Source organism: Bradyrhizobium sp. CCBAU 11361 (assembly GCF_028128935.1).
Lineage (GTDB): Bacteria > Pseudomonadota > Alphaproteobacteria > Rhizobiales > Xanthobacteraceae > Bradyrhizobium > Bradyrhizobium niftali.
This window is the reverse complement of sequence record NZ_LBJZ01000199.1, coordinates 1-56,964: the sequence shown is the minus strand read 5'-3', so window position 1 is coordinate 56,964 and position 56,964 is coordinate 1. Positions and strand designations below refer to the sequence as shown.

General features: G+C 61.5%; 53 protein-coding genes and 1 tRNA gene (1 of these 54 only partly in view). 10 read left to right on the top strand and 44 right to left on the bottom strand.

What is annotated here, in order from left to right:
• On the bottom strand, window positions 1–333 hold the 5' portion of the coding sequence (locus XI08_RS41785) for an acyl-CoA thioesterase (protein WP_271579119.1). 96 nt of this gene lie to the left of the window's left edge; the window shows 333 of its 429 coding nt (coding positions 1–333); its start codon is at window positions 331–333; its stop codon lies beyond the left edge, outside the window.
• 102 nt (window positions 334–435) lie between these two features.
• On the opposite strand from XI08_RS41785, the gene XI08_RS41780 reads away from it, so the two are divergent.
• Complete coding sequence (locus XI08_RS41780; protein ID WP_135176587.1) at window positions 436–984, top strand: TetR/AcrR family transcriptional regulator; 549 nt, start codon at window positions 436–438, stop codon at window positions 982–984.
• 47 nt (window positions 985–1,031) lie between these two features.
• On the opposite strand, the gene XI08_RS41775 is transcribed toward XI08_RS41780, so the two are convergent.
• Entirely contained in the window at window positions 1,032–1,529 is a 498-nt protein-coding gene (locus tag XI08_RS41775; protein WP_271578901.1) for a hypothetical protein, read from the bottom strand.
• Between the two features lie 202 nt (window positions 1,530–1,731).
• On the opposite strand from XI08_RS41775, the gene XI08_RS41770 reads away from it, so the two are divergent.
• Together XI08_RS41770 and XI08_RS41765 are read left to right on the top strand one after the other, a co-directional pair.
• Window positions 1,732–2,007, top strand: a complete 276-nt coding sequence (locus XI08_RS41770) for a PsiF family protein (RefSeq protein ID WP_271578900.1) — start codon at window positions 1,732–1,734, stop codon at window positions 2,005–2,007.
• Between the two features lie 92 nt (window positions 2,008–2,099).
• Complete coding sequence (locus tag XI08_RS41765) at window positions 2,100–3,185, top strand: AbrB family transcriptional regulator (RefSeq protein WP_025575945.1); 1,086 nt, start codon at window positions 2,100–2,102, stop codon at window positions 3,183–3,185.
• 3 nt (window positions 3,186–3,188) lie between these two features.
• Here XI08_RS41765 and XI08_RS41760 read toward each other — a convergent pair whose 3' ends face one another.
• A complete protein-coding gene (locus XI08_RS41760) occupies window positions 3,189–3,728 on the bottom strand; it encodes a disulfide bond formation protein B (protein ID WP_027544348.1) in 540 nt (179 codons plus the stop codon).
• A 155-nt stretch (window positions 3,729–3,883) separates the two neighbouring features.
• On the opposite strand from XI08_RS41760, the gene XI08_RS41755 reads away from it, so the two are divergent.
• The 3 genes from XI08_RS41755 to XI08_RS41745 all read left to right on the top strand — a co-directional run bounded on the left by XI08_RS41755 (window position 3,884) and on the right by XI08_RS41745 (window position 6,288).
• Window positions 3,884–3,968 (top strand) — tRNA-Leu (locus XI08_RS41755).
• A gap of 90 nt (window positions 3,969–4,058) precedes the next feature.
• A complete protein-coding gene (locus XI08_RS41750; protein ID WP_271578899.1) occupies window positions 4,059–5,561 on the top strand; it encodes a tyrosine-type recombinase/integrase in 1,503 nt (500 codons plus the stop codon).
• Between the two features lie 517 nt (window positions 5,562–6,078).
• Window positions 6,079–6,288, top strand: coding sequence for a hypothetical protein (locus XI08_RS41745; protein WP_161536661.1), 210 nt, complete (start codon window positions 6,079–6,081; stop codon window positions 6,286–6,288).
• Window positions 6,289–6,894: 606 nt separating this feature from the next.
• On the opposite strand, the gene XI08_RS41740 is transcribed toward XI08_RS41745, so the two are convergent.
• The 6 genes from XI08_RS41740 to XI08_RS41715 form a co-directional block, all read right to left on the bottom strand.
• Window positions 6,895–8,625, bottom strand: coding sequence for a dipeptide ABC transporter ATP-binding protein (locus tag XI08_RS41740; RefSeq protein ID WP_271578898.1), 1,731 nt, complete (start codon window positions 8,623–8,625; stop codon window positions 6,895–6,897).
• Between the two features lies 1 nt (window position 8,626).
• Window positions 8,627–9,490, bottom strand: coding sequence for an ABC transporter permease (locus XI08_RS41735; RefSeq protein WP_161536663.1), 864 nt, complete (start codon window positions 9,488–9,490; stop codon window positions 8,627–8,629).
• Window positions 9,487–10,452 (bottom strand): ABC transporter permease, encoded by a 966-nt coding sequence (locus XI08_RS41730; RefSeq protein WP_271578897.1) that lies wholly within the window; start codon window positions 10,450–10,452, stop codon window positions 9,487–9,489. Before XI08_RS41730 ends, XI08_RS41735 begins: the two co-directional genes overlap by 4 nt.
• Complete coding sequence (locus tag XI08_RS41725) at window positions 10,449–12,086, bottom strand: ABC transporter substrate-binding protein (RefSeq protein ID WP_271578896.1); 1,638 nt, start codon at window positions 12,084–12,086, stop codon at window positions 10,449–10,451. Before XI08_RS41725 ends, XI08_RS41730 begins: the two co-directional genes overlap by 4 nt.
• A 104-nt stretch (window positions 12,087–12,190) precedes the next feature.
• On the bottom strand, window positions 12,191–13,513 hold the full coding sequence (locus XI08_RS41720; protein ID WP_097669066.1) for an NtaA/DmoA family FMN-dependent monooxygenase: 1,323 nt from the start codon (window positions 13,511–13,513) through the stop codon (window positions 12,191–12,193).
• A gap of 1,201 nt (window positions 13,514–14,714) precedes the next feature.
• A complete protein-coding gene (locus XI08_RS41715; RefSeq protein ID WP_271578895.1) occupies window positions 14,715–15,047 on the bottom strand; it encodes a methyl-accepting chemotaxis protein in 333 nt (110 codons plus the stop codon).
• Between XI08_RS41715 and XI08_RS41710 the strand changes: the two genes are divergently transcribed.
• The gene (locus XI08_RS41710; protein ID WP_271579130.1) at window positions 15,021–15,356 is read left to right on the top strand and encodes a hypothetical protein; all 336 of its coding nucleotides are present in this window, start codon (window positions 15,021–15,023) and stop codon (window positions 15,354–15,356) included. The two genes, XI08_RS41715 and XI08_RS41710, sit on opposite strands and share 27 nt — an antisense overlap.
• Here XI08_RS41710 and XI08_RS41705 read toward each other — a convergent pair.
• Window positions 15,343–15,522 carry a type IV toxin-antitoxin system AbiEi family antitoxin domain-containing protein gene (locus tag XI08_RS41705; RefSeq protein ID WP_442869597.1) on the bottom strand — a complete coding sequence of 60 codons (180 nt, stop codon included), beginning with the start codon at window positions 15,520–15,522 and terminating at the stop codon, window positions 15,343–15,345. The two genes, XI08_RS41710 and XI08_RS41705, sit on opposite strands and share 14 nt — an antisense overlap.
• 75 nt (window positions 15,523–15,597) lie before the next feature.
• Here XI08_RS41705 and XI08_RS46100 point away from each other — a divergent pair, with 75 nt between their 5' ends.
• Both XI08_RS46100 and XI08_RS46095 read left to right on the top strand, forming a co-directional pair.
• The gene (locus XI08_RS46100) at window positions 15,598–16,029 is read left to right on the top strand and encodes a LysR family transcriptional regulator (RefSeq protein WP_333929533.1); all 432 of its coding nucleotides are present in this window, start codon (window positions 15,598–15,600) and stop codon (window positions 16,027–16,029) included.
• Window positions 15,915–16,205 (top strand): LysR family transcriptional regulator substrate-binding protein, encoded by a 291-nt coding sequence (locus XI08_RS46095; RefSeq protein ID WP_333929408.1) that lies wholly within the window; start codon window positions 15,915–15,917, stop codon window positions 16,203–16,205. The genes XI08_RS46100 and XI08_RS46095 overlap by 115 nt, the downstream gene beginning before the upstream one ends.
• A gap of 253 nt (window positions 16,206–16,458) precedes the next feature.
• Here the strand turns inward: XI08_RS46095 and XI08_RS41695 are convergent, their stop codons facing one another.
• The 15 genes from XI08_RS41695 to XI08_RS41625 all read right to left on the bottom strand — a co-directional run bounded on the left by XI08_RS41695 (window position 16,459) and on the right by XI08_RS41625 (window position 31,181).
• The gene (locus XI08_RS41695; RefSeq protein ID WP_271567614.1) at window positions 16,459–16,701 is read right to left on the bottom strand and encodes a DUF2274 domain-containing protein; all 243 of its coding nucleotides are present in this window, start codon (window positions 16,699–16,701) and stop codon (window positions 16,459–16,461) included.
• 5 nt (window positions 16,702–16,706) lie between these two features.
• On the bottom strand, window positions 16,707–17,912 hold the full coding sequence (locus XI08_RS41690; RefSeq protein ID WP_271578894.1) for a TrbI/VirB10 family protein: 1,206 nt from the start codon (window positions 17,910–17,912) through the stop codon (window positions 16,707–16,709).
• A complete protein-coding gene (trbG, locus tag XI08_RS41685) occupies window positions 17,909–18,883 on the bottom strand; it encodes a P-type conjugative transfer protein TrbG (RefSeq protein ID WP_271578893.1) in 975 nt (324 codons plus the stop codon). Before trbG ends, XI08_RS41690 begins: the two co-directional genes overlap by 4 nt.
• 2 nt (window positions 18,884–18,885) lie before the next feature.
• Entirely contained in the window at window positions 18,886–19,566 is a 681-nt protein-coding gene (trbF, locus tag XI08_RS41680) for a conjugal transfer protein TrbF (RefSeq protein WP_097669062.1), read from the bottom strand.
• 49 nt (window positions 19,567–19,615) lie between these two features.
• Window positions 19,616–20,851, bottom strand: a complete 1,236-nt coding sequence (trbL, locus tag XI08_RS41675; RefSeq protein WP_271578892.1) for a P-type conjugative transfer protein TrbL — start codon at window positions 20,849–20,851, stop codon at window positions 19,616–19,618.
• 3 nt (window positions 20,852–20,854) lie between these two features.
• Window positions 20,855–21,229: a putative entry exclusion protein TrbK-alt gene (gene trbK-alt, locus XI08_RS41670; protein WP_271578891.1), complete on the bottom strand. Its 375-nt coding sequence runs from the start codon at window positions 21,227–21,229 to the stop codon at window positions 20,855–20,857.
• Window positions 21,229–21,963: a P-type conjugative transfer protein TrbJ gene (gene trbJ, locus XI08_RS41665; RefSeq protein WP_097669059.1), complete on the bottom strand. Its 735-nt coding sequence runs from the start codon at window positions 21,961–21,963 to the stop codon at window positions 21,229–21,231. The genes trbK-alt and trbJ overlap by 1 nt, the downstream gene beginning before the upstream one ends.
• Complete coding sequence (gene trbE, locus XI08_RS41660) at window positions 21,960–24,401, bottom strand: conjugal transfer protein TrbE (RefSeq protein WP_271578890.1); 2,442 nt, start codon at window positions 24,399–24,401, stop codon at window positions 21,960–21,962. Before trbE ends, trbJ begins: the two co-directional genes overlap by 4 nt.
• Before the next feature lie 9 nt (window positions 24,402–24,410).
• On the bottom strand, window positions 24,411–24,674 hold the full coding sequence (locus tag XI08_RS41655; RefSeq protein ID WP_097669057.1) for a VirB3 family type IV secretion system protein: 264 nt from the start codon (window positions 24,672–24,674) through the stop codon (window positions 24,411–24,413).
• The gene (locus tag XI08_RS41650; RefSeq protein WP_097669056.1) at window positions 24,674–24,997 is read right to left on the bottom strand and encodes a TrbC/VirB2 family protein; all 324 of its coding nucleotides are present in this window, start codon (window positions 24,995–24,997) and stop codon (window positions 24,674–24,676) included. Before XI08_RS41650 ends, XI08_RS41655 begins: the two co-directional genes overlap by 1 nt.
• Window positions 24,994–25,914 (bottom strand): P-type conjugative transfer ATPase TrbB, encoded by a 921-nt coding sequence (gene trbB / locus XI08_RS41645; protein WP_271578889.1) that lies wholly within the window; start codon window positions 25,912–25,914, stop codon window positions 24,994–24,996. Before trbB ends, XI08_RS41650 begins: the two co-directional genes overlap by 4 nt.
• Before the next feature lie 472 nt (window positions 25,915–26,386).
• Window positions 26,387–27,619: an MFS transporter gene (locus XI08_RS41640; RefSeq protein ID WP_271578888.1), complete on the bottom strand. Its 1,233-nt coding sequence runs from the start codon at window positions 27,617–27,619 to the stop codon at window positions 26,387–26,389.
• Between the two features lie 103 nt (window positions 27,620–27,722).
• Window positions 27,723–28,385 carry a hypothetical protein gene (locus tag XI08_RS41635; RefSeq protein ID WP_097669053.1) on the bottom strand — a complete coding sequence of 221 codons (663 nt, stop codon included), beginning with the start codon at window positions 28,383–28,385 and terminating at the stop codon, window positions 27,723–27,725.
• A 386-nt stretch (window positions 28,386–28,771) separates the two neighbouring features.
• The gene (locus XI08_RS41630) at window positions 28,772–29,194 is read right to left on the bottom strand and encodes a CopG family transcriptional regulator (RefSeq protein ID WP_097669052.1); all 423 of its coding nucleotides are present in this window, start codon (window positions 29,192–29,194) and stop codon (window positions 28,772–28,774) included.
• Between the two features lie 10 nt (window positions 29,195–29,204).
• Window positions 29,205–31,181: a conjugal transfer protein TraG gene (locus XI08_RS41625; RefSeq protein WP_097669086.1), complete on the bottom strand. Its 1,977-nt coding sequence runs from the start codon at window positions 31,179–31,181 to the stop codon at window positions 29,205–29,207.
• Between the two features lie 514 nt (window positions 31,182–31,695).
• Here XI08_RS41625 and XI08_RS41620 point away from each other — a divergent pair.
• Window positions 31,696–32,505 (top strand): polysaccharide deacetylase family protein, encoded by an 810-nt coding sequence (locus tag XI08_RS41620; protein WP_271578887.1) that lies wholly within the window; start codon window positions 31,696–31,698, stop codon window positions 32,503–32,505.
• Window positions 32,506–32,657: 152 nt separating this feature from the next.
• Here XI08_RS41620 and XI08_RS41615 read toward each other — a convergent pair whose 3' ends face one another.
• From XI08_RS41615 to XI08_RS41520, 19 genes are all read right to left on the bottom strand, one after another.
• The gene (locus XI08_RS41615; RefSeq protein WP_271578886.1) at window positions 32,658–35,129 is read right to left on the bottom strand and encodes a putative bifunctional diguanylate cyclase/phosphodiesterase; all 2,472 of its coding nucleotides are present in this window, start codon (window positions 35,127–35,129) and stop codon (window positions 32,658–32,660) included.
• A 746-nt stretch (window positions 35,130–35,875) separates the two neighbouring features.
• Window positions 35,876–36,004: a hypothetical protein gene (locus XI08_RS41610; protein WP_271567600.1), complete on the bottom strand. Its 129-nt coding sequence runs from the start codon at window positions 36,002–36,004 to the stop codon at window positions 35,876–35,878.
• Between the two features lie 392 nt (window positions 36,005–36,396).
• Window positions 36,397–38,124, bottom strand: coding sequence for a relaxase/mobilization nuclease domain-containing protein (locus tag XI08_RS41605; protein WP_271567599.1), 1,728 nt, complete (start codon window positions 38,122–38,124; stop codon window positions 36,397–36,399).
• 239 nt (window positions 38,125–38,363) lie between these two features.
• Complete coding sequence (locus XI08_RS46500; RefSeq protein WP_442869918.1) at window positions 38,364–38,909, bottom strand: lytic transglycosylase domain-containing protein; 546 nt, start codon at window positions 38,907–38,909, stop codon at window positions 38,364–38,366.
• Window positions 38,910–39,265: 356 nt separating this feature from the next.
• On the bottom strand, window positions 39,266–39,772 hold the full coding sequence (locus tag XI08_RS41595; protein WP_271567597.1) for a S26 family signal peptidase: 507 nt from the start codon (window positions 39,770–39,772) through the stop codon (window positions 39,266–39,268).
• A complete protein-coding gene (locus XI08_RS41590) occupies window positions 39,772–40,236 on the bottom strand; it encodes a DUF2840 domain-containing protein (RefSeq protein WP_271578885.1) in 465 nt (154 codons plus the stop codon). The genes XI08_RS41595 and XI08_RS41590 overlap by 1 nt, the downstream gene beginning before the upstream one ends.
• A 322-nt stretch (window positions 40,237–40,558) precedes the next feature.
• Window positions 40,559–41,461 (bottom strand): replication initiator protein A, encoded by a 903-nt coding sequence (locus XI08_RS41585; RefSeq protein ID WP_271567595.1) that lies wholly within the window; start codon window positions 41,459–41,461, stop codon window positions 40,559–40,561.
• A gap of 3 nt (window positions 41,462–41,464) precedes the next feature.
• The gene (locus XI08_RS41580) at window positions 41,465–41,743 is read right to left on the bottom strand and encodes a helix-turn-helix transcriptional regulator (protein WP_271567594.1); all 279 of its coding nucleotides are present in this window, start codon (window positions 41,741–41,743) and stop codon (window positions 41,465–41,467) included.
• Window positions 41,744–42,565: 822 nt separating this feature from the next.
• Window positions 42,566–42,745 carry a DUF2285 domain-containing protein gene (locus XI08_RS41575; protein ID WP_271567593.1) on the bottom strand — a complete coding sequence of 60 codons (180 nt, stop codon included), beginning with the start codon at window positions 42,743–42,745 and terminating at the stop codon, window positions 42,566–42,568.
• 374 nt (window positions 42,746–43,119) lie between these two features.
• Window positions 43,120–43,266, bottom strand: coding sequence for a transcriptional regulator domain-containing protein (locus XI08_RS41570; RefSeq protein WP_271567617.1), 147 nt, complete (start codon window positions 43,264–43,266; stop codon window positions 43,120–43,122).
• 749 nt (window positions 43,267–44,015) lie between these two features.
• Window positions 44,016–44,198, bottom strand: a complete 183-nt coding sequence (locus XI08_RS41560; protein ID WP_271567592.1) for a hypothetical protein — start codon at window positions 44,196–44,198, stop codon at window positions 44,016–44,018.
• A 670-nt stretch (window positions 44,199–44,868) separates the two neighbouring features.
• Window positions 44,869–45,009 carry a hypothetical protein gene (locus XI08_RS41555; RefSeq protein ID WP_271567591.1) on the bottom strand — a complete coding sequence of 47 codons (141 nt, stop codon included), beginning with the start codon at window positions 45,007–45,009 and terminating at the stop codon, window positions 44,869–44,871.
• Between the two features lie 32 nt (window positions 45,010–45,041).
• A complete protein-coding gene (locus XI08_RS41550) occupies window positions 45,042–45,857 on the bottom strand; it encodes a ferredoxin--NADP reductase (RefSeq protein ID WP_271567590.1) in 816 nt (271 codons plus the stop codon).
• A 672-nt stretch (window positions 45,858–46,529) separates the two neighbouring features.
• Entirely contained in the window at window positions 46,530–46,850 is a 321-nt protein-coding gene (locus XI08_RS41545; protein WP_271578884.1) for a DUF736 domain-containing protein, read from the bottom strand.
• Between the two features lie 552 nt (window positions 46,851–47,402).
• On the bottom strand, window positions 47,403–47,882 hold the full coding sequence (locus tag XI08_RS41540; RefSeq protein ID WP_271567588.1) for a hypothetical protein: 480 nt from the start codon (window positions 47,880–47,882) through the stop codon (window positions 47,403–47,405).
• Between the two features lie 141 nt (window positions 47,883–48,023).
• Window positions 48,024–48,947: a DUF2493 domain-containing protein gene (locus XI08_RS41535; RefSeq protein ID WP_271578883.1), complete on the bottom strand. Its 924-nt coding sequence runs from the start codon at window positions 48,945–48,947 to the stop codon at window positions 48,024–48,026.
• Between the two features lie 330 nt (window positions 48,948–49,277).
• Window positions 49,278–50,339: a DUF7146 domain-containing protein gene (locus tag XI08_RS41530; RefSeq protein ID WP_271579118.1), complete on the bottom strand. Its 1,062-nt coding sequence runs from the start codon at window positions 50,337–50,339 to the stop codon at window positions 49,278–49,280.
• Complete coding sequence (locus XI08_RS41525) at window positions 50,339–54,652, bottom strand: strawberry notch-like NTP hydrolase domain-containing protein (protein ID WP_271578882.1); 4,314 nt, start codon at window positions 54,650–54,652, stop codon at window positions 50,339–50,341. The genes XI08_RS41530 and XI08_RS41525 overlap by 1 nt, the downstream gene beginning before the upstream one ends.
• Before the next feature lie 182 nt (window positions 54,653–54,834).
• On the bottom strand, window positions 54,835–56,544 hold the full coding sequence (locus XI08_RS41520; protein WP_442869929.1) for a DNA-binding protein: 1,710 nt from the start codon (window positions 56,542–56,544) through the stop codon (window positions 54,835–54,837).
• Between the last annotated feature and the right edge of the window lie 420 nt (window positions 56,545–56,964).

The following is a 56,964-nucleotide window of genomic DNA, read 5'->3' as shown; positions in this document are numbered from 1 at the left end:
GCCGGTAATCTCGCAGAAAGCGGCGATCTCGCCGGTCTCGGCATTGATCATGTCGTGCCGGAAGCGGATCGATCTGTCGCGGACGTCGAGCAGATGGCTGCGGATCTCGACGATGTCGCCGGCGAGCAGCTCGCGCTTGTAGCTGATGTTCTGCTGCACGGCGGCCATGCCGCGGCCGGAGGAGCGCAAATAACTCGGCGTCAGTCCGAGGCGGGCGAACAGATTCCAGTTGGCCTCATCGAATTTGCCGACATACCACATGATGTTCATGTGGCCGACATGATCGCACTGCCATGGATAGACCGTGCCGCGATAGGTCGCCTCCCGCTCCATCGCCATTCCCTGCCCTGTTTGTTGATCTTGATACGGTAGCGTATCAGGCGTCAGACGCGTTAGCAATACGGCACCGTATCAAGAACCGGTGAGGCTTCCTTCATGAGCGACGGCAAGGGCGATGTCTGGGTCGAGGCAGGGTTTACCGAGCTCGCCCGCTCGGGGGTCGAGGGCGTCAGGGTCGAGGTGCTCGCCAAGAATCTCGGCGTCACCAAGGGCGGCTTCTACCGCCGCTTCGCCGACCGCGCCGCACTGCTCGGGGCCATGCTGGAACGCTGGCGCGAGGGGCGCGCGGCGTCCATCGCACAGCAGACGAGCCTCGACGGGCAGGCGCCGCGCGAACGGCTGAGGGCGGTGATCCAGCTCTATTCCGAGCGGCTCAACCCGGAGGGCATGGCGATCGAGCTCGCGATCCGGCAATGGGCCCGTTCGGACGAGAACGCCGCGGCGGCGGTGGCGAGCGTGGATGCGGCGCGGCTCAAGCACGTCGCCGAGCTCTATCGCGCGACCGGCCTCGAGGCCGAGGAGGCCGAGGCGCAGGCCTTCCTGTTCTACTGCTTCATCTTCGGCCAGAGCCTGCTGTTCGTCGAGCGCGGTCCGCGCAAGCGATCGCAGCTGGTGGCGAAATCGGCAGAGAAACTATTGGACTGAGCGGAATGGCCGGAGCTTTGCCCCGGCCATCGCATCATGCCGAAGCCTCAGGCGGCGCCCTTCAGCTTCTTGTTGCATTCGCTGTAGTAGCCGCCACCCTTCTCGATCCACTTCATGCCGCCATTGCCGTTGGTGGTCTTGTTGGCATTGTACTGGTCGACGCAGGTGTGCAGGCGGGCCTTGCCGGCAGTTTCCTTGGCGTATTTCGGATCGATCGCGTTCGGATAGATCGCGGGACCGGCCGGCAATGTCGGCGCCGGAGCGGCAGCGGGGGCTGCCTCCTTCTTCGCCTGCTTCGGCGCGGCCGGAGCGGCGGGCGCAGCGGGAGCAGCCGCGGTCGGCGCAGCGGCAGGCGTCGCGTCGGCACCGCACTGGGCCTTGCGGAAGTCATTCCACTTCATGGTGCCGAGCGAGCCGTCCTTCTTGGCCGCCTGATATTTCGCGCTGCACTCCTGCGAGGTCAGCGCCTGCGCCGGTGCGGTGGCCACGAATGCCGCGACACCCGACGCCACAATGGCACACAACAATTTTGTCTGAATGGTCATCCCTTGGGTCTCCTCCTTGGTCTTCCCCGACGGAAGTTAAACGAGGATTGCTATCCTAGCGTGCCGGTCGCTTGCGACAAGGATACGATGGCTTTCGCCGCCAAAATATAGTGATCCCGTCGCTCGGCCCATTCATGTCGCGTTCAGCAACGCGAGCCGACGTTCCAGCCCTTCGCCATTTTCCCAGGAAGAGTGCAACATCATGACCCTCGCCTCCCGCCTCGCCGCCGTCGCCCTCGCCTCCCTGCTCGCCACCGGCACCGCCTTCGCGCAGACCGCCGCGCCGGCAGCCAAGACCACAACCGCCGCGCCCACGGACAAGAAGGCACCAAAGGAGCACTCGGCCGAGTCGCTCGAATGCTCCAAGCAGGCGGATGCCAAGGGGCTGCATGGCAAGGAGCGCAAGAAATTCCGCTCCGAATGCATCAAGACCGCCAAGGCCGGCACGGCCGCGCCGGCTGCCGCGGACAAGAAGTAAGTCAGTCACCCCCGGCTTCGGCGAGAGGCGCGCGCATTGCGGCATGACGAGCCTGCAATTGTGCGCCTCCCGCTGATTTGCGATAAGGCGGCGTGAAGCAAATCACCGCCTCCCTGCCGTTCGAATGGCCGAGCCGTGCCAAGATCCTGAGCACGGTGGAGACACTCGTCATCGGCACTGCGGGCGGCCTCGTGTTTCTCGTCGCCAATCTCCCCGGCGGGCTGATCTCGGGTTCGATGATCGCGGTCGGCATCGCCGCGATCGCCGGCCGGCAGCTGACGCTGCCGCCGATCCTGACCCAGACCGTACTGGTGCTGCTCGGCATCTCGCTGGGCTCGGTCGTCTCGCGCCACCTGATCCAGCAGGTCAGCGCCTATCCCCTGACTATCGGCCTGCTCGCACTCGCGACCTTCTGCTCGACCTTCGGCTCGAGCTATTACCTCCAGCGCGTTCATGGCTGGGATCGCACCTCGGCCTTTCTTGCCGGCAGCCCCGGCGCGCTGTCGCAGATCACGATTTTGGCGGTCGAGCGCGGCGCCGACCTGCCGGGCATCGCGGTGGTGCAGACCATGCGCGTCATCATCCTCACCGCCGCGCTGCCGATGGTGCTGGCGCTTGCGGGCGTGTCGTCTTCTGCTGCGCCGTCCCTGACGACGGCCATTGCCTCGCCGCTCGACCTCGTGGAGCTGGTTGCGGCCTCGCTGGCCGCGGCGCTCGTCCTGCGGCTGATCAAGTTTCCGGCGAGCTGGATGTTCGGCGCGATGATCGCCTCCAGCGTGCTGCATGGTGCCGGCTGGGTCGAGGGCGGCCTGCCGAACTGGGTGCGCGGCGTGGCGCTGATCGGCATCGGCGCCCTGATCGGCAGCCGTTTCGCGCGGATGCGGATCAAGACCCTCGCCGGCCACATCAACGCGGCGCTGGGATCGTTTACCGTGGCCATCGCCGTCTCCGCGATCTTCGTCGGCATCGTCGCCCTCACCACGCAGGTGAAGTTCTCGGACGTCGTCGTCGCCTTCGCGCCGGGCGCGATGGACGCCATGCTGGCCTTGGCCCTGACGCTGCACATCGACCCGATCTTCGTCGGCGCCCATCATCTGTCACGCTTCGTGTTCGTGACGATCGCGACGCCCGGCATCGTGCACCTGTTCGGCCGCACGCAGGACGACGTGGACGATTAAGCTTCAGCGCTTCGCCGTCCGCACAAATCCCCACGCCGCGATCGCGGCCATCAGCAGCGAGATCAGCACGTTGTAGCCGGCGAGCGAAAGGCCGAGGAAGCGCCACTGCACCTCGTCGCAGCGCACCACCTTCACGGTGTCGAGCTTCGACAGAAGGTCGGCGGCATTGCCGAGATTGACGACGGGGCCGGAGCAGTCCGTCGGTCCCTTCCAAAAACCCCATTCGACGCCGGAGTGGTAGGTGCCGAGCCCGGCATTGGCGAGCGTCGCGAGCGCGAGGATCGCAAGCCCCGCGAGCAGCAATGGCCGCGGCGCGCCGCTCCTCGCCGCAAGTGCGGTGAGCGCGCCGAGCGGGATCGCGAGGTAGTAGGCGTAACGCTGCTCCAGGCAGAGCGGACAGGGCACGATCTCCAGCACGAGCTGGAAGAACCAGGCGCCCGCGATCGTGGCTGCCGCAATCAGCGTGACGAGAAGGGAGGCGGCCAGCGCGGGGCTCGCCGCCGCCGGCTTGAACGCAGGTATTGCGGCACTCTGGGTCGTCACGGCAGCCTCTTCCGCTGGGTCGCTTTCCTTAGCCTCTAGCCCCAGCCCAAGCGGCTGTCGAGAACGGCCGGGATCACTTTGGCGCGGGTTGACCCTGCCCCGTCCATGGCTATAGTCCGCCGGCTTCGCGACGCCCGCACTGGGGCCGACCGAGGGCCCCTGTGGCGGAACTGGTAGACGCGCTCGACTCAAAATCGAGTTCCGCAAGGAGTGCTGGTTCGATTCCGGCCAGGGGCACCAACTAGGCTGTTCAAGCCCGTTCTAAAGCGTCCGCAACCGTCCGCGCAGTGTTCGGAAACCCTTGAAAAATAGGTACATCCGCGCACATCGGTGTTCGTCACCGTTTGTTCTCATCCGATCCCAGCCGTCCGATTTGTTGGTATTTTTGTTGGTATCGTGTTGGTATCGGGAGAACAAACGTTCACGGCGACTTTGGCTATTCCCAGCGAAGGAATTGAGCAGATGGCCCGCAAGAACGACGGCGCGTGCGCAAACCCCAAGCAGATCAGGACTGACGTCGACTGCCGCGCCGCCCGACCGAAATTCGACAACGGCGCGTGGAGCCCCGCCAAGATATCGGACGTGACCGGCGGCGGTCTCTATCTCTTCGTCACGCCGGACAAGAGCAGGCCCGGCAACGCTGCCTCCAGGCTCTGGCGGATGGCCTACCGCTTCCACAGCCGTCAGAAAACCTATTCCATCGGCCCTTACGGCAACGGCAAGGATGGCACGTTCTCGCTCGCCGACGCACGGCGCGAGCGCGACAAGGCCAAAGTCCTGCTCAAGGACGGCAAAGACCCAAGCACCGAGAAGCAGTTCGACAAGCACAGGCAGGCGGCCGCCCGGCCTTTCGGGCAATGGGCCGACGAGTGGCTTGCCAAGAAGAAGGTGGAGAAAGTCAAACGCGGCAGGATCGTCGCGGTGCGCGACCCCAAGACCATCGAGGTGCTTGAGCTCCGCGTCGGCTACGTCAAGGATCGCTTCGGCAAGCTGCGCAGGCAGGACATCAAGCGTCCGGACGTGCTCGCATTCATGCGTTCATACGAAGCCGAGGGAAAGCTCGAAACCCGCGATCGCGTGCGCAGTATCGGTGAGCAAATCTGCGACTATGCCGATGTCGAAGGCGACGGCTACAATCCATTTCGCAACCTGAATGGGCAGATGATTGCCAACATTTCGACGCCGCGTCCCGGCGTCACCGAACCACGCGACGTGACGCGCGTCTTCAAACTCATCAGCGCACCGTGGACGAGAGCGAGGTTTAGTGACGTTGTTGGCCTTGCCTTGCGCTTCGATGCACTGACCATTCCCCGCCCCGGCATGGTCAATGAAATGGAATGGAGCGAGGTCGATTGGGACGCCGAACGCTGGACTATTCCAGCCGTCAAGATGAAGACCGGTTGGGACCATGTCGTGCCTTTGTCACGGCAGGCACTCGCAATCCTCCGCAGCGTTCAGAAACTGACCGGCCATCGCCGGTACGCGTTCTCCTGCTCGAAGGATGCCCCGCTATCGAACAACACGCTCAACAAACGCTTGCGGCTGCTTGGCATTGACACCAAGACTGATCATTGCGCCCACGGATTCCGGACCACCTTCTCGACCCTGTCTCACCACGAAGAGATCAAGGATGCCAAGGCTTGGGATGGCGATGTCGTCGAGCTGCAGCTCGCGCATCTCGATAACTCTACCGTGGAAGGTCTCTACAAGAAGCACGGACCGCTCGCACTGATCGGCTCGCGTACGAAGCTGATGCAGCATTGGGCTGATCGGATCGACCACTGGCTCGATCCCAAGAAGGCAATGCCGATCAAGGGAGGCGCGCAGGGTTGAGTCACCTATCATCAGTTGGATAAGTTGCCCAAATTCAATCCGTGGCAAGCTGATGTCGGTGAGAAATGGTCCGCGAGTAGGTTCAAATTCTGGACACGCAACACCCGATTATTGCGATTGGTCGAACAGGAAATCCCCCGGCTTGTTGCATGAAAGATTCTCTGCCGGGGGCGAATGCAAAAGAATGTCAGCAACAGCGGCGACCGGAATAGTGGTCGCCGCCCGGTGTCCATCGTATGCTCAGTGTCCAGCATCGGCGCCCGCTTGGCGAAAACGCGCGACAGAGGGTATTACGGCCCTCAATCACCATGTCTGGCCACGATCGGACGAAGGTTGAATTCCGCGCCTCGACGTCGCCTCTACGGGCCATTCGACTTCTGCCGCGATCGCATCGGATGCATTCCGGGGAACGCAGTCTGGCACATCGTCAGCAATATGAGCGCCCTCGGGCGTCAACGCTCCGCAAGTCTCGACAAACGTTTCTGCTTGGCGAAGTTTTGGCCAGGTCGCCACTGCCATGATCAAGCGCAGGACATCGTCCTCGCCAAGTCGGATGCCCGAGACGAACCGCCAGAAGGAATCTGCCAGCCTCGCTCAGGCGGCGCGCCACGCGTTTACCTCTCGCGGGATCAAAGTCAAGGGCATCGACTGCCGCGAGAACATCGGCAAGTTTTGCCAATTCTCGGTTTCCTTTTTCGAAAGTGTCGACCAGGTGGGTGTGAAATAAGCCGCTCGCAGCGGCATCACGACTCAATGGCCGGAAAAAGGGCGACGCCGGTCAAGCCGGCGCGCCAGTTTGCACGTTACGTCTGGATCAGCATTCCTACAACTCTATACGGTCCGAGTTCAGGGTAGGGACGCACGTCGACAAAGAGATTGGCGGTCAGCTCAGAAACTTCACGGCGAGACGGCGCTCATCACGCCATACAACCGAGCAATCAATATCTAAGCCAGCACCTGGAACGCGCAGGCCGAAAGCCGCGGGCACGAAAGGCGCGCTATCGATTTGGACGATCGCAGAGGAATCCGTGAGGTGGCGGACCTTGCACCGCACAGGACTGCCGTCGACCAATATCTGCGCAGCATAGACACTACGTCGCCGCCCGTTCGCCACGTCTCGCTGCCCCCCGCTCTAGCGCGCGGGAGTTATTAATCTGCGATTCCAGTCTCAAATGAGGCTAGAACATGGTTTCATTGCTAGGCCGCGAGCTTTTTCTTCAGCGAGGCCAACGCTCGCCAGAGCGGCATCCTGCAGCGCCACGGCCTGCGCTCGCCGGCTTTGCCATCACCCCAACCGTTCGTGGCAGCACTCTCGCGCGAGGTCAGTGCGCGCTCACGTTCTTAACGGACGACTAAGGGAAAAGCTGGAGACGCGATTGCCTGTATCAGGTTCGACAAGGCGCGGCACGGCAGAGATCAAGCGCCTGGTGTAGTCTGCGCGTGGATTGACAAATATCTGCTCTGTCTCGCCGCTTTCGACAACACGACCATTGCGCATGACCATCACGCGGTCGCTGAGATGACGCACGACCCCAAGATCATGCGAGATGAAGAGATAGCTCATGCCAAGCTGGGCTTTCAGGTCGCTGAGGAGATCCAGAATTTGCGCCTGAATTGACACGTCGAGGGCAGACACTGGTTCGTCACAGACGATCACCGACGGCCCTGGGGCAATCGCGCGCGCGATGGCGACCCGCTGACGTTGCCCCCCAGAGAGCTCGAGCGGGCGGCGCCCCAAGAAGACAGGCGCTAACCCGACCAGATCCAGCAGCTTAATCACGCGCCTGCGCCGCTCCTGCTTCGGTCCGATGTCCCGGGAAAGGCTGTCGGATATGATGCGCTCAACCGTCCAGCGAGGATCAAACGAGCTCAAAGGATCCTGGTAGATGATCGAGATGGAACGGCGCCTCGCCCTGCGCTCGCGCTCCCTGAGCGCGGTCCAGGGCTGCCCATCAAACTGAACAGCTCCCTCATCTGGCAGGTCCAGGGCCAGCACCATCCGAGCGGTTGTGGACTTGCCTGATCCGGACTCACCGACAATGCCCAATGTCTCACCAGATCGCAGCTCGAAGGATACGTCGTTAACGACGGTTCGCAAGATGCCGTCCGGACCCTTGAAGCGCTTCACGAGGTTAGTCGCGCCGAGCACAACTCGACTTGCATCGGCGGAGGGCAGCTGCGGCGGCTTTGGCGCCGAGATCGACAGCCGGGTTGCCGGCGTTCGAGACAGGCGCGAGCCGCGCGGACGGTTCGACGGCACTGCGTCGAGGAGCTGGCGAGTATAGGGGTGTTGCGGATCATGGAAAACGTGGTCTGCCGATCCACGCTCGACAACTTCGCCCTCGCGCATGACCATGACGTCGTCCGCAAGGCGCAAGGCCACCGCAAGGTCATGGCTGATCAGGATAAGGGCCTTGCCGCGCGCCTTGGCCCCCCCAAGCAGTGCCAGCACCTGAGCTTGCACGGTCACGTCCAGGGCGGTAGTTGGCTCGTCCGCGATCAGGAGGCGTGGATCGAGCGCAAGTGCCGCAGCGATGAGCGCGCGCTGGCGCTGGCCACCGGATAATTGATGCGGGAGTTGCCGGGCTTTGATCTCGGGATCAGGAACACCGACGAGTTTGAGGAGCTCAAGCACACGCTCATCGAGCTCCTCGCGGGAAGTGACCGCACGATGAAGAAGCAATCCCTCCCCAATCTCTTTGCCGACCTCCCGGAGCGGATCAAGGGAGATTAGTGCATCCTGTAGAACGAAGCCGATTTCCTTGCCACGGATCCGCCGCCAGGCGCGATCGTCGAGTGATGCCAGGTCCATCCCGGCAAAGCTCAGTTGGCGCGCATGGACATGCGCGCGCCGGCCGGCAAGCCCCACGAGAGCGCGAGAGGTCACGCTCTTGCCTGAGCCGGACTCGCCGACAATGGCGAGGCACCGCCCCGGCCGAAGTGAGAAGGACACGCCGCGCACAGCTGTGCCCTCAGGAACATTGCGCCCGAACGAGACCCGCAGCGAATCGACGTTGAGGAGGTCTGTCTGCTGGGAGACAAGCTTCGGAGCAACGTGCAGCATGTCAGGCCTTTCCTTCCAGACGATCTTGAAAATAGCTTCCGAGAATAGTGACGCTGAGGGCAAATACCACGACGGCTAAGCCCGGCATGATCTCCAGCCACCACGCATAGATCACATAGTTGCGTCCGGCGTTGAGCAGCGCGCCCCATTCAGGCGCCGGTGGAGCAACGCCAAGGCCGAGAAATGCAAGGCCCGAGGCCCAGATAATGGCTTGGCCAACACCCAGCGTCATCATCACCATTAGTGGGCTCATTGCGTTTGGAAGAATGTGCTTCAAAACAATACGCGGATAAGGATGCCCGATCGCCTTGGCCGCCTCCACATAGGCCGCTCCTTTGACGGCAAGGATCTGGCCCCTGATCATGCGCCCATAACCCGGCGCCGTGCCGATTCCGACCGCTATGATTTCGGTCGAGAGCGATGGCCCCAAGACGCTGACGAAGAGAAGCGCGAGGAACAGCGTGGGAAGTGCGAAGAGCACGTCCAGGAGACGACTGAGAATGTTGTCGAGCGCGCCCCCTGCGAGTCCGGCCGTAACCCCGAGGATCAATGCAATAGACATGCTTAAGCCGGTTGCCCCAAAGCCGATGGCCAGGGACTGACCTGCTCCCTCCACAATCCGGGAGTAGAGATCACGGCCGGATTGGTCTGTCCCTAGCCAGTGCGCGACCGAAGGGGCTCGCAGCGAGGCGGCTAAATCTATCGCCAGCGGATCATGTGTCTGCAGCAGTTTAGGCGCGATCGCCGCGATGATAAAGAACGCCGCTGTAATGGCAGCACCGTAGACCCGTGCGGGAATAGTGCGGGCGGTCGCCCGCCCTCCGCCGAACAGCGAAGACAGGGTGGCTTCGGCAAACGTGCTCATGTCAGTTTGATCCTCGGATCAACCAGCCGGTAGGTGAGATCGACGACCAAGCTGGCAACGACGAACAGACCGGCGGAAATTAAAACCGCCCCTGAGACCACTGGTACGTCTCGTGAAGACGTTGCGGCGACAAGGACGCCGCCGAGCCCCTGGCGCGCAAAAACCGCCTCGATCAAGATTGCTCCAGATAGCAGCTTGCCAAGCGCCCACCCCGACAACGTGATGCCAGGCAAAGCCGCATGACGCAGGACATGGCGGAATCTGACGCCAAGATCTCCCATGCCTCGTGCTCGCGCCGACGTTACGAACGGTTGGTCGAGCACACGCGTGAACTCATGCAGGACCACCTGCCCGAAAAAGCCTGACAACTCCAAAGCCAGTGCGAGCGTTGGAAGAACGAGGCCCATGGCGGAGTTGCCCCCAACAACCGGAAAAACGCGCAATTGGACTGCGAAGACGACGAGTAGGATGGTCGCCAGCCAGTAAGGCGGCAAGGTTGCTAAAAAAACTTGCATCCCACTGAGCAGCTTAGCCCAGATATTGTCTCTACCGGCAGCAAACAAGGTGGTTAGGATGGCGATAACCCATGCAGCCACGAGTGCTGCGATCGCCAGCACGATTGTAGGGCCAATCTGTTCTGCGATGATCTCGAGGACCGGCCGATGCTGCTGGTAGGATTGACCGAGATCTCCATGCAGAATGCCCCAGATGTACTTCGCGTACTGGATAGCAAGCGGCTGATCAAAGCCGTATTTCGCATTGATCGCTGCAAGCTCCGCGGCGGGCGCCTCTCCGACATTGCCACTCCTCACACTGAAGATGATCTGCCCCCGATCGCCCGGCAGCAGGCACTGAATGAGCAAAGTGAAGCTTGCCGAAGCCCACACCACAACGGCACCGGACAGGAACCGCCGCACCAACCAAACAGCTGGATTGTGGGCTGCAAGGTTCACGAATGTCATTTCTTGTCAGTGAAGTTGGCGTCATAGAAGACCGGCTCGCCGACCGACCCACGGTCCAACCAGACGTCTTTGAGATTGCGAGTAGTGGCAACAGTGACGTCCAGAACCGTAAACCCAATCACAGGCGCTTGATCTATGATTTTGCGCTCGGCCTCTTGATAGAGGGCGGTGCGCGACGCATCATCGAAGCTTTGTTCCGCCTTCTGAATGACATCCCACAACGCCTGGTCCTGATAGCGAGATGGATTAAAACCGTTGCGCTGGCCATCCTGGTCCGGCTTCCATGAAATGCGAAAGATCTCAGCGCCCGGCGCAACCCAATACAGGAGCACGATCTCGTAATCGTTGAGCCCGAGATTCTTCCCGGCAAAGAAATCCGCTTGATTTGTTGGCTGAAGGCGCACGTCAAATCCAGCCGCCTTTGCCTGGCTCTGCAGTACCTGCAGTGCCTGCTCGCCATCGGGCTTTAGAAAGGCGCTCGAGTAAGAAATCCGTATGAGAAGTGGCTTACCGTTCTTGACGCGAACGCCGCCCTTGTTGCGCTCGGTCCAACCAGCCCGGTCCAGGAGCCGATTGGCTATGCCAACATCGTACGCATAGGATTGCCCAAACTCGCTGATATATTCCGGCGAACTCTGGCTGAGCGCACCATTGCCTTCAAATGGCAAAGAGCCCAGGAAGGACGATTCAATGGCAGCCTTTCGATCGGTCGAATATGCGAATGCCTGGCGGACAAGCACGTCGTCAAACGGCGGCCGTGCAGCAAAAAGCGCGAGGCGCAACGGGGTACCGCCGGTAATGTGCCGCAACACGTTGAAGCGTGAGTTGGCGTCCTTCCACGCGACAGCCGGAATGTCATACGCGGCATCGGTCTCACCCGTGAGCAGTGAGCCGTATCGGACCGTCTGGTCGGCCAGGAACTTCCAGTCGATACCATCAACAAAAGCCGGACCCTGGTGCTTTGCGGTGGCCGGCGCCGAATTGTAGTTGGGGTTGCGGCGGAATATGACCTCTCGCCCGTGAGACCACTTCTCCACGATGAACGGCCCCGAACCGACAGGGCTTTCGCAATTCGCAGCAAGGCCCCGCTTGAGTGCGGTTGGCGACAAGATGCCCTGGGACGATTGGGCGAGGACATTGAGCAGCGGCTCAAACGGTGTTTTGAGCGTTATGCGCAAGCTCAGGGGTGCAATAGCAGTTGCCGATTCAAAGCTATCGCTGAGGTAAGGAGCAGCGGTGGGATTTCGAAGATCCGGGTTAGTGCTGAGCCATCCGTTGATATTATCAGCAATGGCCTGCGCATCGAGGGCTGTGCCGTCCGTAAATTTCACATTTGGCTTGATCTCGAACGTATAGACCTTCCTGTCCTCCGAAGTTGCCCAGGACGTTGCAAGCCAGGGGAGTATTTTTCCGTCATTGCTGCGTGCAACCAGATTGTCGCTAAACTGCCGCTGAAGGTACCATTGCTGTACCCAGCCCCCGTACAGGCAAGGAGGCTCTTGGAAGTGGCCGTATCGAATGATGCCTCCGTGCTTCGGATTGTCGGATGAAGCGTTTCCTGCAGAGGCGCCAGGCGGTACAGCAGTCAGCGACAGGCTTGCAACCGATAACAGAACGGGCATCGCCTTTCGCATTCTGTGACCTGTCGGTCGAAGGCTAGACAGTTCCAGCGAGGGTTCGTCCGATCGAGACATATCAAGCTCCACATTGTTTGGTGTAAGACCGCGGCATCAGCCGATCAGACAGTTGCATGCTGTTCTGCAGGCTCGGCTGCGGGGATGCCAAAATGTTCGCGCAGCGTCTCGCCGCGATATTCGGTCCGGAACAACCCTCGCCGCTGCAAGATCGGAACGACATGGTCGACAAAGGCCGGAGTGCCATCTTCGAGCACGTCCGGAATGATGTTGAAGCCATCAACCGCCCCTGCGCGAAACCACTCTCCGATCGAACTGGCAATCTGCTCGGGGGTGCCCACCAGCAGGCGATGGCCAAAGGCTTGAACACTGCCGATGATTTCGCGAACCGTGCGGCCTTGCCGTGCCAAGGTCTCGATCGTGCGGTGATGTCCGACCGAGAACGCAACATGATGTGGATCGGGCAATAGCTCCTCCGGAATGGGCCTGTCCAGGCTGAGCTTTTCGATAGGCACCTCAATGCTTCGCGCCAGAGCAGTCAGGGCCCGCTCCAGATCAAGCAATTCGTCGACATCTTGTTTGCGACGCTGCGCCTCCTGTTCGGTGCCTCCGATGAAGGTGACGAGCCCAGGAAGGATCAGTGGAGCCAAGCGCCGGCCCAAGTGCTGCGAGAGGGAGCGCAGGCGCCCCGCTTCACGCTGTGCCGTCGCGAGATCGCCAGCGGCGGAGAACACAACGTCGGCACTACGAGCGGCAAGGCGCAAGCCAGGATCGGACCCTCCGGCCTGCACGATGATTGGGTGACCTTGTCGTGAGCCAGGGTGAGTGAGCGGCCCGCGGAGAGCGAACGGATTTTTCTTTTCATCAAGTAGCCGGAACTGAGCCGGATTGGCATACACTCCGGATTTCTGGTCAGCGATGATCGTTCCCTCGCCCCAGCTCAGCCAGAGGGCGCGGACGGTTTCGACGAAGTCTTCCGCGCGGCTGTAGCGCTCCTCGCGGCCGAGCTGGCGGCCACCGAAGTTCGCCACCGTTGCAGGGCTAGAGGTCGTGACGGCATTCCAGCCGGCCCGTCCGCCGCTGATGACATCGAGCGACTGGAAACGCCGCGCCAGATTGTAGGGATCGTTATAGGTCGTCGATGCAGTTGCGATCAGTCCGATATGTTTCGTCTCGCGCGCGATCGTGGCGAGGACGAGCGTCGGCTCCAGCCCATTGAGCGGCGGTTGACGAGTAATGTCAGAGGGTATCGCGGGCGTGTCCGCGAGAAATACAGCATTCAGCAGGCCAGTCTCGGCGACTTTCGCGGCCCGAACATAGTGCTCGATGTCGAAGAAAGCGCTTGGATTGGTTCCTGGCCGCCTCCAGGACGCGGAGTGACCGCCCGCGCCGTGTAGATTAAGGCCAATATGCAGTGTACGGGTCATAGAAGATTGATTCTCTCGGGACCGTGAATTCAAAGGCAGCTAATTGCGGCCGCAACACTGCGGCCGAATCGGGCGCGGCGCTGCACAGCAGCTAATGATGCGTCGAAACTGACTTGGAACGACGCTCGCGACAGCTGTGAGCGGCGGTGAAACACGAATACAGCGCAACTAGCGTCAGCAGCCCGCCCCCTTCTCTGCGTTGCGACTTCATTGCGAACAAGCCACGATGAGTGCCTTCTCTCGAAAATTCCCCGGCCGACGCTCTGCCGTAGGTGATGGCAAAGCTAGCTGCGCGGCACACGAACGCAATAGTTGCGTATTTCAAAGTAATCGCGCGACTTGGTATTGCCTTCTACGACGATCCCTTCACGTGCCCCTCTGCGCAGGATTTGCGCAGAGTTCTTTGCAGTCGCGCAGGAATTCGTTAATGGCTGGATCCGATGCTCACCCGCAGCTAAGCGTCACTTGCGTACGGATTGGCCTGCGTTGCATAGCGAACCGGATGTAATTCGAGTCTGGCCTGCGAGCGCTGGTCTCGCGCATCGTCGGGTTATTGGAGGGTGCGATGGAACTCTTGCGTCCGGAAATGGACGCGCGCTCCGTAGGATGAGCCCAAGGCGCTGCAGCGTCCTTTGCCCGATGATGCGGTGAAGATCGTCATGCGTGCAAAGCCAAGGAAGACAAGATCGCAGCTTCGTCGGCGAGACATTGGATCTGTTTCCAACTTCAACAGTGGCAAGCCAGCCCAGGACGACTGTCTCGGCCTTTGTGAAATTGGCCATCATGATCGTCTCTCCATAGTTAGCGAGACGCCCGAGAGCACTGCATATGCCGGCTTGATGGAAAGCAGACAGACAACCATCCAAACCGAATGTTCCAAGCGTAACGGCCAGGACCTCGCACTTGACGAGATATTGAAGTTGCAGGTGGTAACGTTGGGTTCGCGTCAGGCGCCCCTGCACGTGCCGAAAGGACAATCCTACAAATCGGGCGCCAACAGCTCACAACGTCTTCGGGCTTGGCAATCCATCCATTGGATTCCTAAGCTGCAACTTTTTCCAAAAAGCCTCCAATTACGCGGCGCAGTTCGGCGGTACGAAGAGCCACATCGGATGACGCATTCATGGCATCTACGGCTGCTTGGCTCGTACGATCGGCGACAGCCGCGCCGGTGGACAGATTCGACTCCACATCATGTGTGTCAGCAGCCGCCATGTTCTATCGAATTGCTGACGCCCATAGTCGTAGCGTCGAACCGATGAACGGCCGCAGCAATGTTGGCAGCCACCTTGTTGACGACCTCTACGAGGATCGCGATCTCTCTGATCTCTTCCGCGGCTTCAGCCGTGGAAGTCTGTATTCCATCCACGTGTCTGACAATTTCGTCTGTAGCTTCCGCGGTCTGACCCGCCAGCACCTTTACCTCTGCGGCAACGACTGCAAATCCCTTGCCTGAATCGCCAGCGCGAGAAGCCTCGTTTGTGGCGTTTAGAGCCAGAAGATTGGTTTGCCGGGCAATTTTCTTAATAAGCATGATTACCTCGCCATCTTATTCGACGCGGCAGTCAACTCCATCACACGTGACGTTGCTTCTTTTGCTCTCCGCTCGGCTTGGCTGAATGTCTCGTTCAAGGTCCGGCCCTGCTGTGCAATTGCTGAGATCGATGCCGCCAACTCATTCACCGCACCGGATATCGCATTGACATTCGAATTTGTTTGTCGCGATGCAGATACCGCGCTGGAGACTCGAATCGTCAGCTCACTTGCCACCCCCGTTAAGCGCTTGCAGGGCGACTTTCCGTTTGTAGACGTTAGCCAACGTCAGATCCTCAGGAACGGTTAGGCGGTAGGCGAGGTCGCGAACACCGCCTTTGACGAGCATACGCTTGCCGCTGCCCAGCGACAGCTTCCTTGTCGAGTCTCTTAAGCCACGGATGCTTATGTCGATCGGCGAAGAAGAACAGGCGCTTGACCTTCACGCCGGCGCAATCCTTCAATAGTTTTTGCAAACGAACAGGGCGCAGATTGCCGAGGCCGCCAAACAGGGCGTCGACCTGCTCCTTCGATCAAAACCTTCTCCCCACGTGGGCAGAGCCCTTGAACTGAAGCACCTGCGCTCTGTCGTGGCCGCGGCCGATTGTGGCAGCCTCCGTCAAGCGGCGGAATTGCTGAGGTCCCAACAATCCTGCCTCAGCCGTAGAATTAACGAGATTGAACACCACTTGGGAATTGCGATCTTCGAGCGCTTCAGCGGCGGTGTGCGCCCAACACAGGCAGGCCGCAGTGTTCTTCGCCTGGCAAGGACAATTCTAGAGGAGTTCGATACTCTGATAGCGACTGCAGAGCAGTTCGGAACGGTGAACCGGTCGGCTCAGCGCCGGATTTTGCACGTCGCTTTCGGTTGGCAATCTTCAAGCGTCCTTGCTGGATTTCAAGCAAGATCGAGCTGGCGGCGGTTGAACGATCACGAACACGCTCGGCAACGGCACTTTGCAACGGCGCTCTCGATATCCTAATCGTCACTGGGAGCCGACCACTACTCGACATTAACGCGTTGCCACTGTTGAGCGAGCGCGTTCTGGCCGTCTTACCGCATGATCATTTCGCGGCGCGGGACACTGTCTACTGGACTGATCTGCGGGACGAGACGGTGTTGCTGCGTCATTACGATCCGGGAAAAGATTTTTTCTAATCTCCAAGCTCGTATCGCCTGAAAACCGTCCTAAATTCGAGCACCACGACGTCAGCCGCGACATCATCAAGAGCCTAATCAGCATGAATACAGGAATCAGCTTGGTGCTCGAATCCGACATTAACTATGGGGGCCTCGTCTACCGCGAGCTGCGCGACGGCGGCGGTCCGAGCCGCTTCGACTTTTCGGCTTATTGGCCGCCCGACAATGATAACCCAGCGTTGGCCGCCTTCTTGAAGCTGCTCTCCGAGCGCTACCCCTCGCCTCCCCTCGGGCGTTGACGCTCCCGTCGGGCCTTCCTAAAGCTCCTGTCCGCCGCCATGAACCGCGCCAGCATGGGCGCGATTAGTTTTGCCGGATCCTGGGGCCGCTGCCCCGTTTCCTGAGCCAGGATTTCGGCGTAGGCGACAAGGTCCCGGTGGACGCTCGCGGGCAATTCGTGCGTCACCTTGGTCGGCTTATCGTCCTCGATCGCTCCGAGCTTCAGCTTGGCCATTGTCCTCACCCTCTGTACGGTTCGAGCACCAGATCGCGGTTGACGATGACCCTCACCGGAAATCCCGGGCGGATCGTCAAGGTCGGCTGGATGTTGAGATTGCGGCGGACCAGCTGCTGGCCAGTTTGATTCGCGGAATCCCCCGCCCCGCGCCGGAGCGCAGCAATGAGGTCGCTATTCGTGCTACCCGTATCCGCTCCGGAATTCACCTCGGTGCCGACGGCGAGCAGGGTTGAAAGCGCGGCGGCGCCCAAGAGCTCTTTCCAGTGATTGTCGACCTCGTCTTCGAGGCCTGAGTACCCCGCGGCGTCCGCCCCGGGCTGGCGCTCCAGCACGATCGAACGCCCATTCGGCATGATGAGCCGGGTCCAAACCAGCAGCACGCGCGACTGGCCAAAGGCGACCTGGCTGTCGTACGTGCCGATGAGTCTTGCTCCCTGGGGGATAAGGCGGGCTCGGCCGGTAGGGGAATCGTAGACGGCTTCTGTTACTTGCGCCGTGATTTGCCCTGGCAGATCGGACCGAATACCCGTGATGAGAGCAGCCGGAATAACGGTCCCGGCTTGCACCACGAATGGAGAAGCTGGCCTCGTCAGTCGATCTGGGCTGGCGGTGCGGCGATCGACGGATGCACTGACGAAAGCAAGTTTCCGGTCCTGTCCATTCTGCGCGAACGCTTCATCGGATGATGTCGCGGCATTCGAAGGAGTTTCATTGGGCGCCGTCACAGCGGCCGACGGACGGACGTTGGTGCTGGCAAACACCTTACTGGTGCGTGCCGCTTCGCTCTCCTGGTTGACGCGCTGCTGTTCGGGATCAACCCCGAGCGGGCTCGAAGTCGACGACCCTTGGGCGGCGACGATCGGCCGGCCGAGATCGCCTGGCAAAGGAGGCCCGAGACGAGGCACGTTTTTCGGGATTTCGGTGTAGTCCTTGGGCAGGGTTGCAAGCTGATCGGCGACACTGTGGTGATCGGTCGCGTAGAGCCCTTCCGACGCCGGAGTGCGCGATCGCTTCTCCTGCAGAGCCCAGAACACCGCGCCAGAGATGAGCACGAGCACAAGGGCGCCACCACCCGCAAGCACCTTGCGCGACAGGCGCGCCACCTGCTGACGGTCCGGCCGGAGCCGCAGGGTTTCGGCGATCTCGCCCGGCGGCTTAACGCGAGGCGCATCGTTGGGCGTGTCATTTGCGTGGCTAGTATCGCTCACTGCGGCCTCCCGTCGGTCCGCACGATCCTGACCTTCTGATGGTGCTCCTCGCCCAACCTCAGTTCCGCGGCCGCGAACAGCCGGTCCACGATCAGTAGGTTGCCGTAGGCGCGGTAGTTGACGAGCTCGGTCTTGCCGTCAGGCCCGATCACGAACAGCGGCGGCATCTGGCCCTGCCCGATCCCCGGCGAAAACTCGACATAGACCTTGCGGCCATCGTCGTAGGCGTTGACCGGACGCCAGGGCGGGCTGTCGCCCTCGATGGCGTAGCGATAGCGGCGCGCTGCTAGATCCGGGATGAAGGGCGTCGGCGACAGAGCCCGATGACGCGCGCCTCCATCCTCCGGATAGAACCACGCAACCGAAGGCATATAGGGCTTTTCGCGGGAGCGGAGCTCGACCAGGTAAGTGCGCCGGTCGGTGTTGATGACGAGATTGGTCTCAATCGAGGGGCGTGTCGGCTTGACCATGATGTGGACACGACGCGTGTCGCCGTTCCCGCTCTCGGTATCGCCGACAACCCACCGCACCGTATCACCAGCTGCAACCGGCCCCGAGCCGATCAGCTGCTCCCCGGGCTCGAGCGCAATGTCCGTAATTCGACCCGGCGCGGCATAGATCTGATAGAGGGCGCCCGGGCTATAGGAAAACACCTGCACTGCATTGAAGTAGCCGGCTTTGCGCGGCTGCACCCGTGCGGCATCATTTGCCGTTTCGATGCGCTCGATGGGCTCCTTGGCTTCCGCGCTCTTGCCGCCGCGTGCAGCCTTCCAGCTAGGTGGCACATGCAGCGGCCGTGGACGATCATCGGCAGGCGCCGGCAAATCGGGCGGCGGCGGAAGCTCGCTATCATAGCTGATTTGCGGCGGCTTGAACGTGGAGCAGCCGCTAAGAGTGGAGACACAGATTAGAAGAGCCAGAGGCAAGCGCGGCCGCACTTTCCGTGACGCAAGAAGAACATGTGACGGCATGGTCAGCCCAACTCCTTCGACCAGTTGATGGCGTTGACATAGATGCCAAGTGGATTCTTCCGCAGCCGGTCCAGGTCACGTGGCATCTCCGCGACGACTGTGAGGATCGCGCTCCATCGCTCGGTCGCGGCGAGTTGACCGTTGTCGTAACGGCGCTCGATCCAGGCCAGACGAAAACTCTCTGGCGAAGCCCGGATCACGCTCGAGACCTCGATTGCAATTTGCATCTTGCCGAGCCTGGCGAACGGATCGTTGTTCCGAGCATAGTCGTTGAGTGCCGCCGCGCCCCGGTCGGTCGTAAAGTCGTAGGCGCGGAGCCAGTTTTCGCGAAGGATGATCGCGTCCATCGGCAGGCCGCGCACGTGCTCGATGAAGCGCGCCAGGTGAAACGCGACTTGCGGGTCTGTCGGCTGATAGCTGGCATTTGCCGGCGCAACCGTCTTTGCTTCACCCAATTGATCGACCTCGACCACCCAAGGCGTAATCGTGCCGTGCGCTGATTGCCAGACCAGAGCGCCGGCAAAACCAGCAGAGAGGAAAAGGCAGCCAAAGGCCATCAAACGCCAGTTCTTGGCCTGAACGCGCGCCGCGCCAATGCGGTCATCCCAGACCTGGGCTGCGCGTTGATAAGGAGTGACTGCTGCCGGTGTGCGGCCATAGTGCACGGCCGATCGTTTGAACATCGTTTGCCCCCCAAGAGATGACTGAGAACGGGATTGAAAAGAGAAAGCGTCAGCGATCCCCTTGCGAGAGGTCGACAGATCCGCCGCCTCCGCCGTGATCACCCGAGCGAATCGCGTGCGTTGCAGCTGATGCCCCATGCTGGACCGTCTGTGCCCGCTTCATCCGACGAACCCATGCGGGTGCACTGTCTGACGCGCCAGAAGCTTCCCCTTCCCTCTTACCGGCATTGCTCGCGCCATCGCCAAAACCTGCCGCGACTGAGCGCAAGGGGCTTGCAGCAGCCGAACCGCTCGCCTCGAAACCGGCGTGGCTCGCCGTCCGAAACACGCTCGCCGCACCACTCGCAATGGCGCTTCCGCCGCGCGACGCGCCCGCGATGGCGCCGCTGGCGAGACCGGCAGCGCCGGCTGCAAGGCCGGCGCCAGCCGCAATCACCCCACCAGCCGCAAGTCCAGTGCCGACCGCGCTACCCGCGCCAAGCTGCGGGCCGCCAGAAACGATGCCGTTGGCGATGCCAGGTCCGAAGATGCCGAGACCAAGTAGGGAGAGAGCGCCGAGCACCAGCGCCATCGCGTTCTCGATGGCTGGCTGGTTGCCGCCGAAACCTGCCGTGAATTGCGAGAACAAGGTCGATCCGATGCCGACAATGACCGCGAGGACCAGGACTTTTACGCCTGACGAGATCACGTTGCCCAGCACCCGCTCGGCCGCAAAGGCGGTCTTGCCGAACAGACCGAAGGGGATCAGGACGAAGCCGGCAAGTGTCGTCAGCTTGAACTCGATCAGCGTGACGAAGAGCTGGATGGCCAGGACAAAGAAGGCCAGTAGCACCACGATCCAAGCGAACAGGAGAACCGCGATCTGGACGAAGTTCTCGAAGAAGCTGACATAGCCCATCAGCGAGGAAATCGAATCAAGGATGGGGCGGCCGGCATCGAGCCCAACTTGGGCGATCCGGCCCGGCCGCAAGAAATCCGCCGATGAGAGGCTTGTGCCCGAAGCCTTCAGTCCAAGACCTGCAAAACTCTCAAAGACGATGCGGGAAAGGCTATTCCAATTGCCGATCAGGTAGGCAAAGACGCCGACGAACAGCGTCTTTTTGACAAGCCGGGCGATGATCTCCTCATCGCTTCCTAGGGACCAGAACAGGCCGGCGAGCGTGAGGTCGATTGCGGCCAATGTGGTCGCAAGATAGCTGACTTCGCCCCCAACGAAGCCAAATCCGGAGTCGATGTAGCGCGTGAAGGTTTCCAGGAACTGGTCGATGACACCGGTGCCGCCCATGGCTCACTCGCTTTGGCTCGGAATAGATGGATAACCGGCCGGAAGACGGCTTTCGTCCTTACGCGGCACAAGAGATGGCGATGGCCCGACGCCCGCCCGGCTATCCGCACCGCTTGAGAATCCACTTCCCTTCAAGAACTGGCTGCGTTGTTCCGCCCAGATCTTCTGGCATTCGAGGAGAGCGTCTTTCTGCTTGTAGGTGACGGTGCGGCATTGCTCGAGCTTTGCCGCGATCGGGTCGGGCTTCGCAGCGCCCGAGGCGGAAGATTGGGTAGCGCTCTCATCGCCGCGCAGACGAATGGCGCAGACCGCAACGAACAGGACAGCCAGGCTAAGTGCCACCGCCACCGGCAGCCGTTCGAATCTGGACTTCATCATCAGTGGAACATCTGCACGGTTGTTGGTTGATAGCCCTGGCCCTGGATCAGAAAGCGCCGCAGCTGCTCCCTCCCCTGGTCCTGCGCTGCTGCCCGCTGCGCTGCCTGAAGCGTTTGCGCCCGACCTTGCGCGGCCACGGCGGCGGTAAGGTCCGCTAGCTGCTGCGCTTGCAGTGCAAGGAGCTGATTGCCGGCCTGGCTCGCCTGAAGTGCGCCTGACGCGCCCTGGCTCGCGGTGACCAGGGCCGACATCTGGGTCCGATTGGTGTCGAGATTGCCGACAACGCTCGCCTGCACGCGCATGGCGTCCTGCAGCCCGGCAACGGAGTTCTGCCAGCGTGTTTGCGCGTTGGCGACCATGAACCCATTGGACACGCTCGATGATGCGGGTGCGTAAGTTGTGGAAAAGGCGCGATCGATCTGCTGGACGTCGTAGGCGATCCGCTGGGCCTGCGAGAGCAGCTGCTGAGTACGCTGAATCGACTGCTCGAGCTGCTGAAGGGACGAATATGGCAGGCTCGCCAGGTTCTTCGCCTGGTTGATCAGCATCTGCGCTTCGTTCTGCAGAGATGTGATCTGGTTGTTGATCTGCTGCAACTCACGCGCCGCTGTAAGGACGTTCTGCACGTAGTTGTTGGGGTCGAACACGATCCATTGTGCCTTGCCCTCTCGGGGCACTTGCATGACGGCCATAGCGACCAAGCTCGCTGCCGTCAGCTGACGGAGACGGTTCATGACAAGCTTCCTTCCTTCGCAAGCTGCGGAATGAGATTGCAGGCCCAGCTGATGTCTCGAGCCTTCAACCACCCAGTGACAAACTCGTCCCGCCCGTGCTCCTTAAGGACTTGCTCAATGAGAGCCTGATCGGCCTTGGAAGACGCGGCTGCAAAGGCAAGCGCGATTTCGCCAAGGCCGAGCTCGAACAGCCGGTTGCCTCGGCGCGACTGGCAGTAGTAATCGCGCTTGGGCGTGGCTCGGGCGAGGATTTCGATTTGCCGGTCGTTCAGTCCAAAACGCCGGTAGATCGTCATGATCTGCGGCTCGATGGCCCGGTCATTTGGCAACAAGATCCGGGTCGGGCAGCTCTCGACGATGGCGGATGCAATTGCGGACCCGTCGATATCCGCAAGCGACTGGGTCGCAAACACGACGGAGGCATTCTTCTTGCGAAGCGTCTTCAACCATTCGCGGAGCTTTCCGGCAAAATCGGCATCATCGAGCGCAAGCCAGCCCTCATCGATGATGAGCAGGGTCGGACGGCCGTCAAACCGGTCCTCGATCCGGTGAAACAGGTAGGAAAGGACCGCGGGCGCGACATCGGTTCCGATCAATCCGTCGGTCTCGAAGACCTGGACGGAAGCCTCTCCCAGCCGCTCGCGTTCCGCATCCAAGAGCCGCTCGAAGGGACCACCGAGACAGTAGGGCTGCAGCGCGCGCTTTAGGGCATTGGATTGGAGCAGAACGGAAAGGCCAGTCAGCGTGCGCTCCCCGACTGGCGCGGAGGCAAGCGACGTCAATGCTGACCAGACATGATCCTTCGTCTCGGGCGTGACCTCGATCCGTTCGCGGCCCAAGATCGACGCGATCCAATCGGCTGCCCAGCCGCGCTCGCCAACGTCCTCAATCCGCGCAAGCGGCTGAAGAGCAACGAACGCTGCGGATTCTCCGGCAACCGCGCCGCCAAGGTCATGCCAGTCGCCGCCCATGGCGATTGCGGCTGCGCGGATCGACCCGCCGAAATCGAAAGCGAAGATCTGAGCTTGCGGATAACGGCGGAACTGCAGCGCCATCAGTGCGAGCAGCACGGATTTGCCGGCACCGGTTGGCCCAACCACGAGGGTGTGGCCGACATCTCCGACATGAAGCGAGAAGCGGAACGGGGTGGAGCCTTCCGTCTTGCCGAAGAACAGCGGAGGCGCCTTGAAATGATGGTCCCTCACTTCTCCTGCCCAGACAGCAGACAGCGGGATCATATGGGCGAGATTCAAGGTCGAGACCGGCGGCTGGCGGATGTTCGCATAAGCCTGTCCCGGCAAGCTGCCGAGCCAGGCTTCGACCGCATTGACCGTCTCGGCCATGCAGGTGAAGTCGCGGCCCTGGATCACCTTTTCGACGAGGCGCAGCTTTTCATCAGCTGCACGCGGATCCCGGTCCCAGACCGTGACGGTTGCCGTGACAAAGGCCTCGCCGATCTGATCCGAGCCGAGCTCCTGCAGCGCGCTGTCAGCATCCATCGCCTTGTTGTGGGCATCGGTGTCGAGCAGCGTTGCGGCCTCGTTGGTCATCGCCTCCTTGAGGATCGCGGCGATCGACTTTCGCTTGGCAAACCATTGCCGCCGAATCTTCGTCAGAAGCTTCGTCGCATCCGTCTTGTCGAGCATGATGGCCCGGGTCGACCAGCGATACGGAAAGGCCAGCCGGTTGAGATCGTCGAGAATGCCGGGCGTCGTCGCGCTCGGAAATCCCACGATCGTCAGCACGCGCAGATGCGCCTCCCCCAGCATCGGTTCCAGCCCGCCGGTCAGCGGCTGGTCGGCAAGGAGCGCATCGAGATACATCGGGATTTCGGGCACGCGCACGCAGTGCCGCTTGGTCGAGACTGTCGAGTGAAGGTAGGTCAGCGTTTGCTCGTCATCGAGCCAGCCGCATTCCGGCATGAAACCTTCAACGAGCTGCAGCACACGGTTGGTCCGGTCCACAAAGCCGGCAAGCACCTCTCGCGCGTCCGCTCCCGCGCCGCGGTGGCTGCCCTCGTAGAGGAGACGCTCTGCCACCGCTGCGCTCTCGGCGGGCGGCAGATAGAGAAACGTCAGGTAGTAGCTCGATTCATAGTGGCTTCCGGCCTCCTCGAACTGCGCTTTGCGCTCCGCATCCACCAAGGCGGAGGCGATATCCGGGAAGATATCCGGCGGATAGCGTCCCGCCGAATGCCGTTGCGACTCCACGAAGATTGCCCACCCGGAGCCGAGACGCCGCAGCGCGTTGTTCAGCCGGCCTGCGACCGCGACAAGCTCAGCCGGGACAGAACTGTCGAGATCTGGCCCTCTGAACCGCGCTGTCCGCTGAAACGAGCCATCTTTGTTGAGGACGATTCCCTCATCGACCAGGGCGGCCCAGGGTAGGAAGTCGGCTAGGCGCGTGTTTGAGCGGCGATATTCGGCAAGATTCATCATTGACCGACTTCAGGTGCTGAGATGACCGGGGACGCGAACGTGGCGGCGCACGACTTCGACGAATTCTGGATCGCGCTTCGCAGCCCAGACCGCGGCCATGTGGCCGATGAAGGCCAGGAGAAGCCCTGCCAGCCACAACCGCAGGCCGAGGCCGAGCGCGGCGGCCAACGTGCCGTTGAGAATCGCGACTGAGCGTGGCGCGCCGCCCATCAGGATCGGTTCAGTGAGCGCGCGGTGGACGGGCGCGACAAAGCCTGCGACTGGCTCATCCATCAGATCAACACCCCGCCACCGAACGAGAAGAACGACAGAAAGAAGCTAGAGGCGGCGAAGGCGATCGACAGACCAAACACGATCTGGATCAGACGCCGGAAACCGCCTGACGTGTCGCCGAAGGCGAGCGACAGCCCGGTCACGATGATGATGATGACCGCGATAATCTTGGCGACCGGGCCTTCAACCGATTGGAGGATCTGGTTGAGCGGCTGCTCCCAGGGCATGTTCGAGCCGGCGGCCCATGCCGGTTGAGTTGCCAGATAAAGAGCCGCGAATGCGATGACTGAAAAGCTCCGGCCAAGAGATGATGGCGTGGTCATGACTGATCTCCGATCTTCGAAAGGCTGTAATCGCCCGATGGTCCGAGCCCGGTGACAGAGGCGAGCTCGCTCATGCGTCGCTCGGCACCACGGCCGGACAGCACGGCGATGACGTTGATGGTCTCGGCGATCAGCGCGCGCGGGACCGTCACGACGGCCTCCTGGACGAGCTGCTCGAGCCGCCGCAGGGCTCCAAGCGCGGTGCCGGCGTGAATCGTGCCGATGCCGCCGGGATGGCCCGTCCCCCAGGCTTTCAAGAGGTCTAGCGCCTCGGCACCGCGCACCTCGCCGACCGGGATGCGGTCAGGCCGCAAGCGAAGCGATGAGCGCACCAGATCCGACAGCGAGACGACGCCGTCCTTGGTCCGCAGCGCCACAAGGTTCGGCGCCTGGCATTGAAGCTCCCGCGTATCTTCGATGAGGACGACGCGGTCTGACGTTTTGGCGACCTCGGCCAGAAGCGCATTCGTCAACGTGGTCTTGCCGGTCGAAGTGCCGCCCGCGACCAGGATGTTCTTCCTTGCGGCAACCGCCTCGCGCAGTGCGCTCGCCTGCTCCGCGTTCATGATGCCGGCAGCGACATAGTCGGCGAGGCCAAAGACGGCCACGGCGGGTTTACGGATCGCGAACGCCGGCGCGGCCACGACCGGCGGCAGCAATCCTTCGAAACGTTCGCCCGTTTCCGGCAGCTCGGCCGAGATCCGGGGCGAGCCCGGATGAACTTCGGCGCCGACATAATGCGCCACCAGGCGGACAATGCGCTCGCCGTCGGCCGGAGGTAAGCTCTCGCCAGTGTCAGTGAGCCCGCTCGACAGCCGATCGATCCACAGCCGGCCATCTGGGTTGAGCATCACCTCGACGACGGAAGGATCTTCCAGGAAGCCTGCGATTGCGGGCCCTAACGCCGTGCGGAGCATGCGCGCTCCGCGTAGCTCAGCTTCCGAATGAAATGAATGGATGACCACGACTGCCCCCAAGGAAACCGAGGCAGCTGACGATCAGCGGCCTCTCATGGGGACAACTAGAAAAGGCAGAACCTGCGCCATCGCAACAAGGGACCACGTCGTTCGTAGCCTGGCGTAGAAAGAGAAAGATTCGGAAAGAATGTCATTGACGAGCCGAAGAACGGGGGCATTGCGACATCAGCCCAACGACAGCCTGGCGTCACCACGCCCCACTTTCATCCGCCTGCAGGATGACAAGCTCCGCTGGTGGACTAACGACCTCGACCGAGCTCGAGCCGCCCGCGCCACGACGTGTGCGGAAGCTCCAACCCTTCCTTTCAGGCCAACGAGCCATGGCCGCAGCCGGGCGATAGCCTCGCGTCACCACGCCTTATCTTCATCCGTCTCCAGGATGACAACCTCAGCCGCCGGGACAATGACCTCATCAGAGCTCCATCGGCCCGTTCCTTGACGTGCGACCAAAGGTCCAACCCTCCCTTTTCAGGCCTCCGAACCACGGGACGGCAAAACAGACGAGCGTCGCCAGCTGCAGCAACACGTTCACTCCGAAAGCGATCTGGTAGGCGATCAAGGGATAATGCCCCGCCTGGAGAGGCCATTGCTCCAGAATCAGTCCCGTTCCGTACTGCACGATGAACGCCCAGCCAAATTGCAGGACGTTCAATGCGCCGTTGGCTCGCGCGACGAGTTCAGTCGGGAAATAGTCCCCTATGATGGCGTAGGTCAGAGCTGTCGCTGATGCGGCGACCGATACGGCGTACCAGGGAAGAAGTGACAGCCAGGGCGGATGCAGGATCAGCACAAGCTCAGCGCCGATCAACATCACCGCGACGACCGCAAAGAGAGCTTCCGTTGTCTTGCCGCGACGGCGCACCCAGTTTGCAAGCAGGCCCAGGAGCAGGGCACTGAGACTCAAAGTAAGCGCCATGGCGAACAGTTCATCGACGAGACTCGTTCGGTCCAGCCGCTCGACATCGTCAAGCCAGGGTGCCGCCCACAAGGATTGCAGTGCCCAGGCCGATCCGATGCAGGTCGCCGACAAAGGCGCAATTCGCCAGAAGCGCGCGTCCGAATAGATGGTTTTCAGGGTGGCAGGCTTCGTGCTCGGCAGAGACCCCGTGGATCGTTCTGGAACCACAAGATAAATCAAAATGCCAGCAAGCGCAGTCACTGCCGCCAGCGCCTCGAATAACCCCCTCCAGCCGATCCCGTCCAGGAGCACCTCGGCCGGCGCTGTTGCTGTGACCGCCCCCAATGATCCCAGCATGATCATGAAGCCATTGAGAAGAGCCATACGTTCTCTCGGAAACCAGAGGACGATGATTTTTAAGCCTGACATCAGGGCGGCTGCGGTTCCAAGCCCGATCATCGCCCGACCAACGAGGAGCGACAGGATTCCCGTTGATAGTCCAAAGAGCGCGGCACCCGCTGCAGCAACGCCTAACAGTGTGCTCTGGACCCGCCGCGGGCCGAAGCGGTCCAGACACATGCCGATGGGAATCTGGACCGCCATGACGATCAGGAAATAGATCGACGTGAGCAGCCCAATATCGGCAGCGCCAAGCCCGAGATCAGAGGTGAGGCGTCCAGCAATCAGCGTATTGATCGTCCGGAACAGGTAGGACAGGTAGTACCCGGCCGCGAAGGGAAGAAACACGCAGGCGATGAGCCGCGAAACTGGAAGGCGCTCGAGGCGTTTTTCGGAGAATATTTTGCTCAGCCCTTGTTTCGGCGCGCTTCTCCCGGCCCGGTCGGCCAGCTCAACAGAAGGAGTTGGGCAGGCTCCGAAAGTTCAGACTGCTGCCGCCCTCCTCGGCGGCAGCGCTCGGCTCGGTTTCTCCACGCGCGGCGGCTGCGGACGAAGCTTCCCGATTTAATTGCTCTGGAGCCGTAATGCCTGATGGGCGGCCGTGAGCTTCAGACGCAGGTCGACTGGCCCTTCCCAGCCGATCGATGGTCTCCCGTATCAATGGCTGTCCGAGCCGAACCCGGCGCTCGACCTGCTCGACCAATACCTTGAAGCGCCGCTCGCCGAGCAGGCACGCCTCCCGCTGCTCCGATGGCGGCATGGGAGGTGTCACGGTGAGGTGATAGCGCGCATGCAGACCCACCGTCTCGGCAATGATCGCGATCTCGCGCTCAAGCCTCGCCATCTGGCCACTCATGCGCTCCAGAGCCTCATGAACGCCCCCCTCGATCGGCAGCGCAGGACTGAAAAAGCGCTCAAGTGCCGTCTCGACGACCACGCTCTTGCCGAGTCCCGGGCGATCGGTCGCAGCTTCAAGCCGCTCGACCATGCTCTCGGAGAGCTGCACAGTGACCTTCTTGGTTCGCGGAGCTTCGTTCGAGACCGGCTGGGCATCGCTACCAGCTTGATTCAACTTCGAGCTGGGCTGGCTTTCGAGGCCTTCATCGACTTGCATATTTCCATGTTCCCCACTTTGCGACCGCTCAAAGCCACACGACGGGCGTGTCCAGCCCGCGACGCAGATCCGATCGATAACGATGAATCGCCCCAGCGATGACGGGCTCACAAAGAAGCAGGCCAAACACGACATCAACCGCACGAACATGCCCGTCGCGCTCTGGCGTAGGCAAAGAAAGGAAGGGTGGCCTGATCAGAGCCGGACCTGTTCGGCTCGCGGGGCCAACATCCCAAATGACGGCTATGGAAGCGTTGGCGACTTGAACGAGGCGTCAGTCCCTTCGTCGCTTCACGGCTGGCTGTCGGTGCAAGAGCCGGCCTATCTCGGAATCGGTCTTCAGAAACGAGAGCCGTTAAATCGCCCATCTGCTGCGGAAACCTTCCTCACTCAGGTTTCTCCGAGGCGTCAAAGTCCATGCTCACTTCTTTAAGAACGGTCGATCCGCTGGAAAGCCGCCGTCCGAGCGCTTCAACAAAGCGATTGTAGCGCTCCGCCCCTTTGGCGCGCGCGGCTGGTCCCGATTGTTCAGGGAGCGCCGGGGTCGAGGTCAGCCAGAAGCGGATGAACAGCGCAATCGTCTCAAGCGTTACACCGTCGTTGCGTTCAAGGCGTTCGAGTACGCGCGCGATCCGGTCGAGCCGCTTGGCGATCGCCGCCTCGCGCCGATCGGAATCGTCCGGGCAGAGGAACGAGGCGATCGCGGCCTCGGCGACCAACGACTTGGACTGGCCACGATGATTTGCGAAACTATCGAGGCTCTTGGAGATCTCCGGATCGAGGTAGATGCTGAGCTGGGTCTTCTTCATTTTGACAGGCTCAGAGGTCCATGCCATCGTCAGGGTCGAGGCTGACGTTTCGCGCGACGCCCTGAATAGATCGGCTGAAGGCTTGCGCCTGGACGGCATCGGCGTCACCCTCATCCAGGCCTGCATCGAACTCATGTTCGGCAAGCGGCACCTTGACCTCGATCTCCTCATGCTGCGGCAATTCCGGCTCCCGGCGAAGGCCTCCGTTCGGGTCGTCGCTCTTGCGCTTGCGGCTCGTGAGCAGCACGCTCGAAGGAGCAATTGACGCTTGCGATGACCAATCATCGGGCTGCGCAGCCAAGGCGGCACGTTCGGGGCCCGGCGGCTTCAGCACCCGCCGCTGGAACTGCGGATCCTCGTAGTAGCGGACCTTGGTGGCACGCAGCGGGTGCACTCCGGAAACCATCACGATCGCCTCTTTGGACGAGAGTTGCATGACTTCGCCGGGCGTTAGCAAGGGCCGCGAGGTTTCCTGGCGGCTTACCATCAGGTGTCCAAGCCATGGGCTTAACCGGTGCCCGGCATAGTTCTTCATGGCTCGTAGCTCGGTGGCGGTCCCAAGCGCGTCGGAGACGCGCTTGGCAGTCCGGTCGTCATTGGTCGAGAAAGCGATCCGGACATGGCAATTGTCAAGAATCGCGTGGTTCGGTCCATAGGCGCGTTCGAGCTGGTTAAGGCTCTGGGTGATGAGAAAGCTGCGGATGCCGTAGCCAGCCATAAACGCGAGCTGGCTCTCGAAGAAGTCGAGCCGGCCAAGGGCTGCGAACTCATCGAGCATCAGGAGGAGCTTCTGCCGGCGCCGGTCAGGATCCAGGCTCTCGGTCAACCGCCGCCCGATCTGGTTGAGGATGAGCCGCATCAAGGGTTTTGTCCGGACGATGTCGGATGGCGGAACGACGAGATAGAGTGAGACGGGTCGAGGACCGTCGACGAGATCGCGGATGCGCCAGGCGCTCCGTGCGGTGATCTTGGCAACCACCGGATCGCGATAGAGCCCCAGGAAGCTCATTGCGGTTGAGAGAACGCCCGAGCGCTCGTTCTCGCTCTTGTTGAGAAGTTCTCGCGCAGCCGAGGCCACGACGGGATGGACGCTGGTTCCAAGATGGGCCGTTGCGAGCATTGCGTTCAGCGTCACCTCAATCGGACGGGCTGGATCCGACAGAAAGTTTGCGACGCCCGCGAGCGTCTTGTCGGCTTCCGCGTAGAGGACATGCAGGATCGCGCCGACGAGCAGCGAATGGCTGGTCTTTTCCCAATGATTGCGCCGCTCCAGCGCACCTTCAGGGTCGACGAGGATATCAGCGATGTTCTGGGCGTCTCGCACCTCGCAATCTCCACGACGGATCTCCAGAAGCGGATTGTAAGCGGCGCTGGCCGGATTGGTTGGATCGAACAACAGCACGGGTCCAAAATGCGCGCGCCAGCCGGAGGTCAGCTGGAAATTCTCCCCCTTGATGTCATGAACAATGGTCGATGCGGGCCAGGTCAGAAGGGTTGGGATGACAAGGCCGACGCCCTTGCCCGATCGCGTCGGGGCAAAGCAGAGCACATGCTCGGGCCCGTCATGCCGCAGATAATGGCCCTGAAACCGGCCGAGCACGACGCCATCAGCCCCCAATAGGCCTGCGCGCCTCACCTCCCGCGCGTCGGCCCAGCGCGCGGAGCCGTAGGTGGTGACGTCTCTCGCCTCTTGTGCCCGAAAGACCGAAAGCATCATTGCTAACGCAATTGCCGCGATGCCGCCGCCCGCGGCAATGGCGCCGCCCTGAAGGAAGATGCGGGGTGCGTAAGCATCGAATTGGAACCACCAGACGAAGAAGGCTGCCGGCTGGTAAATCGGCCAATGCCCGAGCCTGAACCACGCGGGTCCAAGCTGCGGCTGAAACGCAAGTTGCCAGGCGGTCCATTCGGTCGCCGCCCACAGGAAGGCGAGCACGACCAGACAAACCAGGATTACCTGATGCCAAATGATCTTCGTCGCGGACATGGATTTAGATGTGGACACCACCTCCGTGCTGCACACAACAAGAGCCACGCGCACGTCGCAATCGCGCGCGTCGCAGCGCAGGATCTGCGGCGCAGAGCGAAAGCTGCGTTTGCGCTCAAAGCGCCAATCGACGCTGTGGAGACCGGCGATGCGCCTACGCACCGTGCAATGATGCATGGCGCTCCGCAAAGACAATGATCTCCACAGACGAACAGCAGTCACTGTCTCAGCCGAGCGCTTGCGTCGAGATTCCGGTAAGACAGGCAACAGCGGAGATTTGCTCAGACCCCGTTGCTGATGCACCGTCGATCGGACCAACTTGAGTTCACGGCGCTCCTTTCCGCAAGGTCGCGTTGTCTCGATCGCCTCAGGAGCGGTTTAAGCGGTCACGGCGAGGTTCGGCGACGCTTTTGCGCGCGACATACCATGGATGCGCAGCAATCCCGCGACAGGCATCGAATAATCTGCGGAGTGACACGGGGTCACCTCACAATCAAGGTCGCACCAAGCGCACATGACAAAGTTGCGCCTGCACAGATTGGCTTCTCGGCTCGGCTGCGCTGCAATAGTGGTGCTTGCCGGCGTCGCCGCGACAAACGCGGCGGGCTGCCCGCGGCCGAATGCACTGGGCACGTCACGCGTTCTCGCTGTCGATGCGACGACCTATCCGCGCGTGGGACTAAACAACTTTCCAGAGACCCTTCCTCTGGCGGACCATGAGATCGTCCTCACCTTCGATGACGGGCCGCGTCCGCCGAACACGGAAAAGGTGCTGGAGGCGCTCGCACACGAATGCGCACGGGCCACGTTCTTCCTGGTCGGCAGGTCCGCCGCGGAATTTCCTGCACTCGTTCGGCGCATCGCCGCCCAGGGCCATACGATTGCGCACCATAGCTGGTCGCACCCGATGATGTCGAAGATTCCGTTCGAGCAGGCGAAAGAGGCCATCGATCGCGGTATCGCGGCCGTTGAAATGGCGCTCAACGGCGTTTCGACTAAAACCCCGTCGACACCCTTCTTCCGCTTCCCATATTTCGACGCGACGCCTGCGACGCTCGATCTCTTACAGACGCGCGGGATCGTCGTGTTCGGAGCTGACCTTTGGGCGAGCGACTGGGAGAACGTCACCCCGGAGCAGGAGCTCAAGAATGTGATCGAGCGGCTCGAGGCCGCTCGTAAGGGCATCATTCTGCTGCATGACGCGCAGCCCCGAACGGCGGCCATGATGCCCGCGTTCCTACGCTACCTGCATGAGAACGGGTATCGGGTCGTGCATCTGGTACCCGCTATTTCGGCCCAGAAGAACGCCGAAGTGCCACATTGATGCCTAGCGTCACGTCGCTCCCTGCCATCATAACGCTCGCAGAAAGACGCGCATTGGCGAGAGCACGACAAGGGCGCTATAGATCGTTTCTGGGCGGTATCGCGACCCGATCGGGATCGAAGATAACGAACCTGTTGATGTGGCGTCGCAATTCAGGCCGCTTTCGACGCTCTTGCGCCAAAACGAAGCAAAAGCTGCCCCACCTCGGCGGCCGGCCTGGCGGCGCTGAACAAGAATCCTTGCACCTCGTTGCAGCCCTCGGCGCGAAGCCAATCGAGCTGCTCGGTGGTCTCCACCCCTTCCGCGGTCGTGGTGATGTTGAGGCTGCGTCCGAGGCCCGAGATCGCGCGCACGATGGCGCCGCAGTCGGAACGTATCGCCAGATCCTTTACAAAGGAGCGATCGATCTTGATCTTGTCAAAAGGAAAGCTGCGCAAGTAGCTCAGGCTGGAATAACCCGTTCCAAAATCGTCCAGTGAGATGGAAACTCCAAGCTCGCGCAGCTGGTGAAGAATCGCGAGATTGGCCTCGGTCTCGGCCAGGAATACGGACTCGGTGATTTCGAGCTCGAGCCGCTTAGGCGCCAAGCCCGAATTGGCCAGTGCTGAAATCACCACCTGGACGAGGTGAAGGCTACGGAATTGTGCCGGCGACAGGTTGACCGCGACCTTGATCTCGGACGGCCACTTCACCGCCTCGTTGCAGGCATCGCGCAGCACCCACTCGCCGAGGGGCGCGATCAGTCCGATTTCCTCTGCCAACGGAATGAACTCCGCGGGTGAGATCATGCCCTTCTCCGGATGGCGCCAGCGCAGGAGCGCCTCAAACCCTGAGATCTTGTCGCTCGCGATGTCGACCAGGGGCTGATAGTGCAACTCGAACTCGCTATCGGCAAAGGCGCGGCGCAGGTCGAGCTCCAGCTCGCGGCGTCGCTGCGCCTGGTAATCCATCTCGCGCTCGAAGAAGCGATGTGTGCCGCGGCCATCCTCTTTGGCGCGATAGAGCGCCATATCGGCGTTGCGCATCAGCTCCTCGCTGCTCGTACCGTCGCCTGGTGAGAGCGCAATTCCGACCGACGCGCCGATCACCACCTGATTGCCGTCGATCTCATAAGGCGCACTCAAACTCCTGATCAGTTCGGCCGCGAAATCGCTTGCCCGGTTCGGCGAGATGTCGTCGGTCAGGATGACGGCAAATTCGTCTCCGCCGAGCCGTGCCGCCAGATTGTTGCCGGCGACACGCGAGCGCAACCGGTCGGCCACCTGCTCGAGCAGGTGATCTCCCATGGCATGGCCGAATGAATCGTTGACGTTCTTGAAGAGGTCAAGGTCGATGCACAGCACCGCGACGTGTTTGCCGGCTGCATTGCCGTTTTCGAGTGCGTCGCCTAGCCGCTCCCGGTGGAGCGCACGGTTGGCAAGGTTCGTCAATCCATCGTGGAGTGCCATATGGGCGATGCGGGCCTCGGCCTTCCGTCGTTCGGTGATGTCGAACACCACGACCAAATAGCCCTCGCGGCCCTCGATTATGAGGCGTCGCCCGAAGGTAAGCACACAAATCTCGCTGCCATCGGCCTTGACATGACGCCAGGGATGTTCGGACTGATAGATATCTCCGGCGTCCCGTAGCGCCCGCGTATAGCCGACCTGCTCGTCTTTTGGCCAGATCTCCTGAACTTTCATTCGCAGGAAAGTCTCGCGGGCATAGCCATAGTGCTGCACCGCCGCGTCGTTAACCCTCACAAAGTCCATCGTCTCGGCGTCGAAGGCCCACATCGGCATTGGATTGCTGTCGAACAGCAGCCTGAACGAGGCGTCTCGGCGCTTCAAGGACGTAACGTCGGAAATAACCAGGGACACGATATTGCCGAAGGCGCTAACCCCCAAGCGCAGGCTCCGATTATCGTCTTCGATCTCGAACTGGTCACTCTGGTCGTTCGTGACCGCAGCCCGCAACCGCCCTACAACCTCTTGCGAACAGAGCAGATGGTCTGAATTGCTCAGACGCTGCCACAGCAGGCTGTGTTCTGCCACGTCGAGGAGCTTCACCGCCGCTTGATTATGGTGCACGACCTGAAAATCAAGCGGCCTGCCCGTCGGATCGCGAAGGGCTGAGAGCGAGACTACGCCGTCATCAGTCGTGCAAAAGATCGCATCGATTAGATTGAATTCCGTGCCGCGCTCGTTGACATAGGCGCCGACCAGTGTGCCGCCCCAACGCGAGAAGGTCGGCAGGGCCAGCACATCGTACGTCCGCACCATGCCTGCGCGCACGCAATGTGCGGCCGCGAGATAGGGACGGTTGTTTGCAATCGCGTTCGAGACTGCCTCACTGAGGACTGTCGCACAATCGGGGCGTAGCGCATCCATCGGAATGTTCCAGCGCGCATCGCCCAGCCAATTCTGCGCATAGCGACCAGTGCGCGAAACAGCAAACGCGCCATTGTCACACTTGAGCAGCACCAGATGATCGGCGAGCCGCCCGAGGCTCCCGAGCAACACATTTTCATAGCGGGGAAGCGTTTCGCCGGGCTTGAGCGCAGCCTGCCACTTGCGCCGCAGGACCGGCACGTCATCGAACAGCTTCGCATCCAATTTCGTGGATTGACCCTTGGCAGCATTCATCACACGCCCCCGAGACCTAAACTTCCTGCCCGCGCGACATCAAATCCAGCTCGGCTTAATTCGCTGTTAAAGCGATGACGCAGTCAGCTCTGGTGCGGCTCACCAATAGCCGCTCCGAGGACACCCCTCGTGATCGTCTTCGACGCATCTCGACGCAGGAAATCGTCGGCACGGCGGATAATTCGACTGAAATACGCCGGTAGGAAGCAGTATGACGAGGAGAAACTTCCGGCGAGCGGTTTGAATGTCGCATAGCGACCCGCGGAGCGTTCCATCAATTATCCGCGTAATGTTTGTTCGATGTCGGATTTGTAATAACTCCGATCTGCCGAACGGACGAAATTGCTTCTAACTTCGTTCTAGCGCGCAACGCCGAGAATGGCACCAAGCAACCCAAAAAGGGTTCCAGCTTATCAACGTGCATCTATGTGAATTTTGTGAGCACACGGACAAGGCACTGGGCATCAGCGAGCGATCCGCGATGATGATCTTGCCTGAGACTCCGGACCCAAGGAGATGCGGCGCAAACAAGCACATGTCAAAGAATTATGACGGCGTGCAGCGCGAGGAGGCCAGGCATGAGAAAGAGCGATGTAACGTGTTCCGAGTGCGGTGCTGGCTTCCGCCGTCTTGAGCTTACGTCTGAGCGCGGCATCGAATGCAAGTACCACTGCCCTGCTTGCGGCACACTGATCGAAGCGTGCGGGTCGGATCACCTCATTGTTTACCGGCTGACGGTGCAGCCATCAATCAAAGCGGTCCGCAATCAGTAAAGCCTTCTCAGTTGGCGCGCGCTGGACAGGTGCTCGGTGCTGCCACTTGAATTGTTCATGTTCGATGGCGAGATCGAAGCCGGCCTTGTACACCTTGTACACGGGGGCGACGCCTTGAGCTTGAAAAGCACTGGTTGGTTGAGCAGCTCATAAGCTAGCGCGGGCATCGACAGCAAGCTCGACCTTCGCGCCGCGGAAGGCTCTTCCGTATGCTTGCTTTTGCGCCATAGGAAAGCTCATCAGGCATCCCGAGCGAGCGCCGATGAGCCGCCAAACAACGTGCCGAAGAGTACGACGGTGACCGAGATCGGCCATAGGGCGTTGGTCCAGCTCGTCTCGACCGAGATGATCGCCGCCATCTCGCGCCGTCGTGGCGCACGGCTCCAGACGATCTGCGGACATGCACCGAGGCAATGCGGCAACGGCAGGTGACTGTGCAACGGCAATCCGCTCGACGTCGTAGGAGCGCGCAGTTTGGCGCGGGGATCGGCGGGTCAGAGCGAGAGGTCGCGCTTGCGCCCGAAACTCCAATCCACGCCGCCAGGACCGGCGATGCCGTTCACCTGCCTGCCCAGCTCACGCTCCAGCGACGGTAGCCACGGCACGAGCTGAAAGCCCAGGCCATTGTCGATCATGGCGAAGCGGCCCGACGCCAGCGACAGCCGTTGGCGATAAGTCCCGGTAACGGCCTCGCCCGCCTCGGCCGGCAAATGCGTCAGCCCCGTTTCAGAGGCCAGGCGCCGGCCTACGATCTCGAGCTCGCGGTTGCGCAGGGTCCCAATCAGGTTACGGCCAAGCGTGATCTTGTCGCCGTCGCGGCGGGCAAGGCCCTGCTCCGCCAGCACGTCGATCCGCCGATCGAGTGCAGCGCGGACCTCAGCACCGAAGCCGGCCCGTGAGAGATCCACGGGGTCACGCGCGACGAGGCGCCGGTCGAGCCAGGTCGCCCCTTCCGCCGCCACCTGCTGGTCAAGACTGAGGTCTGAGCGGACGGCCAGCGCGATCCGCTGCCGGCCCCTCGTATCCTCGAAACGACGCAGTTCCACGATGCCGCCAATAGGCCCGTCGCCAGCCGCTTCGATGTCGGGGAGCTTGAGATGATGCACCCTTCCGTCGATCCCGTCGACAATGGCAAAAGCTGTGCCTTTGAGCTCGTCATCGAGCCCGTGCCCCACGAGCCGACCGATCAAGGGTTCGCCGTGGTGTTCGCCTTCGAGTGCCCAGGATGACGGTGCGCGCGTGGCGCCATCCTTTGTGAGGCTCCTGTGCAGCCGCTTGATGATGTCGCCACGCTCGCCAAGCTCTCGCAGGCGCTGCTCTGCATCTGCCGCCAGCACCCAGCGCGCCGGCCCGGCCGGCTCGGCCAGGCCCAGCCGCTCGAGGGTGCGCATCCTTCCGATCCGGATCTCCCGCAGCGGGTCTCGCGCGGCTTCCCGGTCCGGCCGGAGGTCAATGACTCCATCCGCGGCGCTCGCTTCCCGGGCAAGCGCCCGGTCGAGCCTGGTCCAACGTTCAGCCGCCACGTCCCTGTCGAGGTTTTGGCGGATCTCGAGCTCTGAACGCGGGCCGAGTTCGCGGGTCACAAGGTCGACGGCCCGGGCGCGCAACCCCGTTGAGATATAGTCACGGCTGATAACGAGGTCTTTTCCGTCATCGTCGCGGCCGCGCACGAGGATGTGGATATGCGGATGCTCGGTGTTCCAATGATCGACCGCCACCCAATCGAGCCGGGTGCCAAGGTCCCGCGCAGCCTGATTCATCAGTTCGCGGGTGAAGGTCCGTAAGCTTTCCAGTTCCGCGGCATCATCGGGCGAGACGATAAATCGGAAATGATGCCGATCACCTTCGCAGCGCTCGGCGAAGGCGCGGCCGTCTGCCTCGTCGCCCGCCGCGTCAAAGAGCTTTCCTGGTGCCCCGTCGCGGGTAACCCCATCACGCTGGAGATAGCCGATATGGGCACGCAGCGCGCCTGGCGAACGCATCCGCCGCACAACACGCGCCTTGACGATGGCGCCGCGTGCGCGGTTATTGAGGAGCCGCGACGCGGCAAGGCTCGCCGCGCGGCCGCGCCCAAACGTGCTGCCGCGCCTCACGCCACTACGAGAAAGCCCGCCCGCCTTCTGCGCCGCCGTGAGCACCTGCGCCAGAAAGGATTTTGTCCGAGCCCCGCGGGTCGAGCGGATGCGGCCGGGACGGATGCGGAAATCGTCGTTTTTGGCCATCGCGAGCTCGCAAGGTGTCGAAAGCTGAGCAACGATGGTGCGTTGCTGAGAAATGCAGGTTGCGCGGGAACGTGCGCAATGTTTGCGAGATCACTGGAATTCTCCGGTTCTCCTCGCCCCAACCGACCGACCGCACCTTGCGGTTTTTATCCTGCCCTCCCCGCTCGTCCAATCCATGCTCATTCCCAACCGCCTTCACGGCTGCGATGGCCCTCGCCAGCACGCGACGAAATGCGATTTCACTCATCGGTGCGGCAACTCGTCTGAACGAGGCACAAACAGGCCCGTCGCGCGCGGCACAAGCGCTGATGTGGACGCCGTAGCAAAGTGTTGCGACGAACCGAGCGATTGTTGAGCCGATGTCGATGGACGTTAGCGAACGCGTTGCCGGATCGTCGAACAAACACGGTTGCCTGCGGCGCGTCGACGATCTGTCCCGTCATCGCACGACCGTGCTCGCGCCGGCTAATGCCGAGCAAAACTGCAAGTCGCCGAACGTAGGCTTGCGTTTCATCGGGAAGCGTTCGACCTGCAACCAGGTGCTCTTCATATCGCTTTGGACCAGCGTTGTAGGCCGCAAGAAAACCTTCCGTTCCGAAGCGATCGAGCATCTCGCGAAGATACGCCGTACCAGCCACAATATTGTCGTGAGGATCAAACGGATCCAATCCGAGATCATGCCGAACGCTCAGATCGATCCATGTCTGGGGCATGATTTGCATTAGACCGAGAGCGCCCCGCGTCGATACGGCATTCACTTTCCCACCACTTTCGACGTCGATCACCCTCAGGATCCAGTGCTCCGGAATCCCGAATCGAAGAGAGGCCTCGGCCACGAATGCTGCATATGCAGTAGACCGAGCGGCGCTCGATGAGCGCGTTGTTTGTGCGAGCGATGCTGATTCCGCTCTGCAGGTCGATGGCAAGCCGCGTGTTTGCAGGATACTGAGGCAGCAAGCGATGGTAGCAGTCGCCAACTGACGGGCGGCAGCTGAGCACAGCACAGCTTTGGCTCGACGTTGCGGTATGCAACGGCAGCACTTGTCCATACTGACTCTCGAGATCAAGGCCGCAAAGGAGGGCCGGCGTTGCGCTTCCCGAAACGGCCGGATCGCAGGCTGGTGGGGCAAGGAGGACATACTCACTCCTCCTTGGTCCAGACTGGAATTGCCCGGCCAATGACCGCTGATCTCGCGATGGGCCCGAAATAGCGGCCATCCAGCGAGTCTGGCGACTGCCAATTCATGAGGAAGACTTCGTCAGCGGCTATGACCCGGCAGCCCCGCCACGCCGGCAATGGTCTGTCGCGGCTGTCGCGCTCGCGTGCCGCGCCCATTTCGATGTTGTCGACAACAATCGAAAGCCCAGTCCTGCAGACCGTTTGCCCCGGGAGTCCCAGCACTCGTTTGAGCATCGGCACGCCGATCGGCAAGTAACCGTTGAGGTCGAGGAAGCTGGCCAGCGGCTCGGGCGGCCGAACGACCACCAATTCAGTAACATTCAAGGGGGCGGCATCTCGCATGCGATAGAGTCCGATCGGAACGCTTTGGGACGCGTTCCAGATGTAGGATGGTGCCGCCTGTTCGCCCGATGACAGGGCAAGCGCCGTGGCGCCAAGCATCGCGACAACGATAGCGAACCGTGCCATCAGAACGTTATCCTTCGTCGGTTGAGCCATGCTTGGTGGCGCGCGCGGGTGTAGGTCCGTGGGCCTTCGTTGACGGACAGGCGGTTGTGAACGTGATGCCAATATTCTGGGGCAGCATCGGCGGGGTCGATCCCGAGCGCCTCCACAGCTTCGATCAATTGCAGCACGCGCTCGACCTTGGGCCAGCCGGAAAGTCGCAGAAAACTTTCTCCGCCAGGGCTGATCCATGGCACAGTCGAGTATGGCTGCCCTGGTGCGACCGCGCGCAGAATGTCGATGCGAGATAGTACTGTCCCGAAGTCATTTGATGTCCAGCGGACGAATGCGAAGATGCTGCCGGACGGAAACGAGAGCACGCGGCGATGAACATCGATGATCTTTTCCCCGACAGGTTTGCCGAACCGAATCCGGTTCTCTATGCGTTTTTCGATCCACAGGAGCTCAACGTCTGTTAGTTCACTCAACCGAGGCCTCCGTGTGCTGAAAGGCGTTTTTGAAGGATCCAAGGCGCTGCCGCCGGACGCGCAGGCGCAGATTTGGAGGCCGGCTGTGCAGCCGCGGTGAACCGAACAAACATCGGCGCTGCCGAAGCCGTGCAGCGAATTCCGGCCACCGCCGACACCGGCTGTTCCGTTAGAAGGAATCCGAAGGATTCCTGGTTAGGAAAGTTAGAGCATCGGGAAGTACTTGTGCCGCAACGATTTTGCGCTCCTTTTGGTCCCCGATAGCACGAGCATGCGGTCCCTGATGGCACGACGGTCTCGGTCACTGATAGCACGAGGCATTTCACAGCTTATCCCCCGCTGGTGACACCGAACGACGCTTGTGCAATCGCCTGTTGAGCGGATCGACGGGGATCGGCGCGAAGTTCAATCGCTCTGCGCCAGTCGGGTCGCGGGTGATGAGAAGCTGATATCCGGGCAATGCTTGACGACGGACGATCTCGCGCACGTCGTAAGCAAAATGTTTGAGCGGCGAGAGGCTGCCTGACTTGGCATGCAAGTGCACAAGATCGAAGCTCCAGCCGCCATGCTGACGGCCTCCATGCTTGCGTACCAGGCGATACAGCCAGCGCTCCAATCCGCCCGTCAGATCGAAATAGGCGCGGTCGATGGTTAGTACCAGTGCTTCATCGAGCACACCCATATAGAACCAGTCGGGTATTACGAGCTCTAGCCCACGTGGGCGCCTGTGGACGTCTGCTGTCTCTTTCCATTCGTTGATCCAGGAAAAGCGATGCGCTCGTCGTTCTGTTGGCTGGCGGATTGAGGTCAAGACCGTGGTCGATTGCAGCCGATCGAGTGCAGCTTTGAGGCGATCGTAGTCGCGCATGCTGGTACCGCGCCCCACGAAGGTGAGGATCTGGTACGGTGTGACCGCCATCAGTCGGGATGTCTTTAGGCCGGCGTCGCGGGCCTCGACAATTTGCGAGGCAGCCCAGATCAGAACGTCGGCATCCCAGATGGTCGCCATGCCGTGCTCCGGCACAGCCTCAACCCGGATCGCGATCGTCCCGGTACGAAAATCGATTGGCACAACGCGCTTTGATTTTGCCAACGAGAAGAACGGGTATGCCATCAGATCTTGCGCGTCGCGCGGCGCGAGATCGCCGGGAAGTGCACGGAAGAGGTCGAGTTGATCGCGCTCTGACTTGGGCTGTTTATGCGAGGAGAAGTTGTCGTCCGACATGAGTTAGCGCCGCTCCTTGCCCGCATACGGAATTGGTGCGTGTCGCTTTGCCGGCAACACCGATCCGTTGCCGGGATCGCTGGTCGACGTCTTCGCACCGCGGTCAACCCACGCTTTCAGATCCTCAAGGGCGTAGACGACACGACCGCCGAGCTTCCGGTAGGTCGGGCCCGTGCCATAGGTGCGATGCTTTTCGAGCGTGCGCCCGGACAGGCCGAGAAAGCGTGCAGCTTCTGGAGTTCGCAAGTAGCGCGGCGGTAAGCCGGCGTTTGGATCGGGCATCGTGGGGTCTCCGTGACCGTCTGGAGCGCCGCCGAGTTCAGCTGCGCGGCGCCGGTCACGATGGCGCAGTAGAAGCGCTTGGGGGGATGCCGAAGATGACGGGATGATTTTCGGCACCCCCAACTTCATTCCTTGCAACATGGTGATAGAGCAAGGCGGCCGATCCCCGCTCGGCACACGCGATCGGGGGTTCCAGCGCGAGCAAATTGCATCGCGGTGACGGGAACGGCCTCGAAGAGCGCATTCAAACGCAGGATTTAGGCGCGGACACGCGGCTAGGCCGTAAATTCCCATATTGGGGCGAACTTTACCGCCCGACTCAGATATCCAATTCGCGCCACGCACGCGGCGGTTATTTTAGAATTGCCAGCCCCAGGCAGCGTCCAGTTGCCGTGGTTAGATTCCGGGACCAGCAATATCGTCCATCAATAAGGCACCTCCACGTGGCGACTTTCGGCGTGGGATTGCCTGCATCTAGAATGATGCTGGACAGCTTCAGACGAAGTATTGGAGCCGCTAGCCATCATGAGCGCCGTTAGCTCTCGAAGGCGATGAAGGCGCCGCAAATCGACGCGATACTCAGTCCCCACGAGATTGAACGCAAGCGATGAGTTCCGCCTCAGACCGACCACCCCCGATTCATAGGCATACGAATCCTCGTGCCAAAGCAACTATACGCGGACCACCTGTTATATGGGTGTCCTGAAAACACGCGGAGCCATGATCGTCGTGGCGGCAGCGTTCGCCGGATGCCGCGTTTCGCGGCTAAAATCACGGGCTAGCAATGCTTGGGGGGAACGGATGATTTTTCGCACCCCCGACCTACTTTTTGCGAGACGCTGGACGGAGCAACGCGTGATAACCCCCGCACATCAGCTCAAGGCCGGCCTTTACCAGCCGGATGGTCCGGCTGCGAAGGTCGTGCGTCTTCCAGGCACGGCCCGAGATCAATTGGCTTGCAAGCAACACTTCAGCGATGACCCGGTAAGATGCACCGTCCATGTAGGCGTCCAACGCTCGCAAGGCCAACGCGAGCCTTTGCCGCTGCTATGGCGAAAGCTGATGATAGGGAGGTCCTGGCCGGCGCCCCTGGATGGCAAGCCATAAACGGTGTGAAGCATATGCGCGGATTTCGTAATCCGCACCGAACGGCAGTTCGGCGGAATTCAACGCCCCTGGCTGGGGCGCCTGCGTCAGCCAAAGGTGATGACGCGTTCCGTGAATCCACAAAACGCCATGCCAGCCGTCCGATGCCTTCTTGATACTGCCCGATGGAAGGTCAGCAAGAGCCAGCCAGGTTAGCGCATTGCGCACGACTGGCACTACGCTCGGGAGGGGCCCACAAGATGGTTTGCTCGAAATAGGACCCCTGCGGGTCACGAGCGAAAGCAGACGCCCCATCTCCTCCGGAATTCTGTGTTCACGTCGCCGCCCTTCGACTGAACCTCCCGATAGGCAGCCCGGTAATTGGGACTGCGCCTGAGCGTTTCCCAAGCGAAATCCACCCTCTCCCCTGACTTCATCGCGTGCTCATGAGGTGCATCTGAGCGCCAATCGAATCCCGACATACGACCGATCCCCAAAGAAATTGCGACGCAATGACTATGAAGCCTTCGGTTGTCGCGCAAGTCGCCAACTGATGAAGAATTCTGCAGGCGGCCCCAAACCCCAAAGCGAAGACCATAGGCTGCGATGACTTGAGAGCATATGATTTGCCGCTCGGCCCTGCTAATAGCTCAAGAAAGAGCCCTGCCGAGCAGCTCAGGCGGGGCCGGAGGTCGTCAAGAAGTTCTTGCGCGCCCGCGACCAGAGCAGTGTGTAGCCTTCGCAGGGTTCGTCGTCGAACAGGTTCACCTAGATCCGCATCGTGAGGTCATCGAGCTTAAGCGAAAGCTAATCGCCGCCATCCTCGGAGCGGTCTGATCAGGCTTCCACGATCTCGCTCTATGTGGTGCACCACATAAAGCCGACCACGTGGAGTAGAGCACTGTGCGGGGCTACGTTCTCAGAGCTGACCGCATAATGGCGAGAGTGGGAGACCGCGGCGCTCGCGCGGGGCGGCCGCATTAGTGGTCAGCGCGAGCAGACCAGGGCATGGCCGTCATCGACCGCGACGAAGTTGGCGTAGATCAGCGCCGGGACGAACGCTCGTCAAGTTTCACGAAGTGACGGACGGTGTTGCCCTCGGAATTTCGTTGCCACGCGGGCACCTACCTCGACGTTGCGGGCCATCACGCGCAAGTTCGGAGCAGCGCGAAGCGTTCCGCCGGCACTACAATTCAAAGGCGTCGACCTCCTCGTCCGGGAATTTCTCGGCGTCCAGCTCCAGCCTGTTCTTTGCCTCTCCCAGTTCCCATATGATCAGCACGTAGTCTTCGAACGTACTCGACGAGCTGATGTGCGTCTTAATCAGCTTCCGAAGTTCGTGCCTGAACTGATATTTGCTGACGGTCATTCGCGTTTCCTAGCGTTGCTGGGTTCACGCAGGAGATCCAAATTCTCGAGCTGGCGAGCCGAAACGTTTGGTGAAGGTGAGGAACTGCAAGCAATATCGCGGTTGGTGCCAAGAACAGTCAGTGCCAAGGCAACAGTTGCAGAGATCCCGGCCGCGATCCGGCCGTACTCAATTGAGTTGGCCCGAGCCTTGTCCCGCCAAAAACGCATAAGAGAAGATGACTTCATTGCAATTCCATTTTCCGGCTCGCGACCCGCAGCGGATTCCGTTTGACCGCTCCCGCCACTCATTCGCCTAGCTAGGCCGAGTGCCATCCATCCCGAAAAGGTACCGGATGCTCGCTCATCCGAGGTTGAGAGATAACTCAAGATTGCTCCCTGTTAGAAGTTGACCAATGCCGTACAACACAGACAACGCAACAATCATAGCGTAGAGATAGGCCGCAAGTTGAGGCCAGAAATCACCGTCACGGTGGAACATTAGCGCCTCATATGTCACCGCGCTTCCGACTAGAAACTAAGCCCCCCATCGAGCACACGGCGGGGCTGCTCCCTGCCGACCAAAGCCTAGGAGCCACGCGGCTGGGAAACCGCGCGCTACAATGCAACTTTGTTTTCCGCTGGCTTGTAATCGGCGGGTCGCTTTCGGAGACTCACGAGCGTCCCGATTTTCAGTCCTTTGCGCTCTTTACGACGTTGCGTAAGACGATTTCAGAAAGCTGCACAACCTGCTGTTTGAGAAAAGCAATAAGCTGTGTGAGACGACAAATCTCTTGCTTGCAGCGCTCCAGCTCGAGCTGTTCGTCTGTCATTGCCGATCCTTCATGGCGATTCGTACTTGCCGTCATGGTTCACGTAGCCCCCTTGTCCGAGAAGAACTCACACTGATGCGTTCTGCGAACTCCTTTTCGAACACGAATTGCGCCGGCTCGCCGTGTTCACCTTCGAGAAAGCCCTTCGCCACCAATAGCTCGCGGGAATCGCGCACTAGGGCCGGGCTGCCACATATCATGGCGCGGTCATGCTGCGGATCCATTTCAGGCAGCTCGATTTCTGTAAACAGCTTGCCTGACGCGATCAGATCGGTGATTCGTCCGCGGTTGTAGAAGCGATCGCGCGTCACGGTCGGATAATAGATCAGCTGGTAGCGCACAAAGTCGCCGACCAGCTCGTCGCTCGGCAGTCTTTCCGTGATTATCTCGCCATAGGCGAGGTCCGCGACGCGGCGACAGCCATGCAGCAGCACGACATACTGGAATCGCAGATAGGTCCCGGGATCCTGAATCACACTCAGGAACGGCGCGAGGCCGGTGCCGGTACCGATCAGATAGAGATTGCGCCCGTCATCGAGATTAGCGATGACCAGCGTCCCCGTCGCCTCGCGACTGACGAGGATCTCGTCACCTTTCCTCAGACGCTGCAGACGCGAGGTTAGGAGATCATCCGGCATTTTGATCGAGAAGAATTCCAGCCGGTCCTCGTAATGGGCGCTGGCGAGGCTGTGGGCCCGCAGTAGCGGCTTCTCGTCGACATTCAGCCCGATCACGGCGAATTCGCCGCTACGGAAGCGGAACGACGGATCCCGGGTCGTGGTGAAGCTGAAGAGATTGTCGGTCCAGTGATGGACCCTGAGCACGCTTTCCTGGTTGAAATTGCTCATCCCACCGCTCGCAGCAAAAGTTGGAGCATGATGCGGGCGCCGGTTTTGGAAAAGATCGGGCCCAAACGGACCCTCGATTGACGAGAACGCGAACGTAACCAGAGCGTTCGTTTTAAGCGAAGGCAAGGACGAGCAGGCCCGAGCAGAGCAGCACGAAGCCGGCCGAGGTCAGAGCCAGGAAGCTGCCGGAGACAAGGTCATGATTCCGCATAAAACCACCTTGATGGCGCAACGCGCAAAGTGCGATATGAACCCTAGCCAAATAGACGATCTATTAAAGAAAAATGTCAGTACGTAACGCACAAAGCGCCGTTATTTCTGTCGCCGCGATCGCAATGCTTCACGTTCGTCCGTTTCCATCGGGCTGAGAGGCGAATTAAATGGCTCATCGCTTGGAGGAGTTCGGGATGGATGCCGAAGTGTAAACGCCGCAGTGCGGGGATCCCTCCGAAAAGCTGGAGGCGGTGGAAGCGGTCATTCCGCCGGAGCTGCGCCGCGGACGGTTTCGCTTGGCGCGCGCGGGAGTCGAGGCGGCAGACCTTCTGACGCGACCCGCCGGATCAGCCGGGAGCCTCGCTAAGACATTTGACCGATTGCGGCCGAGTATCGGAAGGGTTGGAGAAATGAGGACCCCGCCCGACTGGGTCGGGCGAGGCCTGTGGGGCGGGAAGCTCACTCGCCGTTCTTGCGCGGCCGCGACCAGAGCAGGGTGTAACCTTCGCCGCCTTCGTCGTCGAACAGGTTCGCGTAGATCGGGGCGGTGAACGAGGGATCGTCGAGTTTGAGCGAGAGGTAGTCGCGGCCCTCTTCGGAGCGCTTCGCCCAGGCGGCCCCGATCTCGGCTCGGCCCACGTAGATGCGGTGGCTCGGAGCGTTGTCGTTCGATCGGTTAGCCTCGGTGACAATACGAACGCCCTTTGCCTGCAAGCTCAGGGTGATGATCTCGCCCTGGAAATCGTTACCGACCTTCTTGAAAGAACCGATGTTAGCCATGTCACTTCTCCTGTTGTGTTTCGAGCCCGCGACCACCGCGGCCTCGATGGCGATCTAAAGGCCGAGGACGATCGGCGACGCACCCGCTTTGAGGGCCGGAGCGAAGCGGAGGACGTCGTTGCGGCGACTTTCTTGCCTCGCGAGGAATGGGCGAAGCCCAGGGGAAGAAAGTCGCAACAACGGCGTTGCGGCTCAGACGATCGAGGCGAAGCCGGTCTTCGGCCAGATCGAGCCATCAACGAGGCCACGTGCGTCCGCGTGCTGAACCGCAATTTCAAGGAGATGACTTGGCGTATCTCGGCTTTGCTGAACAAGAGGTTCGATTGATAGGGCGCAGGAAGAGAAACAATCTGCTGCAAAGGGCGGTATCGTCTCCGACCGACCGATCAAGGCCAGCCCCCCGCTACCGCGACCATGTGCCCGTCAAAGTCGGCGTGGCTTGGTGGAGGCACTTCAGGGAAGGCGGCGACTATCTCTCGCTCAAACTCGAAAGAATTCTCGTTCAATGCGCCGATCTATGTGAACCTGCTCGATCAGGAAGAGGGTAACCGATCATCTCTTTGGCATAGTGGCCGTAAGAACTGGTTGTGAGTGCTTCACCTCGCCAGCCGGCTCGAACGGGCGGGTTTCGGCCAAAGCATTCAACCGTCCCCATGCGGTGCAGCAAGCGGAAACTGCGCCCACGCAAGCGAAGACCTCACGCCAGCCCGGCGAAGGCACGCCGATGTGGGACACAGCGAACGCCACCTGATAGCCGGCGACGGCGGCGGGAGCGGTGAATGCGACCGCGATCACGATGCGCAAGGTCAGGGATCGGCTAGCAGCGAGAGTGACCTGACTAAGGACAACGGTGAATGCGCCACTGGCGATCCCGACAAGCAGCGCACCGACTACGCCAGCGCCGCCGCGGAAGGCCGTCATCCCGATATTCATCGCGACGAAAAACGGAAGGGCATACACCGCGATCGCAAAGATCAGCCAGCAGAGCAGACCAACGCCGATGGCATTGAGAGCAAGCCCAAGGGCAAGCATGGTGGTGGCTCCATGTGCATAGGATTAAGGATTGCGCCTTCCACCACCACCACGGCGCATCTTCATACATGAAACCGAAACGAGGCGGAGTTGCGGCGTATGCAATTCCGCTTTGACGCCTTGGAGACCAGAAGACGGCGCTCACGCGCCGCCAAACTTCCAGACGGGGATGCCGAGGCGCTTCGCCTTGTCAGCGAGGTTGTCCTGAATTCCCGTGCCCGGGAAGTGCATGACGCCGATCGGCAGGAGTTCGAGCATGGCGTCATTGCGCTTGAAGGGGGCCGCCTTGGCGTGCTTTGTCCAGTCAGGCTTGAAGGCGATCTGAGGCACTTTGCGGTGGGTCGCCCATTTGGAGGCAATCAGTTCGGCTCCTGCCGGAGAGCCGCCGTGGAGCAAAACCATGTCTGAATGCTTGGCGTAAACCTTGTCGAGGCGATCCCAAATCAGGTGATGGTCGTTGAAGTCGAGCCCACCGGTGAGTGCGATCTTTGGTCCCGGTGGCAACATGACTTCAGTCTCGGCGCGACGCTTGGCTGCGATGAAGTCGCGGGAGTCGATTATGGCCGCGGTTAGCGTGCGGTGGTTTACCAGCGATCCCGATCGGGGGCGCCAGGTTGAACCGGTGTGGGTCTCAAAGCGCTCGATGGCCTGGTCGCGGAAGACCTCGAGGCAGCTGCGGCGCTCGATCAAAGTGATGCCTTCGGCCGTTAGGCGCTCGAGTTCGACCGATCGGACTTCGGAGCCGTTCTGCTCGCGCTGGCTTTTCTGCTGCGCCTGTTCGTTATCGTCGAGATGGCGTTCGATGCGGTCGACGGCCCGGTGGAACAGATTGACGGTCGACCAGAGCAGATCGTCAAGATCTGGCTCGAGCCGTGTGTCGCTCAACGTCGCGACGAGGGCATCGAAGATATCGGCGACGGCGCCGGTGATGATCTTGCCCTCGGGAAGCGGCCGTGGATCAGGCTCGTTGTCGAAGGGTCGGTAGCCGAACAGCTGTAGTTCGGTGAGGACGTTATCGGTCGGAGATACGGCGTGCGGCGGTTCGATGTCGTCGTGGTCGGCCATTTGAGGAGTTCCTTTGCCGGATCGGCCGCGCCCGTCGCGGCCTTGGTGGCGATCACTCAGACGGCGGGCGGAACGGGCCAGAACCCGAAGGGCCGAAGCGACAGCGGAGGATGGCGGAGACCGGCTATTTTGCCTCGCGATGCAAAGCGCGCTAGCCAGATGGCGGGTTTGTCTTCTCATCGCCGGCGCGCGGCGGAAAATAGCCGGGCGTAGCCATTGCCGGCCCGGTCCCGGTTGCCGTCCGATCGCCCTCTAGAAGGCCGAGGTCGCGTCCTCTTCTGGCAATGGCCTCGTTATGACCGACCTATCAACGTCGATCGAAGCACCGGCCTATTCTGCGACTACCGTCGACGAATGCAGGAAGCGGACGACGTCCTCTGGTACGAGTTGAAGCCGCAACGCTGCTCGGAGAGTCTCGAGACCGAAGATGTGCAGGTCTTCGTTGAAATCTCCCAGCCGGGGCGACAACGCGATCGCTTCAACACCGACGGCTTCTGCACGCTGGCTAAGAGTAGCCTGCACGGCATCTCCGGCGGCATCAGCGTCGCGGGCGATATAGAGCCGACGCAGGCCAGACGGCAGCATCAGGGCTGCAAGGTGACTGGCCGAAAGCGCGGCTGCCATCGGCAACGTCGGCAGCACGTAACGCAGCGACAGCATGGTCTCGAGACCCTCGCCGGCGACGAGCACGTCGTCCACCGCGCCAAATCGAACGGCATTGCCGAGCAAGTCGCCCATAGCCCGTCGTGGAGTATCGATTGGGGCCTTGCCGAGCCGCACGCGATCAAATCCGTCTGGGTCGAGCCAAGTGCGGTGCACGCCGGAGATCCGCCCATCGAGGTCCGTGACGCCAGCTATCATCGCCGGCCAGGTCTCGGTCGGCAAATGCTCGCCCGGTCGGTAGTAGCAACGTGGGTGGAAGCGCAGACTGCCGCCATGGTGGATGCGGGCTATTCCGCGGCGCCGCAAATACGTCTCGACCACCGTGCCTTCGATCGGGCTAGAGATCGCAAAGAGCCGACGGGCGGCTTCCTGCGATCCGACCGGCGCAGGCGAACGAATGGGTTTCGAGGCCAGCTGCTGCTCGGGACGAGGCAGCCTCAGAAACCGCCGCGCCTCCTCGGCGACCTCGCGGAAGTCTCGCAAGGCCAGGCTTTCGCGGATGATGTCGAGGAGGTCGCCATGTTCGCCGGTCGCAGCGTCAGTCCACTTGCCGGCGGGACCCTTCGGCGATTCCTGGAGCCGCACGAACATCGAGCGGCCCGGCGTGTTGTGGACGTCGCCGACCACCCAGTACCGCCCCGCTCGCTTGCCATTGGAGAGATAGTGTCGGCACACTGCCTCGGCCTCGCGCGCGAGGCGGCGTGCCAGTTCGGAGGCGTCGGGTGACATCACGCGGCCTCCCGCTCACTGACGCGCGCGACCGGATAGGTGTCAAGCACCTTTGTCAGGATCCCGACGCCGCTTGCGTCCGTGGGCACGAACATCCGCAGCTTCCAGGAGATGATCTCTCCAAAGAGGCCGTAAGCGCGGAGGCGATCGCGCATCGTGTCGTTGAATCCCGACAGTTCGATGCGGCATGCGCCCATCACCCGGACGCGGCGAAGCTGGAGCCCCTCTGCGAGGTCGAGGACGGTACGTCCCTCCATCACCGCAGCAAAGGCAGCGTCCGGCGCCAGCGTAGGCGCGTCCGCCGAGACGACGTTTACGACCCACGCGGCAGAAACCTTGATGATGCGTTCGCCCGCATCGGTCTGGAGCCGATAGACACGGGTAGATTCGTTCGGCAATCGTTTCCAGATGGGTAACAGCAAGCCGGCCACGACATGGATCGTGCTTTCCGTGAACTCAGGCACCTCGGCAAGCTCCGCCAGCCAGGCCGCGGCAAAACGTTCGCGATCCGCTTCAACCCAATGGCTCTCCACCATCATGTTCAAAGAGACCTGGTGCTGCTCCATAGGCCGGATCAGGCGGACGCGGCGCTCGATCTCGCCGTCGTCGAGCATGATGCTCGGGGCCGGAACCTGCACTGCGGCCCGTGCCGACCGCTCGTTGATCAGCAGGACAGCAGGATTGGAAAGACGAGCAACGGCGTCATCCAAACCAACAGGATGGTTGCGCTGGCGCTGCGTGATGCTGAGCAGCCGTGTCTCGGCGCCTGTGCGCGGATGGACATAGATCGTCCGCCGCCCGCTGACGACAAAGCTTTCAGCGCGGAGCGTTTCCAGCCCGAGGTCATAGGTGCCAGATGCGACCGCGCCCTCGATTCGAGCGGTCAAGAGCTGCTCGAAGGCGGTGAAGAGGACATTCTGTAGGTCGATGGTGAGCGCCAACAACCTGTTCAGGAATGTCGTGATAGGCGGCAGGTCATCCCTGAGCCCATTGGCATCCGTCAGCTTCAGGCCGGTGGCATCCTCGAACCGTTCGAGCGAGCATCCGTCGACCTTGCCTCGGACGAGCAACGTATAGAGTTGACGCAACGCATCCCGCCCGTACTGGCTTTCGAGGTTGTCCTCGGGCCGAAACAGCCCCTGCCCTCCGGTCTGGCGCTGGCCGCGCGTAATGGCGCCCAACGTGTCGAGCCGGCGCGCGATGGTGCTGACGAAGCGCTTTTCGGCCTTCACGTCTGTCGCGATGGGGCGAAACAGCGGCGGCTGCGCCTGATTGGTCCGGTTTGTCCGGCCGAGCCCCTGGATCGCGGCATCCGCCTTCCATCCGGACTCGAGCAGGTAGTGAACCCGCAAACGCCGATTCCGGGCAGAGAGTTCGGCATGGTAGCTCCTCCCCGTGCCGCCCGCGTCGGAGAACACCAGGATACGCTTGACGTCGTCCATGAAGGCCGATGTCTCGGCGAGATTTGCCGAACCGGCTCGATTTTCGACCACAATTCGGCCGCCCTTGCGAATGATACGGCGCGAGCGGCCGGTCACCTCGGCGACCATGTCGGTGCCGAAGCGCTGCACGATTTGATCCAGCGCGCCGGGTACCGGAGGCAGCGAGGCGAGTTTCTCGATGAGGCGGCCGCGTCGTGCGACGGCCTCCCGGCTCTCAACCGGCTGGCCATCGCGATAAACGGGCCGAGAGCAGAGGTTGCCCTCAGAGTCCGTGAACGTTTCGTAGAGCTGGATCGGGAAGGAGTGGGCGAGATAGTCGAGCACATACTCGCGCGGGGTGATATCGACCTGGACGTCACCCCAGTCTTCGGTCGGGATCTCGGCGAGCCGGCGCTCCATCAGCGCTTCGCCCGTTGAAACAATTTGGATAACGGCGGCATGGCCGGCGTCGAGATCGCGGTCGATCGATCGGATGAGCGACGGCGTCTTCATCGAGGTCAGCAGATGACCGAAGAAGCGCTGTTTGGCGCTCTCGAAGGCGGATCGGGCCGCGGACTTTGCCTGCCCGTTCAGCGTTCCGGCTTCGCCGGTGATGTTGGCGGCCCGCATCGCCGCGTCGAGGTTGTTATGGATGATGCTGAACGCATCTGCATAGGCGTCGTAGATGCGAACCTGCTCCGGTGTAAGCTTGTGTTCGACGAGCTCGTACGCGACGCCCTCATACGACAATGAGCGGGCAGCGTAGAGACCGAGCGCCTTGAGGTCGCGCGCCAGCACCTCCATCGCCGCGACCCCACCATCCTCGATTGCCTCGACGAACGCGGCACGTGTGGCGAACGGGAAATCGGCGCCGCCCCAAAGACCGAGGCGTTGCGCATAAGCGAGGTTGTGGACGGTGGTGGCGCCCGTCGCTGATACATAAACCACGCGAGCGTTCGGCAAGGCGTACTGGAGCCTTAGGCCCGCGCGCCCCTGCTGGGAGGCCGCCTGGTCACCGCGCTCGCCCTTGCCGCCGACCGCGTTCTGCATGGCATGGCTCTCGTCGAAGACGATCACTCCGTCGAAGTCGGAGTCCAACCATTCAATGATCTGCCTGACACGCGAAAGCTTCTCGCCACGCTCGTCGGTGCGCAGCGTAGCGTAGGTGGTAAATAGGACGCCTTCCGAAAGCCGGATCGGGGCGCCCTGGCGAAACCGGGACAGAGGCGTTACAAGCAGCCGCTCCATGCCGAGCGCTGACCAGTCGCGCTGGGCATCTTCGATCAGCTTGTCGGATTTGCTGATCCAGACCGCACGGCGGCGGCCCTTGAGCCAATTGTCGAGCAGGATCCCGGCGACCTGCCGTCCCTTGCCCGCGCCAGTGCCGTCGCCCAAGAACCAGCCGCGACGAAAGCGGACGGCATTCTCTGCGTCATCGCGCGCGGCAGCTACAACATCAAACGTCGCGTCGACCGTCCAGGAGCCCGCGAGAAATTCGGAATGCGCCTCGCCGGCATAAATGACGCTCTCGATCTGGGCGTCCGACAGAACTCCGTCTGCCACCAGACTTGAAGGCAGGTGCGGACGGTAGGACGGCTTTGGTGGCGCAACGGAAGCCATCGCCGCGGACTGCACAAGCTTGGTCGGATGTGCACATGATGCAGGAATACGGATCGACTGCAGTCCATATTCCTCATAAAGCGCATCGGTGAATCGAGCGCCCTCCGGCGGCGACCATTCGACCGTCTCGTATATGAGTTCAGCGCCATTTGGCGCTGCGCTTTCCGAAGTGGACGACAGGCGTGATGCAGAAGCGCCGGCCGATCGGGACATTGCAGGGTGGCTAGTGGCGTTGGCCACGACCGGCGCGGCGGCGGGCAGCCTCGGCGGCACATGCAAGGTTACCCAATTGAGCAAGGTGGCGACATCACCGGCCATGCCTTGCGAGGCGGCAAAAGCCTTCGGATCAGCGGCGGGCAACTTATCGATAACGAGCAGCCTCGTGTCCGTCTGAGTGCCGTGCTTGGCGTAGACGGCGCCGTCGATCGCGGCAGAAAACACGACCCGTCCGCGCTCCTGGAGGCGAACAAAGGCCTCTAGCCACGCCGGGTTATCCGGCGCAAGGCCTGCGCCAGCGATGGCGACGAGGCGTCCACCGTCGCAAAGACGCGCGAGCGCCGAAGCGATGTGCCGGAAAGCCGCGTCCGCCATCCGCCGATCGACGTTCGCCACCGCGGAGAACGGCGGGTTCATCAGAACGACGGTCGGCACGACGTTCGCGTCGAGGTGATCATCGATCTGCGCGGCGTCGAACCGCGTGACCTCAACATTGGCGAACAAATGATCCAGCAGCGCCGCGCGGCCTTCGGCCAACTCGTTCAACATCAGAGAGCCGCCGGCGAGTTCGGCAAGGATGGTGAGCAAGCCGGTCCCCGCGGAGGGCTCCAGAACGCGGTCGGCAGGCGTAATACCGGCTGCGGTGCATGCGACCAGCCCCAGCGAGATCGGCGTCGAGAATTGCTGGAACGCCTGACTGTCCTCGGAACGCCTCGTATGGGTCGGCAGACAGCTCGCGATTTTCGCGAGCATTGGCAGCATCGCGGCCGTCGAGCCGGCCTTGGCGCGCATAGCCGGACCGAACTTGCGAAGGAATAGAACGGTTGCCGCCTCGCAGACGTCATAGGCGGTCTTCCAGTTCCAGGCGCCGGCCGCGTCCGAGGCGCCGAAGGCAGCCTCCATGGCGCTACGCAGGACGGCGGCATCGATGCGACGGCCGCTTTCCAGATCGGTTAGGAGCCGTCGGGCGGCCTTGAGGGCGGCAGAGGTGAGAGTAGCAGCGGCACGCATCGAGAGCGGCGCGGCGGCAGCGCCGCCGGCGAGAGATTCGGTCATGACAGGATTTCTCGGGAGAGCAGGAACGGGTCGAACCATCAGGCGCTCTCCTTTGACCCGACGGCTCAAACCCTTCCCGGCCCAACTCTCCCTCTCAGCCCTCGCCCATAAGAATGGGGACCGGCGCTGCACACCGGTCCCCAAGCAACTGCGGGATGGCCAGGCCATCCCGCTCTATGATGTCACTCAGCCGCGTCGAGCTGTTGCGGGTCATCCTCGCCCGCATTCTCCCGATCCTCATCGTCGGCGCGGAATTCGGGCAGAGGGCTGGCTTCACTCTCCTGCTCGACCGACGACACGCTGGAATCGACGAGACGCAGCGGTTCCGGCAGCCAGCCCGAGCCATCGAGAAGCCGCTCGGCCTCCTTGGCCATGTCGGTCTTCTTCAGGTGGTCGATCAGTTGCGCGGAAGACTCGCCTCTTGCTTCCCGCACCGCCTCCAGAATGCGAGGCTTGGTGATCCGGCCGAGGTAGTTGTCGACGGTGGGGCGCCAGCCGGCCTGCACCATGTCGAGCCCGACCGCGCGCGCCAGCACATCGGCCTGATCAAGACGCGTTTGGACGCCGTGGGCGGAGACACGGCCCTGATTGTAGCGGTTTGCTGGCTCATAGACGGCGTTGACCGCAAATGACGCACAGTGAGCGAACAGGGATGCTTGCGCGTCACCATCGAGAGCTGTGAGCGCATCCCAGAGATCGTTCTCGCCCTTCGGCAATCGTGCTTTCCAGGACTCGTGCCGAACCTGAACGGCCTTCGCGGACGCGCTTTCCCTCAGCCCGGGGGCTTGAGCGGGAAACGTCGGCGTGCGAAGTCCGATCTCAAGAGAGCTTCCAGAAGACGAGAACCGGTAAAATGCGGTCAGCACGAAGTTGTGCAATACCGCCTGGAACGCGATGGCGGGATTTTCTGCCAGTGCATCGCGTAACGCCCGCGTACGATGCGCCGTCAGCTCGGTGATCAATCGATCCGGCAATGGTCTCGTCACATCGTCATCATCCTCGTCGGCTTCGACCGGCGCACCTGCCACCGAAACCACCGTACGCTTTACTGAATCACTGGCCTCGCGTCCCTCGGTTGATGACGTATCGGTGCCCTGGCCGACGTCAGGATCGGTTGCCGGCAGGTCGTCCTCTGGCCGGACGTAACCCCGGTCTACCGAGAGGCGTCCTTCGGAATCGACACTGACGAATACGCCAGCTCGGGCAATCTCCGCGGGATCGTAGAGCACCGACCGCTCTTCGAACGCCATTAGCGCCGTCTCGATCTCGCCGAGACGCTGGTCGACCTGATCGGGGAGCTCATCTGCATCCTGGTAGTGGGATTCAAGCTTGGCCTGTTCGGCGTTCAGCGCGTCATTGGTGACCTGCTCCTCAGGGGAGAGGTCGGCAGGTTTGCCCTCCAGTTCGCGCAGGCCTGTCGTATGGCCGTAGGGGAAATCGACGGCCACGGAAATCCACTTCCACCCCTCGGCGGCAATCGTCTCGGCTTCGGCCTTGAGCCTTTCTGTCACGAGGCGGTCGAGCAAGGGGACATCTTGAAGCCAGCCGCCGTCATCGTGCTCGAAAAGGTCCCGCAAAACGGTGCCGCCGGCCTGCTCGTAAGCGTCCAGTCCGACGAACTGGGCGCGACGGTCGGAAGCGCGCACGGTATTCTCCGTCAGCATCCGCCGGATCTGATATGGCTCGTCGTTGCCGGATCTGCTGACATTATCCCAGACCTGCTCCTGACGCGCCTGGTCGGTCGTGACGGAAAAGGCCATCAACTGCTCGAGCGTCATGCCATCTTCGGCATAGACGTCGTGCAACTTCGGCGACACCGATGCCAGACGCAGGCGCTGCTTGACGATCGCTGGCGAGACGAAGTGCCGCGCGGCGATATCCTCTTCACTCATGCCACCGTCATGCAACACCTTGAACGCTCGGAACTGATCCAGCGGGTGCAGGCCGACCCGCTCGTCATTCTCCGCGAGGGAATCGTCCTCGGCGAGGCCGCCATCCCTGATAACGCAAGGGACAGGTTGCGCCCTCGCCATACGCTTCTGCTTGATCAGCAGTTCGAGCGCGCGGTAGCGGCGTCCACCAGCCGGTACCTCGAACATGCCAGTCTCCTGACCGTCGGCATCGACGACCGCACGAACGCTCAGGCTTTGTAACAACGTGCGCTGAGCGATGCTCTCCGCCAGTTGCTCGATCGAGACGCCAGCCTTCACGCGGCGGACATTGGACTGACTCAAGACTAGGGTCGAGACTCAATTGAGCCAATATGCGACGAGAGCGGCGAGATGAACAGCGGCCAAAAAATTACGGGCGAG

Excerpts from the sequence above, each read along its gene's own strand:
- XI08_RS41770 (WP_271578900.1), top strand. The coding sequence starts at position 1,732 with ATGACCCTCGCCTCCCGCCTCGCCGCCGTCGCCCTCGCCTCCCTGCTC.
- XI08_RS41560 (WP_271567592.1), bottom strand. The coding sequence starts at position 44,198 with ATGACCGTCAGCAAATATCAGTTCAGGCACGAACTTCGGAAGCTGATT.
- XI08_RS41585 (WP_271567595.1), bottom strand. The coding sequence starts at position 41,461 with ATGTCGGACGACAACTTCTCCTCGCATAAACAGCCCAAGTCAGAGCGC.
- XI08_RS41695 (WP_271567614.1), bottom strand. The coding sequence starts at position 16,701 with ATGGCCAAGCTGAAGCTCGGAGCGATCGAGGACGATAAGCCGACCAAG.
- XI08_RS41615 (WP_271578886.1), bottom strand. The coding sequence starts at position 35,129 with ATGAATGCTGCCAAGGGTCAATCCACGAAATTGGATGCGAAGCTGTTC.
- XI08_RS41595 (WP_271567597.1), bottom strand. The coding sequence starts at position 39,772 with ATGGCACGGTTCGCTATCGTTGTCGCGATGCTTGGCGCCACGGCGCTT.
- XI08_RS41550 (WP_271567590.1), bottom strand. The coding sequence starts at position 45,857 with ATGAGCAATTTCAACCAGGAAAGCGTGCTCAGGGTCCATCACTGGACC.
- XI08_RS41530 (WP_271579118.1), bottom strand. The coding sequence starts at position 50,339 with ATGTCACCCGACGCCTCCGAACTGGCACGCCGCCTCGCGCGCGAGGCC.
- XI08_RS41655 (WP_097669057.1), bottom strand. The coding sequence starts at position 24,674 with ATGGATGAGCCAGTCGCAGGCTTTGTCGCGCCCGTCCACCGCGCGCTC.
- XI08_RS41545 (WP_271578884.1), bottom strand. The coding sequence starts at position 46,850 with ATGGCTAACATCGGTTCTTTCAAGAAGGTCGGTAACGATTTCCAGGGC.
- XI08_RS41580 (WP_271567594.1), bottom strand. The coding sequence starts at position 41,743 with ATGCCCGATCCAAACGCCGGCTTACCGCCGCGCTACTTGCGAACTCCA.
- XI08_RS41635 (WP_097669053.1), bottom strand. The coding sequence starts at position 28,385 with ATGCAAGTCGATGAAGGCCTCGAAAGCCAGCCCAGCTCGAAGTTGAAT.
- XI08_RS41735 (WP_161536663.1), bottom strand. The coding sequence starts at position 9,490 with ATGAGCACGTTTGCCGAAGCCACCCTGTCTTCGCTGTTCGGCGGAGGG.
- XI08_RS41650 (WP_097669056.1), bottom strand. The coding sequence starts at position 24,997 with ATGACCACGCCATCATCTCTTGGCCGGAGCTTTTCAGTCATCGCATTC.
- XI08_RS41725 (WP_271578896.1), bottom strand. The coding sequence starts at position 12,086 with ATGCGAAAGGCGATGCCCGTTCTGTTATCGGTTGCAAGCCTGTCGCTG.
- XI08_RS41570 (WP_271567617.1), bottom strand. The coding sequence starts at position 43,266 with ATGAAGTCAGGGGAGAGGGTGGATTTCGCTTGGGAAACGCTCAGGCGC.
- trbJ (WP_097669059.1), bottom strand. The coding sequence starts at position 21,963 with ATGAACCGTCTCCGTCAGCTGACGGCAGCGAGCTTGGTCGCTATGGCC.
- XI08_RS41525 (WP_271578882.1), bottom strand. The coding sequence starts at position 54,652 with ATGACCGAATCTCTCGCCGGCGGCGCTGCCGCCGCGCCGCTCTCGATG.
- XI08_RS41535 (WP_271578883.1), bottom strand. The coding sequence starts at position 48,947 with ATGGCCGACCACGACGACATCGAACCGCCGCACGCCGTATCTCCGACC.
- trbL (WP_271578892.1), bottom strand. The coding sequence starts at position 20,851 with ATGGGCGGCACCGGTGTCATCGACCAGTTCCTGGAAACCTTCACGCGC.
- XI08_RS41540 (WP_271567588.1), bottom strand. The coding sequence starts at position 47,882 with ATGCTTGCCCTTGGGCTTGCTCTCAATGCCATCGGCGTTGGTCTGCTC.
- trbK-alt (WP_271578891.1), bottom strand. The coding sequence starts at position 21,229 with ATGATGAAGTCCAGATTCGAACGGCTGCCGGTGGCGGTGGCACTTAGC.
- XI08_RS41780 (WP_135176587.1), top strand. The coding sequence starts at position 436 with ATGAGCGACGGCAAGGGCGATGTCTGGGTCGAGGCAGGGTTTACCGAG.
- XI08_RS41555 (WP_271567591.1), bottom strand. The coding sequence starts at position 45,009 with ATGACAGACGAACAGCTCGAGCTGGAGCGCTGCAAGCAAGAGATTTGT.
- XI08_RS41630 (WP_097669052.1), bottom strand. The coding sequence starts at position 29,194 with ATGAAGAAGACCCAGCTCAGCATCTACCTCGATCCGGAGATCTCCAAG.
- XI08_RS41620 (WP_271578887.1), top strand. The coding sequence starts at position 31,696 with ATGACAAAGTTGCGCCTGCACAGATTGGCTTCTCGGCTCGGCTGCGCT.
- XI08_RS41520 (WP_442869929.1), bottom strand. The coding sequence starts at position 56,544 with ATGAGTGAAGAGGATATCGCCGCGCGGCACTTCGTCTCGCCAGCGATC.
- XI08_RS41625 (WP_097669086.1), bottom strand. The coding sequence starts at position 31,181 with ATGTCCGCGACGAAGATCATTTGGCATCAGGTAATCCTGGTTTGTCTG.
- XI08_RS41575 (WP_271567593.1), bottom strand. The coding sequence starts at position 42,745 with ATGGACGGTGCATCTTACCGGGTCATCGCTGAAGTGTTGCTTGCAAGC.
- trbF (WP_097669062.1), bottom strand. The coding sequence starts at position 19,566 with ATGTTCAAACGATCGGCCGTGCACTATGGCCGCACACCGGCAGCAGTC.
- XI08_RS41715 (WP_271578895.1), bottom strand. The coding sequence starts at position 15,047 with ATGCTTATTAAGAAAATTGCCCGGCAAACCAATCTTCTGGCTCTAAAC.
- XI08_RS41605 (WP_271567599.1), bottom strand. The coding sequence starts at position 38,124 with ATGGCCAAAAACGACGATTTCCGCATCCGTCCCGGCCGCATCCGCTCG.
- trbG (WP_271578893.1), bottom strand. The coding sequence starts at position 18,883 with ATGCCGTCACATGTTCTTCTTGCGTCACGGAAAGTGCGGCCGCGCTTG.
- trbE (WP_271578890.1), bottom strand. The coding sequence starts at position 24,401 with ATGATGAATCTTGCCGAATATCGCCGCTCAAACACGCGCCTAGCCGAC.
- XI08_RS41745 (WP_161536661.1), top strand. The coding sequence starts at position 6,079 with ATGATCAAGCGCAGGACATCGTCCTCGCCAAGTCGGATGCCCGAGACG.
- XI08_RS41775 (WP_271578901.1), bottom strand. The coding sequence starts at position 1,529 with ATGACCATTCAGACAAAATTGTTGTGTGCCATTGTGGCGTCGGGTGTC.
- XI08_RS41740 (WP_271578898.1), bottom strand. The coding sequence starts at position 8,625 with ATGCTGCACGTTGCTCCGAAGCTTGTCTCCCAGCAGACAGACCTCCTC.
- trbB (WP_271578889.1), bottom strand. The coding sequence starts at position 25,914 with ATGCTCCGCACGGCGTTAGGGCCCGCAATCGCAGGCTTCCTGGAAGAT.
- XI08_RS41730 (WP_271578897.1), bottom strand. The coding sequence starts at position 10,452 with ATGACATTCGTGAACCTTGCAGCCCACAATCCAGCTGTTTGGTTGGTG.
- XI08_RS41720 (WP_097669066.1), bottom strand. The coding sequence starts at position 13,513 with ATGACCCGTACACTGCATATTGGCCTTAATCTACACGGCGCGGGCGGT.